Source organism: Spirosoma areae, from assembly GCF_054781775.1.
In genome coordinates this window covers 57,031-112,635 of record NZ_BAAGTT010000041.1, presented here as the reverse complement: position 1 = coordinate 112,635, position 55,605 = coordinate 57,031, and the positions used below count along the sequence as shown (strand labels likewise).

Annotated in this window: 42 protein-coding genes, 1 tRNA gene and 1 CRISPR repeat array (1 of these 44 only partly in view); of the genes, 19 read left to right on the top strand and 24 right to left on the bottom strand. The window is 49.3% G+C overall.

Features of this window, described 5'->3' with window-relative positions:
* Positions 1-93 precede the first annotated feature (93 nt).
* The 4 genes from ACYVI1_RS26095 (at position 94) to ACYVI1_RS26080 (ending at position 4,061) form a co-directional block, all read left to right on the top strand.
* Positions 94-1,176 (top strand): hypothetical protein, encoded by a 1,083-nt coding sequence (locus tag ACYVI1_RS26095; protein WP_460913935.1) that lies wholly within the window; start codon positions 94-96, stop codon positions 1,174-1,176.
* Positions 1,177-1,287: 111 nt separating this feature from the next.
* Positions 1,288-1,539, top strand: coding sequence for a helix-turn-helix domain-containing protein (locus tag ACYVI1_RS26090; protein ID WP_460913934.1), 252 nt, complete (start codon positions 1,288-1,290; stop codon positions 1,537-1,539).
* A 145-nt stretch (positions 1,540-1,684) separates the two neighbouring features.
* A complete protein-coding gene (locus ACYVI1_RS26085; protein WP_460913933.1) occupies positions 1,685-3,112 on the top strand; it encodes a hypothetical protein in 1,428 nt (475 codons plus the stop codon).
* Between the two features lie 607 nt (positions 3,113-3,719).
* Positions 3,720-4,061, top strand: a complete 342-nt coding sequence (locus ACYVI1_RS26080) for a hypothetical protein (protein ID WP_460913932.1) — start codon at positions 3,720-3,722, stop codon at positions 4,059-4,061.
* Positions 4,062-4,164: 103 nt separating this feature from the next.
* Positions 4,165-9,410: direct repeats of the CRISPR family, unit length 37 nt; unit sequence GTCTTAATCCTTATTCTGCTGGAAGTGAGACTGTTGG.
* Between the two features lie 107 nt (positions 9,411-9,517).
* Here the strand turns inward: ACYVI1_RS26080 and ACYVI1_RS26075 are convergent.
* The 6 genes from ACYVI1_RS26075 to ACYVI1_RS26050 all read right to left on the bottom strand — a co-directional run bounded on the left by ACYVI1_RS26075 (position 9,518) and on the right by ACYVI1_RS26050 (position 15,197).
* Positions 9,518-11,029 (bottom strand): DUF7017 domain-containing protein, encoded by a 1,512-nt coding sequence (locus ACYVI1_RS26075; protein ID WP_460913930.1) that lies wholly within the window; start codon positions 11,027-11,029, stop codon positions 9,518-9,520.
* Positions 11,030-11,049: 20 nt separating this feature from the next.
* Entirely contained in the window at positions 11,050-11,523 is a 474-nt protein-coding gene (cas2, locus tag ACYVI1_RS26070; protein WP_460913927.1) for a CRISPR-associated endonuclease Cas2, read from the bottom strand.
* Positions 11,524-11,585: 62 nt separating this feature from the next.
* On the bottom strand, positions 11,586-12,629 hold the full coding sequence (locus ACYVI1_RS26065) for a CRISPR-associated primase-polymerase type B (protein ID WP_460913926.1): 1,044 nt from the start codon (positions 12,627-12,629) through the stop codon (positions 11,586-11,588).
* Between the two features lie 77 nt (positions 12,630-12,706).
* Entirely contained in the window at positions 12,707-13,705 is a 999-nt protein-coding gene (cas1, locus tag ACYVI1_RS26060) for a CRISPR-associated endonuclease Cas1 (RefSeq protein ID WP_460913924.1), read from the bottom strand.
* A gap of 27 nt (positions 13,706-13,732) precedes the next feature.
* On the bottom strand, positions 13,733-14,374 hold the full coding sequence (locus ACYVI1_RS26055) for an alpha-ketoglutarate-dependent dioxygenase AlkB family protein (RefSeq protein ID WP_460913923.1): 642 nt from the start codon (positions 14,372-14,374) through the stop codon (positions 13,733-13,735).
* Positions 14,375-14,387: 13 nt separating this feature from the next.
* Complete coding sequence (locus ACYVI1_RS26050; RefSeq protein WP_460913922.1) at positions 14,388-15,197, bottom strand: hypothetical protein; 810 nt, start codon at positions 15,195-15,197, stop codon at positions 14,388-14,390.
* A 157-nt stretch (positions 15,198-15,354) separates the two neighbouring features.
* Between ACYVI1_RS26050 and ACYVI1_RS26045 the strand changes: the two genes are divergently transcribed.
* Positions 15,355-16,329 (top strand): helix-turn-helix transcriptional regulator, encoded by a 975-nt coding sequence (locus ACYVI1_RS26045; protein WP_460913921.1) that lies wholly within the window; start codon positions 15,355-15,357, stop codon positions 16,327-16,329.
* Positions 16,330-16,429: 100 nt separating this feature from the next.
* Here ACYVI1_RS26045 and ACYVI1_RS26040 read toward each other — a convergent pair whose 3' ends face one another.
* The 17 genes from ACYVI1_RS26040 to ACYVI1_RS25960 all read right to left on the bottom strand — a co-directional run bounded on the left by ACYVI1_RS26040 (position 16,430) and on the right by ACYVI1_RS25960 (position 38,109).
* Complete coding sequence (locus tag ACYVI1_RS26040; protein WP_460913919.1) at positions 16,430-17,911, bottom strand: hypothetical protein; 1,482 nt, start codon at positions 17,909-17,911, stop codon at positions 16,430-16,432.
* A 106-nt stretch (positions 17,912-18,017) separates the two neighbouring features.
* Positions 18,018-19,637, bottom strand: coding sequence for a type III-A CRISPR-associated RAMP protein Csm5 (gene csm5, locus ACYVI1_RS26035; RefSeq protein WP_460913917.1), 1,620 nt, complete (start codon positions 19,635-19,637; stop codon positions 18,018-18,020).
* Positions 19,634-20,677 carry a type III-A CRISPR-associated RAMP protein Csm4 gene (gene csm4 / locus ACYVI1_RS26030; RefSeq protein ID WP_460913916.1) on the bottom strand — a complete coding sequence of 348 codons (1,044 nt, stop codon included), beginning with the start codon at positions 20,675-20,677 and terminating at the stop codon, positions 19,634-19,636. Before csm4 ends, csm5 begins: the two co-directional genes overlap by 4 nt.
* 3 nt (positions 20,678-20,680) lie before the next feature.
* Positions 20,681-21,394, bottom strand: a complete 714-nt coding sequence (gene csm3 / locus ACYVI1_RS26025; protein ID WP_460913915.1) for a type III-A CRISPR-associated RAMP protein Csm3 — start codon at positions 21,392-21,394, stop codon at positions 20,681-20,683.
* Positions 21,395-21,415: 21 nt separating this feature from the next.
* On the bottom strand, positions 21,416-21,823 hold the full coding sequence (csm2, locus tag ACYVI1_RS26020; RefSeq protein ID WP_460913914.1) for a type III-A CRISPR-associated protein Csm2: 408 nt from the start codon (positions 21,821-21,823) through the stop codon (positions 21,416-21,418).
* A 2-nt stretch (positions 21,824-21,825) separates the two neighbouring features.
* Positions 21,826-24,300: a type III-A CRISPR-associated protein Cas10/Csm1 gene (gene cas10, locus ACYVI1_RS26015; RefSeq protein WP_460913912.1), complete on the bottom strand. Its 2,475-nt coding sequence runs from the start codon at positions 24,298-24,300 to the stop codon at positions 21,826-21,828.
* Positions 24,287-25,018, bottom strand: coding sequence for a CRISPR-associated endonuclease Cas6 (locus tag ACYVI1_RS26010; protein ID WP_460913910.1), 732 nt, complete (start codon positions 25,016-25,018; stop codon positions 24,287-24,289). Before ACYVI1_RS26010 ends, cas10 begins: the two co-directional genes overlap by 14 nt.
* Positions 25,019-25,083: 65 nt before the next feature.
* Complete coding sequence (locus tag ACYVI1_RS26005; protein WP_460913908.1) at positions 25,084-28,494, bottom strand: DEAD/DEAH box helicase family protein; 3,411 nt, start codon at positions 28,492-28,494, stop codon at positions 25,084-25,086.
* 44 nt (positions 28,495-28,538) lie between these two features.
* Positions 28,539-29,717: a restriction endonuclease subunit S gene (locus ACYVI1_RS26000; RefSeq protein WP_460913907.1), complete on the bottom strand. Its 1,179-nt coding sequence runs from the start codon at positions 29,715-29,717 to the stop codon at positions 28,539-28,541.
* A gap of 17 nt (positions 29,718-29,734) precedes the next feature.
* Entirely contained in the window at positions 29,735-31,243 is a 1,509-nt protein-coding gene (locus ACYVI1_RS25995) for an RNA-binding domain-containing protein (protein WP_460913905.1), read from the bottom strand.
* Positions 31,244-31,278: 35 nt separating this feature from the next.
* Positions 31,279-32,838, bottom strand: a complete 1,560-nt coding sequence (locus ACYVI1_RS25990) for a type I restriction-modification system subunit M (protein ID WP_460913903.1) — start codon at positions 32,836-32,838, stop codon at positions 31,279-31,281.
* 298 nt (positions 32,839-33,136) lie between these two features.
* Positions 33,137-34,384 (bottom strand): DUF2130 domain-containing protein, encoded by a 1,248-nt coding sequence (locus ACYVI1_RS25985; protein ID WP_460913901.1) that lies wholly within the window; start codon positions 34,382-34,384, stop codon positions 33,137-33,139.
* A 355-nt stretch (positions 34,385-34,739) separates the two neighbouring features.
* A complete protein-coding gene (locus ACYVI1_RS25980) occupies positions 34,740-35,417 on the bottom strand; it encodes a hypothetical protein (protein WP_460913899.1) in 678 nt (225 codons plus the stop codon).
* A 206-nt stretch (positions 35,418-35,623) separates the two neighbouring features.
* A tRNA-Asn gene (locus ACYVI1_RS25975) sits at positions 35,624-35,697 on the bottom strand.
* Between the two features lie 112 nt (positions 35,698-35,809).
* The gene (locus tag ACYVI1_RS25970) at positions 35,810-36,112 is read right to left on the bottom strand and encodes a hypothetical protein (protein ID WP_460913898.1); all 303 of its coding nucleotides are present in this window, start codon (positions 36,110-36,112) and stop codon (positions 35,810-35,812) included.
* 123 nt (positions 36,113-36,235) lie between these two features.
* Positions 36,236-36,865: a 16S rRNA (guanine(527)-N(7))-methyltransferase RsmG gene (gene rsmG, locus ACYVI1_RS25965; protein WP_460913897.1), complete on the bottom strand. Its 630-nt coding sequence runs from the start codon at positions 36,863-36,865 to the stop codon at positions 36,236-36,238.
* 80 nt (positions 36,866-36,945) lie between these two features.
* A complete protein-coding gene (locus ACYVI1_RS25960; RefSeq protein WP_460913895.1) occupies positions 36,946-38,109 on the bottom strand; it encodes a glycosyltransferase in 1,164 nt (387 codons plus the stop codon).
* A gap of 198 nt (positions 38,110-38,307) precedes the next feature.
* Here ACYVI1_RS25960 and tgt point away from each other — a divergent pair, with 198 nt between their 5' ends.
* The 13 genes from tgt to ACYVI1_RS25895 all read left to right on the top strand — a co-directional run bounded on the left by tgt (position 38,308) and on the right by ACYVI1_RS25895 (position 54,765).
* Complete coding sequence (gene tgt / locus ACYVI1_RS25955) at positions 38,308-39,438, top strand: tRNA guanosine(34) transglycosylase Tgt (RefSeq protein WP_460913894.1); 1,131 nt, start codon at positions 38,308-38,310, stop codon at positions 39,436-39,438.
* A 106-nt stretch (positions 39,439-39,544) separates the two neighbouring features.
* Positions 39,545-40,639, top strand: coding sequence for a Wzz/FepE/Etk N-terminal domain-containing protein (locus ACYVI1_RS25950; protein ID WP_460913893.1), 1,095 nt, complete (start codon positions 39,545-39,547; stop codon positions 40,637-40,639).
* A 73-nt stretch (positions 40,640-40,712) separates the two neighbouring features.
* Positions 40,713-42,005 (top strand): nucleotide sugar dehydrogenase, encoded by a 1,293-nt coding sequence (locus ACYVI1_RS25945; protein ID WP_460913892.1) that lies wholly within the window; start codon positions 40,713-40,715, stop codon positions 42,003-42,005.
* Positions 42,006-42,101: 96 nt separating this feature from the next.
* On the top strand, positions 42,102-43,433 hold the full coding sequence (locus ACYVI1_RS25940) for a hypothetical protein (RefSeq protein ID WP_460913891.1): 1,332 nt from the start codon (positions 42,102-42,104) through the stop codon (positions 43,431-43,433).
* The gene (locus tag ACYVI1_RS25935; protein WP_460913890.1) at positions 43,430-44,461 is read left to right on the top strand and encodes a glycosyltransferase family 4 protein; all 1,032 of its coding nucleotides are present in this window, start codon (positions 43,430-43,432) and stop codon (positions 44,459-44,461) included. Before ACYVI1_RS25940 ends, ACYVI1_RS25935 begins: the two co-directional genes overlap by 4 nt.
* The gene (locus ACYVI1_RS25930) at positions 44,458-45,606 is read left to right on the top strand and encodes a glycosyltransferase (protein ID WP_460913889.1); all 1,149 of its coding nucleotides are present in this window, start codon (positions 44,458-44,460) and stop codon (positions 45,604-45,606) included. The genes ACYVI1_RS25935 and ACYVI1_RS25930 overlap by 4 nt, the downstream gene beginning before the upstream one ends.
* 25 nt (positions 45,607-45,631) lie before the next feature.
* Complete coding sequence (locus ACYVI1_RS25925) at positions 45,632-46,807, top strand: Gfo/Idh/MocA family protein (RefSeq protein WP_460913888.1); 1,176 nt, start codon at positions 45,632-45,634, stop codon at positions 46,805-46,807.
* Positions 46,804-47,895 (top strand): non-hydrolyzing UDP-N-acetylglucosamine 2-epimerase, encoded by a 1,092-nt coding sequence (wecB, locus tag ACYVI1_RS25920; RefSeq protein ID WP_460913886.1) that lies wholly within the window; start codon positions 46,804-46,806, stop codon positions 47,893-47,895. Before ACYVI1_RS25925 ends, wecB begins: the two co-directional genes overlap by 4 nt.
* Positions 47,892-50,063 carry a bi-domain-containing oxidoreductase gene (locus ACYVI1_RS25915; protein WP_460913884.1) on the top strand — a complete coding sequence of 724 codons (2,172 nt, stop codon included), beginning with the start codon at positions 47,892-47,894 and terminating at the stop codon, positions 50,061-50,063. The genes wecB and ACYVI1_RS25915 overlap by 4 nt, the downstream gene beginning before the upstream one ends.
* Positions 50,060-51,664, top strand: a complete 1,605-nt coding sequence (locus ACYVI1_RS25910; RefSeq protein ID WP_460913883.1) for a heparinase II/III domain-containing protein — start codon at positions 50,060-50,062, stop codon at positions 51,662-51,664. The genes ACYVI1_RS25915 and ACYVI1_RS25910 overlap by 4 nt, the downstream gene beginning before the upstream one ends.
* On the top strand, positions 51,661-52,854 hold the full coding sequence (locus ACYVI1_RS25905) for a glycosyltransferase family 4 protein (protein WP_460913881.1): 1,194 nt from the start codon (positions 51,661-51,663) through the stop codon (positions 52,852-52,854). The genes ACYVI1_RS25910 and ACYVI1_RS25905 overlap by 4 nt, the downstream gene beginning before the upstream one ends.
* 22 nt (positions 52,855-52,876) lie before the next feature.
* The gene (locus tag ACYVI1_RS25900; RefSeq protein ID WP_460913880.1) at positions 52,877-53,791 is read left to right on the top strand and encodes an NAD-dependent epimerase/dehydratase family protein; all 915 of its coding nucleotides are present in this window, start codon (positions 52,877-52,879) and stop codon (positions 53,789-53,791) included.
* Positions 53,788-54,765 carry an MraY family glycosyltransferase gene (locus tag ACYVI1_RS25895; protein ID WP_460913879.1) on the top strand — a complete coding sequence of 326 codons (978 nt, stop codon included), beginning with the start codon at positions 53,788-53,790 and terminating at the stop codon, positions 54,763-54,765. Before ACYVI1_RS25900 ends, ACYVI1_RS25895 begins: the two co-directional genes overlap by 4 nt.
* A gap of 35 nt (positions 54,766-54,800) precedes the next feature.
* Here ACYVI1_RS25895 and ACYVI1_RS25890 read toward each other — a convergent pair whose 3' ends face one another.
* On the bottom strand, positions 54,801-55,286 hold the full coding sequence (locus ACYVI1_RS25890; RefSeq protein ID WP_460913877.1) for a thioredoxin family protein: 486 nt from the start codon (positions 55,284-55,286) through the stop codon (positions 54,801-54,803).
* 188 nt (positions 55,287-55,474) lie between these two features.
* On the opposite strand from ACYVI1_RS25890, the gene yihA reads away from it, so the two are divergent.
* A protein-coding gene (gene yihA, locus ACYVI1_RS25885; protein ID WP_460913876.1) for a ribosome biogenesis GTP-binding protein YihA/YsxC crosses the window boundary here: on the top strand, positions 55,475-55,605 show its 5' portion. 472 nt of this gene lie beyond the right edge of the window; only the first 131 of its 603 coding nucleotides appear in the window; its start codon is at positions 55,475-55,477; the stop codon falls past the right edge of the window.

The following is a 55,605-nucleotide window of genomic DNA, read 5'->3' as shown; positions in this document are numbered from 1 at the left end:
TGAATAACTTGCCATTGGGAGTCGGTCAGATCAGTAGGATACATTGGTGGTTCTTTGTTCCTACAAACTTACCGGCTCCTTATTTTTATCAAAATGCTATTTTTAGACAGTCTCTTAGACGAGATAGAAATTCGTTATGACTATATCAGTGGCTGCTTGGGGTCTGGTTTGATTTGGTTTTATACGAAAGTTTGCCATTCTCTACCAAGCCAAATAGTTGAACGAATCAAACAACAACCTATAGTTATTCCTGAACAGGCAAATATTAACTGGCAGGAGTTATTATATCGTTTTTTGTACCAACAGGACGGCCTACGTGAGTTAAATCAGAGATTTATCCCCGAATACTCAATAGAAAATGCCTTGGCTATTGAGTTTTACAACGTAGCGCGTCTGTGTGCCTTGGCTGGAAAAGGATTCGATCAGCAAATTCTGGATGATGGTCTTGGGCGTCTATCTGAACGGCTGGGATTTTACACCAAAGTTCTTTTTGAACAGTATTGGGTGGGATTCGATAAGCCACCATATCAAGGTAAAATCTTTAGACTTAGAGAAATAAGTGCTTCTTACCGATTTATACTTCACCAGGTTCAACTCACCGGGTTTCCTTCAACAACACCTGATACTTATAGGAAACTACTCACAGAAGAAGACTTCTCTACTTTCCTGGCTAGATTTCTCAAATCTTATGAATTAAAAGAACAACATTTGGTGGCTCGTCTTGAAAGGGAAAATTTTGATAGACAGCAGGAAGATATTCAATCTGCATTATCTAAACCATTGTTATTAGAAGCAGAAAGGTCGGCTATAGGCCTGCCATCTTCCCCTAAATTGACCATTTTGTCAGAAAAACGAGATGGTATCTTTCTGGCTCTTAAATGGTATATAGTTAGCGGAGCGGGCGCTCTTGAACAACTACTGGCTTCGCAGGTTGCTGACAGTCCAGTAATAATTGAAGGTCGTCCAGCCAATGCATTGGTCTACATTTTTCGGCAAGCCTTTGACGCAGGCTATATTATTAATCACAAGAGTGAGATAGCACGGTGGTTAGTACATTGGTTCCAGATACAGACTAAAGAAGGTCAAGAAAAATTGGATTATAATACTGTTTATGCAGCTATATGTAAGCGTAGTAACATACCTACTAAAACATCACGAATACCTTATGCTCCATAAAAAAACTATTACTCATCTCATTACTTAGGTATTGAGATGAGTAATTTTCTGTTAGCTGTTTTGCATCGGCTATACTAACAGCCGGGCGCAATGACAGTCAATTTTCAACAAATGCAGGACGACGTAAACACAATCAAAGAAGTGGTGTTTACTCTTAGGGAGCAAATCAATCAGGCTCCGTTTCAGGCAGCCGACGACAAACCCATGTCGTTGGGTGAAGCCGCCGAATTCCTCGACATCGCCGAGCAGACAATCTACCAAAATATAAAGAAAGTACCCCATCGGAAACGATTCGGTCGGTTATACTTCTTTAAAACGGAGTTACTGACGTACCTCGACGGCAAGGAGGTGAACCGTGACTAATAACGTAAGCTACACTTTCAACAGGCTGTTGCCCTGGGTGATACAAAGAGTCGACTATCTCGCGGGTCGGTTTATAACGGGAAGTATGTGGACTGATTGGTTCGTAGTGCTTGCTTCAGTATGGCCGAATTAATAAACCCGAGCTATGCCAATCTGCAATACTACGCTCGAATATCGGGGCGATCTGGCTGAACGGTTACTTCGTAGCCGCTTGCTTCAATTTGATGAGGTTCGAGAACAAGGAAGTGCCAGTATCAAACGCTACTACACAACTCTAAAGTTTCGGAACTTTGCCTTCGTCGTATATCCACACACGGGTAAGGTAATTTTAAAAGGCTCTTGGGCTAAATTTCACAATAACGGTCAGCACAATTACACGCGCTATACAACGGCTGATCTACTGGTTGATATTTCAATCTTATCTGACCTATTCGGGTACGATTTCTCTGGGGGTTTAATCCATGGCGTCGAAGCGGGCGTTAACTTAGACCTTTCGGCGCTGCCACAGCCCTACTTCTCACCAGATTATCTAATTCCCTTGATTATTTGCTATCAGGGACGTAAGCCTTTTTTACCCATGAAATCTATTCGGGGGGTAGGGCAGGGAGTAGAGTGCGCTATGAGCAACTACCGCATAAAAGTTTACGACAAAGGCATGCAATACCACCTGCCTGGCTCGCTCCTTCGGCTGGAATACGATTGCAATATGATAAAGGAATTGCAGCCAATGGGTATTCGGGTGTTGAGCGATCTTACTCACTCACATAAAATGAATCTATTGGGGCAGAAGATTCTAGGGTTATTAGCAGATATGGTCATTGTAGAGCCAGTAGTGACTGCTACATTGTCAACAGCAGAACGCAAACTCTATGAGAAGGCAGAACGGCCGATTTTTTGGCGGGAGTTGAGTCGTCGGAATCGGAACTATTATTTAAGTTGCTTCCGTGTGTTGATGCAAACGTATAGTCTATATCGGTTGCACAAAAGTCTTTGCGAACAGGCCCGATATGAGTGGGATACACTGACCAAAAATTGTAACGTTTTTGCCGGTGTGCATCCTATTAACCAAGCAGATTATGAAACAGAAAATTGTAACATTTTCTTGCCTGTTAATTATAGAAAACGTTACAATAATTTTGATAAAATTGAAGTCCCTGACTTTACCGGCTCACTTTTTGATATTAATGCAATTAATGTCGTACAGTTCCTACCTTCGTCGGATGAGGAACGTCGCTGTGAGGTAACAAGAATGCCGTTGCATAAAGACCAGCCCAGGAGTAGTAAGGTTGTTGGTATTACGACCCTAAAAAATAACCCTGACCTGGTAGAGCAATTCCGCCAACGCTACGGACGAAAGAAATGTAAACGTGCTTACTACTCCGAAGAGTATCGTTTGGCACATGGTCCGCGTAACGAAAAAAGTAATGGCCCTAATAACCTTCGTCGCCGGGTTAATAAGGCAATACAGAATACACCTTTATTTCCAGCTAAAGACGTTATTCGACTCACCGCCGACCAGCAGGCTACGTTGACTTATTTTGCGGGAACACCTTATGAAGTCAAGCTAAGTTGATAGCAAAAAAATAAATTGCTACTGTAGGTATTGTATATCGTCGTTGTAATCTGCCATCTGTCCACTTTCGGCTGACGATATACAAATTAGACTATGTTTCCCCTTTTGAATATTATAGTGAGCAAGTTCAACATGTTGCCTAAATATTTGTCCAGTGTTTTGTTGCAAGTCCAACTTAATTAAAGAATTCTTTTTGGGCTGAATTTTTTTACAAGCCGGGGGATGTGTAAAAAATGGACTAGTACCGGGGGAGATTGAACCGGTAGTGCCCCACATCGCTCGCGTTGCTGTTATTTCTACAGGTGTCATAAGAGCTACTGGCAAACTCAACAGGTTTATTGATAACATTAAAATATGTGCATATTATTTTTATATATTTATAAAAATAATAATATAGTGCGACATAGCAGTACCAGAAAAGAGTCTGGAAGGCCTGAAAACTTTATGGTATTAGCCCCAAACCTCAAACTCTCGCTCAACAAGTAAAGATAAGTCGATAACATAATAGCTTGTGAACTGAAAATGAGGCTATTAGTAAAAATACTATTGCTCCAGTAGTAGGCAATACTCCAAATAAGTAGTACCACCAATGTTCATTAAACACAAAATGGCAGCAAACGTCCTACATAACCATAACCGAAACCCGTACTATGCTTCCAAGGAGAAGCAACACTTGGTCCTTTTCTCGGCTAAAGATTACCATGTAAATCAATTGGTTGTCCTTAGTCCAATTTCACTGCGGGTTCTGTTGCTCTTGGCCAGCAAACTGACTGCCGAGGGCTATGCCACCGCTACGTTAGATGAGTTAGCGCGGTTAATACAGACTCCTCGTAGTTATGTCAACAAGGGCATTCTGGAACTGGCCAGACATAATCTGATTAAGAAAAAGAAACGAAGCGAGTACTGGATACGCCCTGACATTTTCCGGCCTGCTCAGATCGAAGTATAAATCAAATCGCTGAAGCTATCAAGGATTTCAGACAGCACCTTACTATCTTGTTAAGGTAGGGGCGTGTTTTAACTTAAAAAAATTAATCGGAGAGTTAACCAAAGTCTTAATCCTTATTCTACTGGAAGTGAGACTACTGGTTCATAAACTACGGCGTCGCTGCCGGAAAAGAGGTTTGGATGTCTTAATCCTTATTCTGCTGGAAGTATAACTACTGCACCAACCTCGACCACACGCAATGCCCGAAAGCCGCGCCTTGTCTTAATCCTTATTCTGCTGGAAGTGAGACTGTTGGACTAAAGAGTAAAAGCCTTACTGATGATTCGTAAACGATGTCTTAATCCTTATTCTGCTGGAAGTGAGACTGTTGGACAATATCTCTGGAAGACTGGCTCAAACTGAAAGAGTCTTAATCCTTATTCTGCTGGAAGTGAGACTGTTGGAACAGTTACGACTATGGAAACTCCTAAAAATCCCGGAGTCTTAATCCTTATTCTGCTGGAAGTGAGACTGTTGGAGTTCAACTGAAAAGTGTAACACAAGTTAAAAGTAATGTCTTAATCCTTATTCTGCTGGAAGTGAGACTGTTGGCTGTGGTTTAACCATAATCCTTAGCCAAATAAGGTCTTAATCCTTATTCTGCTGGAAGTGAGACTGTTGGCTAACAGTTAAAGCAATGGCAACTGTAAATGGAGTGTCTTAATCCTTATTCTGCTGGAAGTGAGACTGTTGGACTTCTATAAGCATATTGGTTGCTCTATTCCTACCTAGTCTTAATCCTTATTCTGCTGGAAGTGAGACTGTTGGGTATCACTATAAACTTATAAAGTTATGCCACGTAATGTCTTAATCCTTATTCTGCTGGAAGTGAGACTGTTGGCCCTCCTCCAATCCCTTGCCACCATCGCCTTGTGCGGGTCTTAATCCTTATTCTGCTGGAAGTGAGACTGTTGGGGGAGCTGGGCATCGACGCACCGTTTCTGGACGTGAGTGTCTTAATCCTTATTCTGCTGGAAGTGAGACTGTTGGGAGTACACAAAAAACCCCCAAGGGTACTGGCTTGTAAAGGTCTTAATCCTTATTCTGCTGGAAGTGAGACTGTTGGCTGTCCCTGTTTCCAGTGTCTCACCTTCAAACCCCGACGGCGTCTTAATCCTTATTCTGCTGGAAGTGAGACTGTTGGATCTTACTGAATTAGTTTTTGGTATGTTTGGTTTCTTGTCTTAATCCTTATTCTGCTGGAAGTGAGACTGTTGGTAGACATCCAGTTACTCATTGTACCAAGAGTAGGAGAGTCTTAATCCTTATTCTGCTGGAAGTGAGACTGTTGGCTCAACAAGTTGATTTACCAGCTTTTACATACTGGTGTCTTAATCCTTATTCTGCTGGAAGTGAGACTGTTGGTACTTTCAAATAGATGTTATCGAACTTCTTAACAAAGGTCTTAATCCTTATTCTGCTGGAAGTGAGACTGTTGGCCTGCCTCAAAGCCGGATTCACATCTGTCCAGTAGCTGTCTTAATCCTTATTCTGCTGGAAGTGAGACTGTTGGATGGTTATGGTTTCACGTTTGAGGGGGAATATTTAACGTGGTCTTAATCCTTATTCTGCTGGAAGTGAGACTGTTGGACCGTCACACAAGCGTATCAATCAGAACCAGTAACAAAGTCTTAATCCTTATTCTGCTGGAAGTGAGACTGTTGGCCGATGAAGGCTTACTGCTGGTCAACCTACGGTCAGGTCTTAATCCTTATTCTGCTGGAAGTGAGACTGTTGGATTGTTGAAAAACCCGAAGAACCTGTTACAACAAGTCTTAATCCTTATTCTGCTGGAAGTGAGACTGTTGGTTTTCTCTGTGTATGTGATACATCGGGTTCAATGGCTGTCTTAATCCTTATTCTGCTGGAAGTGAGACTGTTGGCAAAGAACTGAAAGTATTATATAGTGATAATACTTGTCTTAATCCTTATTCTGCTGGAAGTGAGACTGTTGGAATCAATCAACGCTGTATTGAGGCTGCTTACTTCGCGTCTTAATCCTTATTCTGCTGGAAGTGAGACTGTTGGTGGTGGCTATGAGAACCTACTTCAACACCAACGGCCAGAGTCTTAATCCTTATTCTGCTGGAAGTGAGACTGTTGGACAGGAGGTAGCGGCTTTTCAGACAAGTCAGTGTGGTCTTAATCCTTATTCTGCTGGAAGTGAGACTGTTGGGGCGATAAAGGAACTGAACGATGGCATCGAAGCCTAGTCTTAATCCTTATTCTGCTGGAAGTGAGACTGTTGGTTGGTTTACAGAACCCCATCGGGAGCCTACGAGGTCTTAATCCTTATTCTGCTGGAAGTGAGACTGTTGGAACGAAAGGGGCTGTGGCACAGGGAGATACCATTGAGGGTCTTAATCCTTATTCTGCTGGAAGTGAGACTGTTGGTTACAGCTATGTATCAACATGGTAATGTAATTGTCTTTGTCTTAATCCTTATTCTGCTGGAAGTGAGACTGTTGGGTCGATGCTGATGTCGAAGCTACGAACCCAGGGCCAGTCTTAATCCTTATTCTGCTGGAAGTGAGACTGTTGGGGATAATAAATCTCCTCTTATTACGAGTGGGATTCGTCTTAATCCTTATTCTGCTGGAAGTGAGACTGTTGGGCCTTTGTATCAGTAATGGTACATCGTAGTTATACTCGTGTCTTAATCCTTATTCTGTTGGAAGTGAGACTGTTGGGTATGCGTCTGATTAATGATTATAATAGTGTTCAAGAGTCTTAATCCTTATTCTGCTGGAAGTGAGACTGTTGGCCCTCGAAGAAGGGCGCAAAGCCTACCGCCAAATCCGTCTTAATCCTTATTCTGCTGGAAGTGAGACTGTTGGATTCTTTCGTGCGTAACTGTTCACTGTGATACTGTCGGTCTTAATCCTTATTCTGCTGGAAGTGAGACTGTTGGTTGATTCAGGACTGATGAAACATCTTGGTGTAGTGGTCTTAATCCTTATTCTGCTGGAAGTGAGACTGTTGGTGCTATAACTGAACGCAATCAAAATGTTGTGTATGTCTTAATCCTTATTCTGCTGGAAGTGAGACTGTTGGTCCTAAACTTGTTCACTGATATGAAAATCAAACAAGTCTTAATCCTTATTCTGCTGGAAGTGAGACTGTTGGTCACTGTGATACTGTCTGCTAATCAGATACTTCATGGGTCTTAATCCTTATTCTGCTGGAAGTGAGACTGTTGGCCACCCAAACGCCCCGCCTGCCCTTCTTTTCCATGTCTTAATCCTTATTCTGCTGGAAGTGAGACTGTTGGAAAAGCAGGACTTGACACCTGCGGCTATTGGGGCAAGTCTTAATCCTTATTCTGCTGGAAGTGAGACTGTTGGATATTAAGGGAATGACAGACGAACAAAAAGCCCGATTGTCTTAATCCTTATTCTGCTGGAAGTGAGACTGTTGGCACAATTAATTGTGAATCAATAAGATGATTACAATGTCTTAATCCTTATTCTGCTGGAAGTGAGACTGTTGGTATTTATATTTTATAAAGATAGTACTGAAATACCGTCTTAATCCTTATTCTGCTGGAAGTGAGACTGTTGGCTTAGGTGAATTGGTAGTACGGGGGCGAATGTGCGGGGTCTTAATCCTTATTCTGCTGGAAGTGAGACTGTTGGTATCTCCTTCGCTCTTCAAAGCACAAGGTCTTACAGTCTTAATCCTTATTCTGCTGGAAGTGAGACTGTTGGGAAGCCCCTCCACGACCAACCGCGCCGGGGGGCGTACGTCTTAATCCTTATTCTGCTGGAAGTGAGACTGTTGGTATACTCATAGTGGTATGTGGTAAACTAATAAAGTCTTAATCCTTATTCTGCTGGAAGTGAGACTGTTGGGCTGCACTTGAGCAGTTTGAGACCGAATCTGGACGTCTTAATCCTTATTCTGCTGGAAGTGAGACTGTTGGAAGGACGACGCTAAACGTAATAGTCATGAGAGGAGGTCTTAATCCTTATTCTGCTGGAAGTGAGACTGTTGGCCGAGACGATGGCTATGCTGTACAGGCTTGATTACAATTAGTCTTAATCCTTATTCTGCTGGAAGTGAGACTGTTGGCTTAATACGGAAACTAACATCGGAATAAAGACCAATATGTCTTAATCCTTATTCTGCTGGAAGTGAGACTGTTGGCCTGCAAGCTAAGGCTGGGGAGGCGCTGTATGCCATTGTCTTAATCCTTATTCTGCTGGAAGTGAGACTGTTGGACCTCGTTCCTGTTTACAAAGGGAAAAGTCTCAAAAATGTCTTAATCCTTATTCTGCTGGAAGTGAGACTGTTGGAAGGTTTCTTTGACCAGTTTGTAGTTGTATATGCTAGTCTTAATCCTTATTCTGCTGGAAGTGAGACTGTTGGCAGGCAACGGACTACGCTGCGATAGAAGGGCTGCAGTCTTAATCCTTATTCTGCTGGAAGTGAGACTGTTGGCCATCGTGGATGACGCCCGACAGGGAGCCAAACTCGGTCTTAATCCTTATTCTGCTGGAAGTGAGACTGTTGGTACAAACATGAATGCAGAACAAGTTATCGAACAGCGTCTTAATCCTTATTCTGCTGGAAGTGAGACTGTTGGACCGTTCACTTTTACATTGCGTTGACCAAATGAGTCTTAATCCTTATTCTGCTGGAAGTGAGACTGTTGGAAACAAACAACAACCAATCAAAATTTTATCACTAGTCTTAATCCTTATTCTGCTGGAAGTGAGACTGTTGGGATTTCAGCTCTTCTGATACGGTTGTGGATGAGCCTAGTCTTAATCCTTATTCTGCTGGAAGTGAGACTGTTGGGGTTCAATCAGAAGAGTGAGCAGTGGTTCACCTTCAGTCTTAATCCTTATTCTGCTGGAAGTGAGACTGTTGGAATTCCGTAACGGATGTAAGCAAGCGCTTGGTTAAGTCTTAATCCTTATTCTGCTGGAAGTGAGACTGTTGGAATATCCTTAACGATGCACAAGCGCAGGATTGGCAGTCTAGTCTTAATCCTTATTCTGCTGGAAGTGAGACTGTTGGAGGCTATGTTTGATTATCGTGGAAAATGTGTAAGTGTCTTAATCCTTATTCTGCTGGAAGTGAGACTGTTGGTACCCGAAAGGGAGTTAACCGCCTCGAGTTGGTTGTCTTAATCCTTATTCTGCTGGAAGTGAGACTGTTGGTTCGGGTCAATGATTGTGAGGGTATCTCTCAGCTTGTCTTAATCCTTATTCTGCTGGAAGTGAGACTGTTGGTGCGTTGTCTCGCGCCAACAAACTGTTAGCAATCATGTCTTAATCCTTATTCTGCTGGAAGTGAGACTGTTGGACCGGAAGTGGTTACATGGTTGATAATCAGAAGACAAAGAACATGTTTGTTTGAAAAGTACAGCCAGACCATTGAAATTTTATAGCAAAAAGGAACACCACTACAGTTCAGACTGACAAGTTTACCGATTCTTTCTGTATTCGGAAAGCGCGCCAGCCGCTTTTTTGCTTTACAGCGTCCCAGGAAGCGATGGCCTCCACAGTTACCAGGGCATCAGTTAGCCTAACCGATGCCATGAGCAGATCAGCCGGTACGTATATATCCCCCACAAAACCAAACCGCTTGCCATCCACTACCCGTAATGGGCCCGACAGCGTTCGGGTTTGTAGGTGAGTAGGGAGCGCATCGGTAGCGTTGGCCGTCTGTACCCGCAATTGCATACGGCCATTCTTTTCCTGTAGCGTGTAGCGCAGTGCCAGTCGATCCCCTACACATGGCTGAAGCTTATATTTATTCGCTGGAAAACTGCCGGAAGTCCGTTCGTCGATGGACACGTTTACGTAGTGCCCCGTTGCATCGACGCCGGTAACTAAGGCAACCGTTTCGGGAGAGTCGGCCCAAAGAAGGCGTTCAGCCAGGGGCAATAGCCCCCTATACCACCCCCCTAACGAGACGATTTCGGCCTGCGTATAACGGCTATCGTTCAGCCATTGCTGTACCTGCGTCGGCAAGGGCCATTGATTGACCTGCCGGGTTTGCACTAACCGATCAATTTCGGCACGGGCATCGGCCCAGCGATTTTTCAAAATGAGCCAGGCGGCCATACGCTGCCGCACGTTCACCAAAAACGCTTCGGGCGTTCCCAGCGTAAGCGCGCGGGCGTAGCAAGCAGGCACCTCTTCGGGCGAAACCAGTTCGGCCAGCAGGCTCCACACCCAGAAATCATTAGTTTTCATCCGGGCAAAAGGCAAAAACACAGCCATTGCTTCCGTGGGCCTGTCGAGCCGGATGAGCAGCCGGGCCTGGTAATACGGCAGAAAGTCCCAGTCAGGATGTTGGGCAGCAAGCGATGCCAGCCGGTCAATCCAGGGTGCGGCCAGTTCGTCGGGCAGCAGCACTCCCTGCAGGAGTTGCTTAGCCACTGCCTGCACCAACCCTTCCACCAGCGGCCTCGCTGTTTTACCGTCGCCATAGGTTTCGGGCTGCTCGTCCTCCGGCCGGAAACCACCCTCCCAGCCGTACTGATCGAAAAGGCCCAGCCAGTCGAGTCCGGTAGCGGTATGGCGCAGCAGGGCTTTCCACCAAACCGACCGGAGTAACCCCGGCTCAGCCGGTACAAATGGTCTTGCCCGCCGAAGCACGTCGGAGAGTGGCCCCAGCGAGAGCGTTTCGGGTTTATGGCGCAGCAAAAACCGACACACGCTCCAGCCTACCGACTCGCGCCAGCGTGCGTCCTCAACCATCGGAAAATCGGCAATCAGCGCCATACCGCGCAGCATCCGGGTGGTATCGGTGCTGCCCGATGCTTCTTTGAGCAGATCGGCATACACCCAGCCCAGCGCCCGGATCGTCTGCGAATTGGCCGGATCGGCTTCATAGCGGCTGCGTGCCTGCTGGTAGGCAATACGAAGGTCAGAACCCGAACGGGTCGACGGTGCCGGTGTGTTAATGAAGGTCATGGTGATGGGGAGAAAAAAGATTAAACAAATACGGTATGTTTTGGCGCGCTGATCTGCTGGAGTTCAAACGACTGCCCAATGCACTGCAAGCTGTTGAGCATGTCTTCGCCAACAGGCAGCAGCATAATACTATCCTGATTTTCGTACAGTTGCTGAATCTGCCGGAGCAGGTCGGTCAGCCGGGCGTGGCGTTTTCGGTGAATACGCGCAAAAAACACCGATTTCTGGACCCGGATACAGCCTTCTTTTTCGAGAAGCCGCGCCACCAGCCGACGAATTTTGTCATTCTCGATGTCATAGCAGATAAAGCAGTACATATCTTCAGGTCTTTTTAGGGGTTGTTGCTGTAACCAGCCTAACCAGTCTGCCAAATGGGTGGGCAACGTCTGCCCATTGGCCAGTTGCCCATCGGTCAATGCGGGTAATCCGGCGCTGGCCCAGCGTTCATTCCGCGTGAGCAGGGGGAGTGTAGGCTGTCGTTTTCGGCGGGGCATAGGGTGATGAGTGACTGATAGAATTAATGAATGAGTGAATAGCTGCCTATCCTATTCATTTACTAATTCTCACAAAGGGCAATGGGTACGTTTTGCGTTACTGGCTCCGGGAAAAGCAGCCGGAAAAGTTCGCCATAAAGTAGGTTGGCCAGGGCGGGGTCGGTGCCGGTTTTGGGCGAGCGCACCACCGAAAAGCCCTTCCTGCCATGCCACACATTGACTTCCGCCCGCCGAAATCCCTGCTTCACGGCCACCTTCAGTCCGTAGTTCAGCGGGGTCATTTCGGTCAGTTCCCAGCTAAACTGGGCACAAACAGCCCGCACCGCCGGTTCGATGGCCCAAAGTTCGTCGGGAACAAACGTCTGTTTCTCCCGCCGGCTGGGTGTGTTTGGGTTAATGGCCCGCAGCACATCGCGGTAGGCGACCTCATTGATGGGACGCTCAACGGCGGGTTTACGCGCCGAAACGACCCCATCGGCATCCGGCTCATCGTCAAACAGCCCTTCACCCAACGGAGCCTGGTCAGGCAACCACAGCCGCCAGTCAACGGGCATCGCATCGGGATTGTGGTAAGCCGTAGGGTCGTGCGCCAGAAAACAGGCCCGCGTTGCGTCGGATGTACGCAGGTCGACGCTTTTTACAAAGCCGTGCCTCAGGCCAAAATCACCCGCAAACTGGCGGTAAGCCGCTGAAAACGTTTTAGCATCGGTGCAGGCATCGAGCAACCGAAAAAACAGTTTCAACCCCTCCCCCGATGGCGATACAAATGCCAGCGCCACCGACAAATCGGCCCGAATAGCGTCAGGAACCTGTCCCTCCAGCCCGGTGCAATGATCAAGATCGAGCACAAAATACGTAGCCTCGTCAAGCCCATCCATCCGCCGAATGCCATTCGCAAAAACACTCCCCACCACGTAGGGCAGGCTGGTTTTGGCTGTTTTATAGGCATTCTGGTCAAATTGAGCCAGCTTTCGCAGCCGCTCCGTCTGGTGTTGCAGGGCCGCATCGGCGCGTACCCATGTAGCCACCTCCGCCAGCGAAATCGCCCGCAGCGTGTCGGTCGCACTCGTAATCTGTTGCCCCGAAGAAAGCAGTGGTGTTGTCATGGCTGTACGGGATTAGTGGTAAATGAGAATACAAATGAATAGATTCTTACTGCGATGGAATTGCCGTTTAGTGTACATCATTTAGCGATTACCAGCTTTTTCAGCGTACTGGCCAACTGCTGGGCTTCCAGCACGATATGCTGTCCCCGCGAGCGCGACAAGCCTGATACGCCAATTGCCACCACTTCGGCTAAGTAGTCGTTCATCGACTGAATCAGTACCCGTTTGCCCGCCGTATTCAGGTAAAACATTTCATTCTCACGGTCGAAAAATTCATCGAATACAATTTCCTGCACCAGCAGATGGCACACCACATAGTCGGCCCAGGCCCGAAATGGCTCAATAAAGTCGTAGGTCAGCACCGGGCGATTGTATTCATCACGGTGCATGACGCCCACAAACGGATCGACCCCTGCATTAATCAGCGCCGATTCGCACTGGCCGTAGAGCATACCGTAAGCATAGTTGAGCAGGCAGTTAAATACATCAGTGGCTCCGCGCCCACTGCGCCGGGCAAAGCGGTAAGCCTCTGGCAGAAAGGCGTTTAGTTGGGCGAAATAGACCCGCCCTGCGCTGCCTTCCAGTCCCCGAAACGTAGCTAAACACTCGCTGAGGTCGTTCATCGGCGTATCGCGCAGTTTTTGTGTATAACGACGAATGGTGTGCAGACTTTGCTCCTGGTCGGGCTGATGGCTCTGCCCGGTTAAGGCACTCAGCAGGTCGATAACCGTAGCCTGATTAGCCAGCTTACGGAGGAGCAATCCGCGAACCCATTCGGCCCCGGCCGGGCTTTGCGAAAACGCAAGCTGGTGTTTCCGAATGGTAGCGATGGAGCCAAATCGGTTGCTCCAGACCCTTCCCGTTGGAAACCCCCGCCGATCCACAAACAGAATATCGGTATTCTGCTCAATGGCCATCATGACAACGTCGTGGCTCAGGCGCGTGGCAGCGTGCAGCACAATACTGCTAACCTCATGAACGGGCATAAAAAATTCGCGCTCACGGCTCCGTACCCGATACCGCCCTCCCGATACCGATAGGCTGCTGCCACGTTGGTTAAGAACAAGTTGCGTCAAAGTGTGGATACGAGTTAAGGGATTAGTCTACTTCATTAGTCTAAAGGTCAGGTTAAGCCGCTCCCCGATTTTAGCGGCCGTTTTCGGTACCTGGTGTTGCCAGAAGTGTTGCGTACTGCCCTGCATCAGCAAAAAAGTACCGTGGCCCAACTCGACCTCGTGTTTTATGGCGTGGTCGTCTTTTCGGCGCAATTGAAACCGGCGCGTGGCGCCAAAGTTGACCGAACCGATCACAGGGTTTCGGCCAAGCTCCTTTTCGTCGTCGGCATGCCAGCCTACGTAATCCTGCCCGTGACGATAGCGGTTAAGTAATACACTCGAAAACCGCGCGCCCGATGTTGCTTCAATGCGGGCTTTGATGGCCAGCAGGTCGTCCGTCCAGGGGCGCGCTTGTAGGGTAATACCCGAGTAGGTATACGGTTTGTCTGTATCGCCATACCAGGCCGATAGTCGGGGCAAAGGCACCTGTTTGCCATACAGCCGGATTTCGTCCTGCTTCCACAGGATTGTATCTAATAGTGCTGCAAACAGCCGGTCAGCTTCCGTTGAGCTGAAAAACGCCGGATAATACATCAGTTCCGCGTCGGGTAGCTGAATAATCGGCTTGGTTTCCGGCACCGGAGTAGATTGGGCCGGACTACCGAAGAGGTCAAGTTGGTTGGTCGTCATAGGTGTAAATTGATTAAAGTTGAACAGTAAACAGGCATTCTGTACGCTTAATGGAATAGGGTAAATAAGCCTTTTTATAAATCCCGAACACACTTCCCGTAAAACCGTCAGTGCGATCGGATAACGTTCTGGCCTTAACAAACTGGTCTCGGAACTCCCGTAACCGTTTGTTGCGAAACTCAGCAATAGCCGGACTAACGCACACAAACAGATTCAGCCCCTTTTGAGTGGTCTTGATCGTATGGGCAATGGCTGTATAATCCACTTCGGTCATATCAAGCAAATTCGAGAACAGGTGAATTTTAACCTGAGCCGGATCGGTTTGCACCAGTTTTCCCGGCAATGCATCGGCTCTGTGCAGTAACGTCCTTATGGTCGCCCCGTTGGCAGGCAGTACCCGCAGGTGATCATCAGCCCGGCTGAGAGCCAACGCTGACGGTTCGATCAGGGTGAACCGGCTAACAATAAGACCCGGCAACTGATGCCGTGCATAGTCGAGTAATACGCCACTGGCCAGACCCTGTCCACAACCCCAGTCAATGACCTCCGCCCGACCAACGGGAAAAGCACTCAGGCTGGATAGTTTTCCAAATGCACTGTTGAGTTTAATCTGGTGCATGTTGCCATAGGCGGCTAAGTAAGCACTGGCTTGTTCAGCAGTTTGGATAATGGCCGTGCCACTGTTGAGTGCCTGGAAATCAGCCACGTTTCCGGTCGCCTGATAACAAGTGACGTGATAGCGAAGGATCGCATCGAACGAAGGAGTGGCACCAAGGCTACGTTGAAGCTGGGCGTAATAAGAAGCGGAATAGGTCGTCGTCATAATCTGGAGGAGTTTGGGTATGAATAGGAGCCAACCTGATTAGGTGAGTGACTATCCTTACATTGATGCTACAAAAATCCTCCTCTCCACTGCATTCTATGTGCAGTATAATTGACTAATTTTAGATTTTTCAACAGAAACAGACTCCTCTGCACAGATGCCGAAAAACAAAAATTTTATGGGCCGGATCATGGCTATTCACGAGAAGCTAAGTAGTGGTTTTCACTATAGTCTCGATGAACTACTAACCGCCTGCGAACTGGCTACCGGAAAACGACCGTCCGAAAAAACCATCTACAACGATTTGCGGGAATTAAAAGACGTCTATGGTGCGCCTATTCCCGACCGAGATCGGTCTGGGAAACCGTATTACTACACTACGTCTTTCTCACTCTATGGAGTACTTAACCCGACAGACGCTGCCCTCAGTAATGAAGCGGTAGCGTTACTACGCCAAATGAATACGTTACCGCAATTTGCGGGACTGGAGGATGTAATGCTGCGGTTTGAGCAACAGGCAGGAGTTATTGGTAAGCCACGCGAAAGCGTCGTACAGTTTGAGCAAAATAAGCAGTACACAGGCCTCAACTGGCAACCAGACTTATATAAAGCCATTCAGGACGACCATCCGTTGCTGATTCATTACGCAGAATTTGGCGAATCGCCGATTACTTATCAGATGAGTCCGTACCTACTCAAAGAATTTAATAATCGCTGGTATGTGTATGGCTGGCTAGTTGAGCATAACCGGATTCGCAACCTGGCCCTCGACCGAATCGTCCATATCCGTATACTAACCGACCTGCACCGTCGCCCCGACGCCACCGATTGGGAGGAGTATTTAGGCGATATTGTTGGTGTTACGCGCTTTGCTGATCTACCCATCGAAACCTGGATGCTCCGCGTATGGATAAAACGGGCCTTATACGTCGAAACCAAGCCCATTCATCCCTCGCAAACGATCATCCACCGCACCGCCGACTACATTGATTTTCAATACGAACTCATCTGGAACAACGAATTAGACGCCAAGATTCTGGAACTCGGCCCCGACGCCGAATTGCTGTCCCCACCTGAACACCGGAGCCGACTGGCTGGATTAGTGCAGAGGATGGCCGGTCGGTATGTGTAGAGACGCAATACCTTGCGTCTCATAATGCGTCAGCTCTAATGCGTCAACAGTAGCGTGGTAATAAAACCATTCGGTTCAGGAGACGTAAGGTATTACGTGTCTACAATAGGGATTTGATCTCGTCGCGGATGGTGTCGTAGATGCCAAAACCGGATATATCGAAGATGAGATCTAGATCATTTTGAAGCAATTGCAGCGAATAGTCCTCACCCAATTTCTGATTGATTTCATTAAGCGATGTACCACCTAAGCGGTGAGCGACTTCATTTCTCAGTTTAACTAATAATTCGAGTTTCGGTATTAACCGTTGATAAGTTGGTAACTCAGATTGCTCTTCTAGGATGACCTCAGTTATTGTCTGATAGGCCCAACGACTAGGGTTATTTAGTTTGACTCCTTTTTGAGTCATATAGGGCACAAATCTACTGTCAACACTATTAAGCTTGTCCACCCAAGGCTGATTAACGGCAGTATTGCCATACGCTCCATCAAAGTATCCCCCCGTCCGACCTACACGTTCCTCAGTTTTTATTCTGAACAAGTTTTCGTTTAAGGTGTATAATTTATGTAGGGTTTCTAAGTAGCTATGTTGATGAATACTAATTTTAACGGATAGGTACAGGTCCTCTAATTTATTCTGGTCGGTATTGATTAAAGCATTCAGGTTTGGCCAAAACCGCTCTATTCTCTCATCTTTTAATAGAACGTCGATATTTGTTTTAACTTGATTATGCTGCATACTTAACCGACGTGTCGCGTATTGAGCTAAATGGCAAACCGTCTTGTCGCCGTACAGCGATTTGTCGATGTACGAAAAGTCATAATCAGCCAAATGTTTTCTAATTTTTTGTTGATTCAGCACATTGACAAATCGGCGCGGGAAGTCAAGTTCCTGAATAGCGTGTCCCTCTGCATTCTGTAGATAAATTACCCGTCCTTCAAATGTCTCAATCAGCCGCAAGGTCAAAGCCTGATTTATCTGATCAATCCCACCCTGTGGGAACAAATAGACTCTTGCAACCTCATCATTAGAAATCAGATCGTCCTTAATTCGTCGGAACTCATCGTACTGCACAGCCATATCTGCCACTGACTCGAAGCGGCCAAATTTATCAATTTCAGTTGTGGTAAAGTACTCATCTTCCCGGATCAGTTTTTCAGCTATTTCTGCAAAGAAAACAGTGTCATTATTGATGTAAGAGCGTTTCTTTACTCGCCCCTCCTCAAAGGCCTGTTCCTGATCGGTATAAACAAGCATAATGATATCAATTTGCGTAGTATTGCTTTTTAGATATTGTAAGACTGGATAAATCAGTGGAAAATCGAGAACAGGTCTGAAGAATAGCCAATTATCATCACCTATAGTTCGTCCATCAGTTCGTGGGCTAATTGTATAAAAATCAGGGAAATCATCGGAACTTCGAGCCGACACACGAAGGTCGGGGCGACCAACGGGTTGTACGTAAGTGTAAGGAGTATCCTTTCGTATTTCCGTAATAATCTCAAACCCGTTGGGCTCCAATCGCGATTTTACCAACTGAATTTCGCGGGTGCCCAGCGTTATAACTAAGTAGTTTTTCATTTCTCTTTCTCAATAGAATTCATTCATACTCATTCCCGCTCACTAATACTTACTATCGGGTGCCGTACCCAATAGTCTGATGTAATTTTCTTACAAGTCAGAGTTTTCAGAGTTTGGCTTTGAATCCAACGGCCATAATTTTGCCTTTCCCAGAAACGTCCCTGATTTCGACAGAGAGAAAATCGCCAACAGAGAGTCCATTGTAAACCAAAAATAGGCGTTCTGTTTCCTGCCCGGTTACGTATAGTTTCAGCGTCGCTTTTGCCCCGCTCACTGCTACTACTTCAGCGTTAACAGGAATCCCTTTTTTGGGCTTCCCATCAAATAGGCTTCTTTTCTCGTGGTCTTTTTTAACCCGTTCTTCTTCCTGCCGTTTGGCTTCCTGTTCAGCAGCTATTCGTGCGTTTCCGGCATCAATAATGCGTTGAGATTCTGCTTCGAGCCGTTCGGCATCCCGCCGTTTGGCTTCCTCCACGCGCATAGTCTCTGCTTTACGTTCCTGTTCGGCGGCACGGTCGGTGGCTTGGGCCTGCCAGTCTGTCCATTCGGATTCAGAGAAAAGAGTCAGCTTCAGAAAGCCCAGCGGCACACCACCCAGGGCCATTTTGCGTGATTTAGGTAACTCAAACGAATTATAACGCGTATTCCGGCGAACACCCTCGCCTAAGTCAGCCATCTCCTGCGGATAATTAATACCCGGCACATTGCGCCACTGCTCCTCAGCCCACCCGCCAGTCATGTTCAGATAGCCAGTGCCAAATCCAACCCGAATTACACACTGATTAGCTTTTAATCCAGTCATCATGCCTTTTAGCGAATCAAGATACTTGTTTGCTCCAGCGGGTAGATGCTGTGATTGGTAGCGATCAAGTTCGTTCTGAATGAGCCGCTTAGTATTGACGTTAATATCGGCCAGTAGACTAACCCACTCCATCCGGTCGCGGTGGGGGATTTTGTCCGCAATTTCGCGATACCGAGTTTCGTTGAGCCGAGCTTTCAACTCCGCCGGAATCTGCACCCGGCAAATCGTTTCGGCCCCGGCTGGAATACACTCGATGAACTGCTTTACCGAGTCCTTCATCTCTAAATTACTATTACCCAACTCGTTCAGTGTTTCGGACAATAGGCAAACTGTCTGCTCAAAGTGGATATCTCCGATGCGTAGCAAACGGAATACGTCATGGTTAGGGTCTGGACCGGTGTACTTTTTTTCCAAGGATCCACCTTTGTATTTTACTTTTCGTATGGTATGACCTGTTCTGAAATCCTGGCGATCTTCAACCTGTTTAAACGCACGAATGTCGCGGGCAGCCGTCGGATTTAGCCGAATGAGCGCGTTAAGCACTGCCGTTCGGATGGCTCCTTTTAGTGATGAGCCGGGTAATATTGGCTGTCCGTTGCCCGAAAATAGCTGTTCCCGAATGGTCTGATTGCCACCCGGTGATGATTTGCCGACTACCGACAATACCCGCCGACTGGTGTCCACTGGCTTTACACCCGGTTTTCGAGTTTCCAGATACTCCAGTAATTCAGTACCCTTCCCAATGATGTCAACCCATCTCTCAAGGTTTGCTTCGCCAATGATTTCCAGAATTTTACGCTCGTCTACAACGGCTACGGTCCGTTCATTCTGGAAGTAGAGGTATTCCGTATTTCCCTGTAGCATCCGCCCTGAACCGACATGCAGGGGTGTCAGGGTTTCGACCAGTACGTGTTGCGTGTTCATTCGTCAGCAGAGAAGAGAGTAATAGGAATCGTGAAGGCCAGCCCATCGCGCCAGACATTTTGGGTCACTTCGGGTGCATCAGGTTTCAGATCAGCAATTTTGCCGATTATTGCGCTGCCGGGCCGGTGCAGAAATAGTGAACCTTCAGTAAACATATAAATCGACTTTTTACGGTAGGTCAAATGCTCAGGCCGGTCGGGACTGGCAATGTAGCCGCCCCGTTTAACTAATCCGTAGGCACCTCCGCCCAGAAAATCAGTATTCAGTTCCGTTTGCTCCGGGCACCAGAGAGACAGTAGTAACTGATGCGTGGGTTGATCTGGCATACGAAGCGTTAGACTGGCCTCACTCACCTCAAACTGACCATTGCCAACACTTCGGTCGGTGCCAACGCCGTTATCTCCCAGACACTTCAGAGCAGCCAGCATATCGGTGTAGGCCGTGTTATCGTTCTCATTATCCTCGAAGGCAAACCACAATCCGGCGGTTTGGTTGAAATACAGGCGATCTACGTAATAAGGCAGCGGATCGTCTTCGTAATTAGCCGGAATGGTCACCCGCTGCTGTACGTCCGTAGCAAATACGGGCGCTTCGCCTAATATGCGAACGTCGGCGTGATCGCTCACAAACCGGCCGTCGGTGGTGAAGTCATCCCTCCGAAGTTTCCGTTTCCTGTCGGTAATGAGGTCTTCAAAATATGACTGCCCCAGAAAAGCCAACTTCTTATGCTTTTTGGCCTGACGTTCTTCGGCGATTTCAGTATCCAGAAACGGCTGAATGCGGGCCTGCGGTTTGGGGAAAAACAGTTCGTTGCCCACGAATGGGAACGCCGACGATATACGAAATCGCCTGAAAAAAGCATCGGTGTCGCCCACAATATCGGCTCCCAGTACCTGCCTGGCACAAACGTACAGGGCAGATTTGAGCGTATCGGCGTGTAAAACTTCCTCGCTTTCACTATAGTCGTCGGTTTTCCCTTTTGACAAGTGCAGGGGCGACCGAAAGTGCAGTTTCAGCACTTTATAGGTGCGTTCGGCCATCGGTCAGCGCAGGTCTTGAGGTACTTTAGCTTCATCAAGGGACAACTTATTTTCGTCGCCCTTGCCCTGATAAAACTCGCTGGTGCGCTCCGTTACGGATTGAATCCTGATTTTCACCTGCCCATTGCCCCGCGAACCGGAGCCACCGAGGTAATCGTCCTGAAGGAGTTGAAGGGCTTTGTAGGTTAATGACCGTAGTTCATCTTTAAACTTATCGTCATCAAACACGTTAACAACGATGTTCAAGCCAAACCGCGCACCGGCTGGCACCCGCTCAAAAGTGCGGGGCATAGCCGCCGAGGTAATCCGGTCAATGACGACTTCGGTTTTAGCTTCGGTAAACGGTAATTCTGTTCCTTTGAGGTCGTCGGGGTTTAGTAGAAAACCATCCCGGCAAATAATCCGCGACGGTCGCTGGCGGTCATCACCCCGCGCTGATCCGAAAAGAACAGTAGTCTGATGGTCGGGGTTATCACCGGGGCCGTTTTCAACTTTGCCCATTTTCTTATTACCAATGTACCCAAAGGATACCTCCAGCAGTGAACGCATCTTGCCTTTAACCGAACTGCCCGGTACATAGGGTTGCCGCGTAACGGGGTTACGGATCACCATTTTATCTGGTCCTCCAATACCCATTGATGTGTTAGAGCCGCCAATCATCAGGCCAGTGAGTGCTTCAATTTCGCCTTTGATGAGAATCTTTTTAGTTAGTTTCATATATTCAGAAAAAAGGTTTGGTTAATCGCGACCACCGGCCGCTTTATGGTAAGCAAGAATCGCTTCGATGAAATCGCAGAAATTTTCAAACCGCTCATCATCATTTGGAGTACGGGCTTTAACCGCTTCATGTGCAAGTTTCATAACCCGCTCAAAATCAGCAGCCCCTGTTGCCTGTCGGTCTTTGTCCTGTGCTCGTCTGGCAGCGTAAGCCATTTTAGGCTTCAACAACAGAAAGTCAGTACGCCCGTTCGCGAATCCACTCATCTGAATGCGCTTTATTTCGCCGAATACATTGCGGATTTGAGACGTAGTAAATTTGTTGCGTTCCAGATGAGAACCGAAACCTTCAGCAAATCGGATACAATCATCTGTGATGCCGGATTCTATCCAGCTTTTTGAAAATTCTACCTGGTTGTAAGCGGGCATAGTTATTTCTCGGTTTGTGTGTCTTCACTTCTCATTTCCAATTCTGCCCAGCGGGCGGCTACGTTCAAGAGGTCCAAAAATTTGTATATTGATCCTGTTAACGGTTGGCCCTTGTACGAGTTGTTGGTAAATAAATCAGTTTTTAACTGATCAAAAAATGCCTGCGCTTCTTTTGATTTTGCTCGTTCTCTGGCCCGGCCCAGATCATAGGCCGACATCCATCGCCAACTTGGGTTTTGCTTATTTTTGGTTTGCTCCTGCTGCATAGTATGGAGCGTACTGATTTTAGAAATCAGCGATTTTGGAATGTTTTTCTCGCCACCGATATGTCGCTTCAGGTCATTCTTTAATTCAGTAACGATCTGCCATTCTGAAAGCCCGCCATTAAATTGCCATTTCACACCCCAACCCAGCGGAGTCCCAAACAAACAAAGTGAACTTTTCTCCGCTATTATTTTACCCGCCTGATTTTTAAGGTCGTGGTTTTTGGCCCGCTTTTCTTCATCGGCCGATTGGTCGGCGGCTTTGGCAATCGGGAATTTGGGCGGTACTACCGCTACCCCGCCCGAAATGCCGAGACTATCACTCCCGCAAGTCCAGGCGGCAAAATCGGTTTGTATTTGTTGGGCAAACCGGAGTATTACGTCCCATTTTCCTACAATAAACAGGTCATCACCACCGGCGTAGAGAATAAAAGTGTACTTCCTGAAGTCGGAATCGTTCTCACGAATTTTGTTGAGATAGCCTTTGAAAAAGTAGTCAAGTGACCGGCTCAGGGTGCTATATCGGGAGAAGGTTCGCTTGCTGGTCGAAAAGCCATTTTTGAAGAGGAAGCCCAGATTATCGACATCCATCCGCAGAATACCAAGCCGTTTAAAATTCAGGCTGTCTGGACCGGTGAGTTCCTCAAAATATTTGGGTTCGCCTGCTTCGTCGCGAGGAATGGAGTTGCCGCCGTAAAACGTAAAGCCGTACCTCTGGTTTGAACCCGGTAGTTGAAAGTCCGACGATTGTGTATCATTTACACGTTGAATCAGTACATTATCAATATCTTCTTTGAGCAGACTACTGAATTTTTCAGTTTGGCCTTCACCAACAAAGTAATAATACTGACCCAAACCAAGCGGGTTAAAATGGCGGTCTATCTTTTCGCCAAACAACTCCTCTTTTTCCCAGCCAGCAATCAGTTTATTCGATTTAACAATGTATTGCAGACTTTGGCGTAATGTACGCCCCAACCGTATCTGCTCAAACGTTGGCTTCCGAACCCGTTGATTGTATTCTTCCTGATTATCGGCTGGCCCAATAGGGTAGTCTTCTTCCTGTTTACCGGTCGTTGGGTCGCGCCGAAACTCCTCATTTGTAATAGCATCGCGGCTCCCCCGGCTTTCACCACCTATCTCGCTCGGCTCGAAAAAATAAGTGTAATCAGTAGTTGCCAGCGTCTGCGCGAATCGACGTTTTTTCTGAGCAGCTAATTTCTCGGTCAAGCTTCCCCATACTTTACCAATGGTGTTGTTTCTATCTGTGCCAAACACCTGATGTTGACCGACCGGCTGGCTGTCTATAGCGAGATAGAGTTTAACGCCCTGTTCTTCGCGCAGTTTAGCCGCAATCTCCTGTTGTAAGATGGGTAATGTCTGGCGGGTAAATTTTGTATTCGGCGCCAGCAGGTAAAAACCTCCGCCTGAACTGTACACGATGTTGGCCCGGCGCAGGTTCAGCCCTTCCAGCAGATGTTCCACAATGCTGTCTACCACCAGTTGCAGGTAGAACGAACGTCCTTTCAGGTTTTTGGCCGCGCTACGACCGATAATGTCATAGATAAATGCCTGAATGCCTGATAAATCGCCACCAATCAATAGCAGAAGCTCCTCATCATTTTCGATAGCAATTCGCTCTAACTTACTACTTTCTTTAAGGTAATCGTATAGACACAAGGCTATGGCCGCTGTACTTTTTAGATGATCGTAAAGTGAAACGTCAGGCAGATGTTGAATACGACTGGGGATGGTTACCGCATTTTTTTCGAGACAATACAGCCAGGAATCGGCCAGCAGGGCAGTTGGTAAGCCTGAAATGATTTTAAGTTCATTGCCTAATACCCGCCAAAGTGTATCTCCTTCACTCGGGTCGGTCTGAGCAGGGATTTGCTCAGGGAAGAACGTTTTGTCCAGCACGACCGGACCCATTCGGAAATAGTATGGCTTAGATGGTAACAGGCTTGCGTGCAGGTTAGGGAAAACGCTTTCCAGTCTATTACCATTTTTTTGTCCGGCCAACTCCGACGTATTCGGCGCACCAGCGGCATAATCTGTTGCTAATTTAAGTAACGGATTCAGCCAATCAGTAGCACCAACGCCAATCAATTCACGAATCGATGTAATCAATTGGGGAGCATTTTCTAAATTCTGTACCCGCTCATCTTGCAGCAGCCCTGCCAGATACACCAGTTCTCTTGTTTCAGTATTCGTCATCGGGGGGTGTGGTTGGTTGTCTGTCCTGTTTTTGATCCTGTCTTTTTTCGCTTCGTACCTGCGTCACTACGCCGAACCCGGTGCTCACGCCCTTGCCTAAACCCATGTAATCGGGCATGAACACGTTGGTGTCAAATTCCACATCGAAGGTGGCCATGCGCTGTTCTTTGAATGTCAACCAGCGCACCGGCGACACCTCCCGGATGTTTACCCGAACGGTTTTGTCGATGAACCACTCTAAGCCTTTCGCCATCGACAGGATATTGCCCGTCAGGGTGCGCTCCAGCAGTTCGGTGCGTTCAATCAAGCCGGTGGCTGCTTCGTAACGGGCGTAGTTATCCTGGTTCAGGGCGATCCAATCGCGAATCCGAAACCGAAAGGTGTGCTCCCAGGCCTGCAGGTTGTACTGGTTCAGGCGCAGGTCTTTCACCTGCAGGGTTACGGGGCGGTCGCCGATGTGAATGTCCCAGGAGCGATTCTCGAAAAAATGGTGAATGTCATCAACCCCTTCGTCTACGCACACAATGGCCGGATTACGACCAATCCGCTTGTACTGAATGACGGGATACCGGTAATTAAAGCCTGCATCGCCGAGGTGGTTGTGAAAACGGATGTGCTCACGCCCTGCTTTTTCAATAACAGCCGAGCGAAAGGCGGGAATTTCATACGACTTGATTTCCGCATCAAAGCGAATAGTGAGGTAGCGGATTCGTTTCAAGGTGTGTTTAGGGAGTTAGGAATAAAGTATCAAGTAAGTAAACTTTTCGGTAAATCCATAAAATACTAAGCAGATGCACGGGCGTTACCGTTGACACCGTCAATGATCTGAAACAACTGCGCTAGTTTGCCGCTGAACAAATTGGCTACGCCTGAACTGTCAAAATCAGTGAAGGGTTGCTGATAGAGTACTTTCTTCTCCACGACGCCATTTTCTACCAAGTAGCCAATCAGCATTTTGACAAATTCGATTTGGGTCGTCGACAGTTGGTTGGTGCTGATAAACGACGAAAAAGCGGCATTGGCAGCAACTATATCCAGGCCAACAATCTGACGGACAAACTCACCCAGGGGTTTATCGCCGATAGCCTCCACAAACTGATCGGCTGATTCGATGCTTGCTTTTTCGAATAGCATCCGTTCCAGTTCGTCCAGTTCGTGTTCGGTGATGGGTTGGTTGATGCGTAATTTGCGAATGGTCAGGTGATCGCTGTTCTGGCGAATGATTTGCTCCATCCGGTCCCGGTAAGCCGCACTACTAGCATAGCCCACTATGCGTTCGTGAACGGTCTCCTCGCCGATAAATTCGTCGGTAAAGTCAGTGTACATGACCGGGCGAATTTCTTTGTCTATGTAACGGACTAAGCCGCGCATGGCCAGTCGGATGGGCTCCAGTGCTGGAATGCTTATCGACTTCCAATAGTCGATGCTGGCTACGTTGTTAATCAGTGGCATTTGATTCGCTACCTGAAAAATACTGCCTTTCTTCTGCAACCCCCGCCCAATCTGCCGCACTTTATCCACCAGGTTAGCTACCCGCTCGGTTGTGCCGCTTACCCGATTTAATTGGGTTTGCAAGAGCAGCAGATCAAACCGGCGAGCCGTTTCATCCGAGCGCTCATCGGTAATGAGCGGGGCAAGGTACTTTTCCAGTTCAGCGACATCGGCCTGGTCGGGCGTGATTCCCGCCAGTACTCGCCAGCGTCCCTCATCTTTGAATTTTATAACCCGTTCCCACTGTCTGCGGACCAAAAAGCTATCTTCGTCGAGCGATTGCACCTGACTGTGCAGTGTTTGAAACAGCATAGTTTTTAGCTCCTGCGTTGCGGCTTCGGATGGGTCGGTGGCTGTATCAGTAGGGAGCGCCAAAGCAAGCCGGAGACGGGTAATAAAGATTTGCTCGCTCAGGCTGGGTGGAATCGGGCTGCTTACCTCGTTGAGTTGCTGAGCAAAAAACTCGAAATTGCCGCAATAATCGAAGATGTTGAAATACTGTTTGTCCAGACCGGGGCCGAACAAATCGGGGCGGAGCCGGGTGCCGCGTCCAATCATTTGCCAGAATTTGGCTTTGGATAACACGCGTTTAAAAAACACCAGATTCACTACGTCGGGAATGTCGATGCCCGTATCGAGCATATCAACCGATACGGCAATCTGGAAGTCATTCTTTCTGGCATCTGTGAACTCGCTAATGACCCGTTCGGCTTCGTTACCCAGTGAATAGTCGATTAACTGGCAGAAGTGCCCTTTATAGGCGGGAAACAAGGCACCAAACCGTTCCACAATGAACTGAGCGTGGCCATGGTTCTTGGCAAAAACAATGGACTTGCCAAGTCGGTCACCCCCTTCGATTTTCAGCCCATTAGTCATCAGATGTACCAGGACTTTATCTACCGTATCGCGGTTGAATAGCCAGGTATTTAGTTCGTCGGCCTCGAAACCCTCGGGAACATTACCGTCCTCGTCGCTAAAGGTTTCTTCGTACTGCTCTTTTTCGGCATCGGTCAGTTCATCGTAATGAATGCCCTGTTGCATGAACTTAAGCGGCACCGATACGCCCCGGTAGGGTACTAAGTATTTGTCATCGACAGCTTTGCTTAGGGAATAATCATATGTTGGCTGATCGTTGGGCAGGTCAAAAAAGCGGAATGTATCCCGGTCGGTTTCATCTTTCGGCGTGGCCGTCAGGCCAACCAGTAAGGCGTCGAAATAATCGAAAATAGCCCCGTACTTTTTATAAATACTTCGGTGGGCTTCGTCAATGATAATCAGATCGAAATACCCGATGCCGAACGTTCGGCTGGCTCCCTGCCATTCGCTGTCAATTCGATTCAGGATGGTCTGGTAGGTTGAAAACACTATTCGGGCAGCGGGCGAGAAGTCCTCTTTCAGCAGATTTACGCCGGTGCAGTCGGGCAGGTAGCTGCCAAAGTTATCGCAGGCTTGCTTGACGAGGGTGCGCCGGTCGGCCAGGAACAGGACCCGCCGAACCCCGCCCGCCCGCATCAGCACATCGACCAGCGCGGCCGCCGTTCGGGTTTTGCCGCTACCGGTGGCCATTACCAACAGGGATTTACGAAATCCTTCGCCAATGTGTTCGCCAACGGCCGCAATAGCCTGCTTTTGATAATAACGATCAGCTATATACGTATTGATTTTTTGACTGCTTACCGCCTGCTGTTTGGTACGACGGGCAACGAGTAGTGTCATCTCCGACGCTTTATGAAAGCCCTGCACCTCACGGGGGCCATAACGCTGATCGTCCCAGAAGCCGGTTCTGAATCCGTTCGTATAGTAGATAAGTGGTCGGCGACCGTAGCGCTGTTCAAGGGCGTCGGCGTAACGAACAGCCTGCTGTTGACCCTTATCCCAATCGGCAGTGGCGCGTTTGGCTTCAACCACTGCCAGCGGTAAGCCATCGTCTCCCCACAAAATGTAGTCCGCTACGTTGCCAGAGCTAATTACCTCCTCGATAGATGCGTTTTCACCGGGTTCGCGTTTGCCAGGTTTGGCGGCAATGATCCAACCCGCTTCCCGTAACAGTTTGTCGATGAACAACCGCCGGGTTTCGGCTTCGGTAAAAGCGCCGGTGTAGGTTAGTAGGGCCGTGGTGTTCTGATTGAACTGGGCTTTTAAACGGGCTATTTCGTCTTCCTGAGCCTTTAGCCGCTCGGCGTGAATATCGGTCAGCAGGGTTTGCCCGGCCAGTTTGGCTTCCAGTTCGGCTCGTTCATCGGCGGTTTGGTAGGTGGTTTTGGTCGTGAGCAGATTTTCGTCGAATGGCCGAATGGCAATCCCTGTTCCGAAATAGGTTTTTACTGCCAGGGCACAAATACCGTAGAGGGCTTTCAGGGCTACCAACGCTTCGTCGGTGGTTACTTTGGCATCGCTGGCGTGAATGGCTTTGTTGCCGTAGTCTTTCAGCAGAAAAAGCTGATCTTTCAGAACCGGCGACAATAGCCGTTTGAATTCCCAGTTGCCAATCAGTTTGGCCAGCGTCCGCTCTTTGGAATCGGTGGGGAAGGTGGGTGTCAGGCGCGGGTCGTTGGTGTACATGTACATCACCAACTCCTCAAGACCTTTCCGGCAGAGGGCGGCCCCGATAACGGGCTTCACCAGCGCAAACTGCTCCGCCGACTGAGCCGTTTCACCAATTTCAGGAAGGGTTTCGGTTAAAAAAGAAAAGTTTGAGGTCATGATGGTGTAGGTTAAAGAGGTAATAAGGTGGTCATGGGGTTACGTTACCCGAAACTTTCCTGCAACAACCGCCCGAATAAGCCCTCGCTGGCAGCCATCTGCTGACGAACCACCGCCTTCTGGCGCTCAATCTGCTCGATGACGCTGGCAAAATGGGTTTGGAGGGGAAGGGGTGGAACGAAAACCTCAACCAACTTAAGTTTGGTCACATTAATACCTGCCATAATTGCTCCATTACTGATTAGGCTGATTTGATGTTCTACATGCGAACTATGTTTAAGTTGATAGTTAATGAAAAGCGAATTTACTTTTGAGGTATCAAGCCTGATCCTTAGCAAATCAGAGTGCATTATTCCTTCCATAAATCCTTCAGGATAAAGTGCACAGTTTCCCACAGTTCCCTTACGAGTCATGACTAGATCACCAGGAACCAAATTGTAAGTACGGAGTTCGTGAGCTTTAGCTGTTGTCAAAAACTCATGCGTTGGCAGAAGAAAACTTTTGTTAACCTGTTTTATTCCCCATAATGGCACGCCTTCCTTTTGGAAGCTAGTTGCATGCAATTGGGTGCCGAAAGGGCCGCATTTAAGGCCTTCCTTATAGACACTTACTAATTCTAAAGGCAGTTGTTTATAACTTTGACCATCGCCAAACAAATCCAGAAATACGCTTTGGGCGAGTTTATCGTAGTGGGCCAGGAGTTGACGGTCTTTCTGGAGCAGGGCGTCGGCGTGGTCCAGCAGGGCCGCAATCCGGCTTTGTTCGGGGAGGGGCGGCAGGGGGATTTCAATATTAGCTATGTCTTTTGGGTATAGATGAATTCCCTTTACCAATTCTTTTAATTGCCCTCTACCATTAGGAGACTGTAAATAATAATGAATCAATTCAGGGACGACTTTATTATTTCCACGTATTACAGTCCATTCTCCAGTAGCAATAGCACCTACTACAGAATCCTCTGCAAAATATATTTTTGATCCTACGTGAGTGCTGCTATGAGCCGCATTCAATATTAAAATGTCTTTGGCATGAATTGCTTTAGCACCATATTTCTTTAAAAAAGTTTGGTCTATGAAGCTTTCGTAATGATTTTTAAATCTGCGATTCTCATCAACATCTTTGATTTTTAGAACAGGATGTCCACTAGTTCTTTGTTCTCCTTGTGCAGGTGTTTTGCCATTAAAAACAGAAGAGATCTCGCCGAGGGTAACGGTTTTAGTCATGGTCTTTGTAGGTTGAGTTAGTTCGTTTCAGATTGTTGAAAAAGTTGCCGACCTTTTTCGGTTAGTACGTACTGGCCGGTTTTGTCAGATCCCTGGAAGACAATCAGATTCGCGTCTCGGAGCAGTTTAAGATCACGTTTAATTGTTTTTTCACTGACATTTAATCGCTCAGACCAATGAAAAGCCCGAAATATTTCGCCAGCCACAACGTCTTGTAAGATCTGTCGGAGCCGTTGCTGGACAGATTCCATTACAGGGACATTTACAGGGACATTTACAGGGACATTTAGAGTGAAATCGGGAGTTTGTTTTCTTGTTTTATTCGTTGAGTCCGGGAAAATCAGGGGTAATAGCAGATAAGGAACAGGAACCATTGTCCGAAAAATATCGCCCTCAATAAACTCCGCTGCGCGTTGGGCGTAGGGTTGGACGTAGCGCGTTACATTCCGAACGCCCGACCCTAAGCGGTCCATTAGCCCAATTTCGCGGAAGAAATTGGCGATGTTCGGGTTCTTCGGATAGGGGGTAAAATTATTCGGGTCAATTGGCCCGCTGTGATACGTCCGGTTGGCATTTTCGAGCACCACTTCCGCTGGCTCAATGACCAATCGGGCTACATGGGCGCTGCTATATTCACGGTGTACGAGCAGGTTCACAATCACTTCCCTGAAAATCTTATCGCGCAGGCTAACGCGTTGCGTACCATCCAGATAAAATGGGTCGGGCAGGTGTTTGGCCACAAAACTCATTAGTCGGTCGTAGGCATCGAGCAGGTTGCAGGCCATCCAGTCGCGGTCGTCGTAGCGGTCGGTATCAACCCGGCGCAGCAGTGCGTCGATGTCGTAGTGAGGCAGCACATTCCGAATTGTTTCATCCTTCCCAAAAATAAGAGCCGTAGCCATCGTGTAGCCTTGCTGACCGGTTTGCATATCGCGTCGCCACAAACCGGCACTCTGCAAAAGCTGTTCATCCGTTAGTGTTAACCACGGGTGGCGTGATTCCCGCAGCGATACAATCCGGCGCACCCTCGTAAAGAGATCGGCCCGTAGGTCGGCCATCTCCATGTAAGGGAAAACGAGGTTCTCCGTGTAATGACTGCTTTTACGCTGGTAAAGTACTTGCAAAGCGGCCTGATCGGTTACCCGGAAATCCCCATCTCCACTCCGGTCATATACCGTTTTCGCCACCGTATGCACCTGCGAACTCTGGGGTATATCGACGCGAATCAGGGTTTTGCCTTCGTACTCGACCAATTCAGGGAAAAGCCGGTGAATGGGTTGCAGGCTGTTCGGGTTATTGGCTACGGCAACCAGATCAGCACAGAGTTGCCGGGCGTTCGCTATGTCTAATCCCTCGGCCGTGCCATTATCGGCTACGCCAAGTAACAGTGTTCCGCCTTCTCGATTAAGAAACGCACCAATGGTTTCGATAGCATTCCCTGGCAGACCACGGGCCGCGCTTTTATACTCAACGCGAATGCCTTCGCCTGCCCGTAGTAAATCAGCAAGGGTGTGTTTAAAACTCATCGGTACGCTATACCAATTGATGGTTGTCAGGCTTATTATGAAAGAGACGGTTCGGCTAAAAGCATCGCTTCCAGTTCAGTCAGCAAGATCTGCCGTTCCGCATCGAGTCCTTTAATCTGGCCGATGATCAGTTCAGGCGTATCATATTCCTTCTGCTCATACACCACTTCCTTGTAGCGGTTAATGCTCAAATCGTAGGCATTGGCCCGAATATCGTCTACGGGTACCAGAAAACTCTGGTCAGTACGTTTGCGATTTGTCTCGCCCTCCAGATTTCGCCAACGACTCACGATGTCGGGAATATCGGTTGTATGAATGGGCGACGTACTATGTTGCTCAATCAGCAGTTCCAGATCGGCAAACCGCTCGAAACCAGGGCCGGTAGGCGTGCGCTTATCGTCGAGGCTGTAGCCATCGGCCCGCATGTCGTAAAACCAAACGGAATCCGTTCCACCCGAACCTGTTTTGGTAAACACCAGTACGGCCGTGCTCACCCCGGCATAGGGTTTGAACACCCCACTGGGCATCGAGATCACGGCCTGCAAGCGGTGTTTCTCAACCAGTTCGCGCCGGAGTTGCTGGTGGGCTTTGCTACTTCCGAACAAGACGCCATCGGGCACGATCACAGCCGCTCGGCCACCCGTCCGCAGTCCGCGCAGAATAAGCGCCAGAAACAGCAGTTCGGTTTTTTTGGTCGCTACCGTTCGGATAAGATCGGGCATCACATGATCGGTATCCAATGAACCTTTAAAGGGCGGATTGGCCAGCACCATAGTGGCTTCGTCCTCAAAGTCAGCATTGTTTCGGCTGAGGGCATCCACATCGGCCAGCCGGTCGGGTTCGATGCCATGCAGCAGCAGGTTCATCGCTCCGATACGGATCATGGTCGGGTCGAACTCCATACCCATCAGCAGCCGACGGCGGTAATGCTCCTGCGCGGCTGGTTTGAATAGAGCCTGCCGGTGGTGTTCCGCTACATATTCCCCAACGGCCACCAGAAACCCTGCCGAACCAGCGGAAGGATCACACACAATATCCTCTGTGCCAGGAGCCAGCATGGCCACCATCATTTTGATGATGTGCCGGGGTGTACGAAACTGCCCGTTCTGGCCCGCCGTAGCAATTTTCGATAGCAGATACTCATACACATCGCCTTTGGTGTCACGGTCGCGCATCTGCACGTTATCGAGCAGGCTAACCACCTGATCGAGCAGCCGGGGCGTGGGAATCATAAACGTAGCCCCTTTCATGTAGCGCCCAAATGCCGACCGTGCCCCGGAGCTATCGACGCCCAGCCCCCGGATGAAGTCAAATACGCCATCGGGCCTGGTAAAGAGCCGGAAGCGTGTTTCGGGATCGGCATCTTTGAGGTGGCTCCAGCGCAATTCGTACTGGTCGGGCTGGTAAATGGGATCTTCAATGGGTTCCTGCAACTGGTTGGCCTGCTGTTCTTTCGCAGTCTGAAGTTCGTCGAGCCGACGGATAAACAGCAGGTACGTAATTTGTTCGATAACCGTCAGCGGGTTCGACAGACCACCCGTCCAGAAGGCATTCCAGACTTTATCAATGTTGGAGCGTAATTCGCCAGTGAGCATAGTAAATGGAAAATATAAGTTGTCAAAAATACAGTTTTGGGTGAATTTAACTCGTTACCGGAGCAAGTTCTTCCACTTCACGACCTAGAAAATAATCTTCGACGAACTGCCTTCGCTGAGCGTCAGATACATCCGCGTAGCTTAGTGAACACAGAAGTAGATCAAGGGTAAATAGTTGTCAAAAATACCAATGTAGAATAAGTTGTTGGTTGCCAGTTAATAAGGCAAGGATTGGAAAGGTGAGCGGGTTGACAAAACATTTTTGATTTATGGAGTCTTGTCGGCTGAGTTAGTTATTCTAATCCAGCACGACAGCTTCATTATCAGAAGCGAATTCCAGTTCGGGTAGCGACAGGCATACGCCTTCGGCAATGCCGCCAATGGCTCCGACCATACAGGTTGTGCTGTCGATGACCGCTTCGATTTGTTTTTCGCGTCGGCTCCAGATCAACTTCATCGCTCGTTTCTCCTGATCCAGTCCTGCCTGAAGCATCTGAAATGCACGCACAATGGATCGAACACATTGCTGGAACTCGTTACCGGTCAGGTAGTCGTAAAGTCGCTGAACTTTGTCGCCCTTGTTTTCAGAGACAGTCTGTACTTCCGACACTTTTAGGACGCCCACCCGCAGCACCGTGGCCAGTGCCCGGACTTCCGCGAAGGTGCACACCCAAACGCCGTCAATCTGATCAAAGTGAGGCATATCGGCGGGCATCGCTTCGGTGACCAAGACAGCGATATCGCCATTATGTCGTTGCTGATCGGCTTTTAGCTTGTCAATCCAGTTACCGCCAAAGGCTTTTGTGCGTTTACTTTCATAAATAATCCGTCCGCACAACCGACCAAATTCATTTCGGACATCCTGAATAAGGTCTGCCCCATTGATACCTTTGGCTACGTCTGTAATCTGATCAAACGGAAATGTATCAACCAAAAGCTTTTCCAGGGCTACTTCCTGCACCTCGCCCTGCGCCTGCTGCGAGCCCTGCTTGATCTTACGTTCCATCGCGTGGAGCTGGTCGGTCAGTGACCGAATCAACCCCTGCTGCTCTTCCTCTTTGAGATGGTTTTCATCACGAGCTTTTTGGATGGCCTTAGCTTCTATTTCAGAACGCTCTGCTCGTAACCGTTTTTCCACTTCGAGCTGCAATGACGCCTGTTTCTCTTCCAACTCACGCTGTTGACGTAACAGGTTGAGTTCCTGCTGCTGAAGCGACTTTACAGCTTCGGATTTGTCACGTAATTCAGCTTGTAAAGTTTGTACCGTTGTTTCCTGCTCAGCCCTCGCTTTTCGGATGGCGTCGGCCTGTAACGTTTTGAGTTGTGCCGCTACAGCCTGGGCAATTGCTGTCTGTTGTTCTTTTTCTTTAGCTTGGATAGCTAGTTTTTGCTGACGAAGCTCTTCTTGCTGACGTATAATATCGGCCTTCTGATTGGCGTAGTGACTATTATATTTTTTGGCAAGCTGATGTTCAACCTGATGTACAAACGAGGTTTCAAGGTCAATTGGTTGTTGGCAATGTGGGCAAGAAAAAGTGTGGTTCATGAAGGTGGTAGCAGTTTGAGAGTGAATGATGGATTACTATTATCTTGACACTTGTAAAAAATATCCAATGAATTGAGTGGTCTCTTTGAAATGACTTTACAAAACAATTAGACCTCACTGCAATAGATTTGCAGTGAGGTCTAATTGTTTTCATTTATAATATCAACTACTTATTTAAATGTCATCAGTTACAGTGTTAATAACTTTTATCAGGTACTTGGAAAGTGCGAGCACGGCTGCTATCGTTGATAAATATGTTTAAAAATGGATATGCATCGTTGTAGAGTACCGTAAATGGTTGTATCTGTAAAGGAGACGAAATCATGACTGCATGAGTAGCTTCTATTCGATAAGGTCAAAAATCTTCGTCTATTGTAAAAATATAAGTTGGTTTAGTTTCGGGTTGAAGCTCATGCCGGGTATAGGTGTCCCAAATGTCATATTGTTCAGGAAAATAAGTGTCAATCCAACCCATGCCTCCTGTTAAACGCATGTCGGACTGTTTGCCCTGGGTATCTTTCCAGTGATGCTTGCGGGACGCAATCGTTTTATAGACGAGGCTATGAGGGGTCCATTTCTTTAATGTTCTTATATCTCCTTTTCCACGGTACCGGTCAACTGTAATCTTATATCCATCGAGTAATAAAAAGTTATGGTAATGACGTGGTTGAGCCGTTAGCCAGGTTTTCTTCATCATCCGATTTCCGGGATTAGCTTTCGGTTTGCTTATAAAGTTTGAGGGAATTTTGAATGGCCTTTTACCAAGCGGGTAAATAAGCACCGGATTAAAATAATAGCATTTCCTAAATGTTCGGCCACTGGGAAGTTGACAGAACTGTGTACGGGCATCAGAAAACTGGCCGCGTTTAGGACGAGTTGAGTAAATTAAACGGACATGGCCTCCGCCAGTGACCAATAACGCCCGGTTTCCAGCATAATCATGTACAACTTGTAAGCGTAGATGAGCAATCTTTAAATTGGTATAATGTTTCCGTTCGGCAATTAGGCGAGTGAGGATAGTAGCGTGGTACATAGCAGTGCTGTTTATAAGTCTAACCTACGCACCAGAACCCGCATGAGCAAACCGATAAACAGACCGTAAAGTAAATATCCCCAAAAAGTAAATTGGGATGCCTGTAACAGGCTGAAATAGCGAATGTTGAAATATGTGGTGTCCCTTGTGGTACCCCTAAACGAAATCAGCCACTCAACATTACTGCTAAGTGGCTGATTTTCAGGCTCCCGAAGCTGGGCTCGAACCAGCGACCCTCTGATTAACAGTCAGATGCTCTAACCGACTGAGCTATTCGGGAGTGTGTCGATTAATCGTGGGGCAAAAGTAACTGCTTTTAGCCCACGACGCAAGCCATACCGCTAAAAAATTTGGGTAAATCAGCCAATCCGGTGGCAGTCAGCCTTGAAATCTCATCGGAGTGGGTCAGGCCGGTGGTCGGGTACGTTTTGCAGAATCAGCTCTTTAATGCGCCGGGCGTCGCCTTTTGAAAAGTTTCGGATTACAATTTCAGGCCGCGCACGCGGAATAACGTGAATGTTGGCAAAGAACAGGCCGTTGTCAATTTCAACCCCGGAGATATCGGAGTAGAACACGAAATTATCGGTGCCGCCAATTAACTTGCGGGCACTGAAGGTAACCCCTTTATCACCAAACTCAACCACGTCGGGATTGATGGGGTCTTTGAAGCTGCTGCTGCGAAATTTTTCTGTCATGATGTCTGAACCGCTCCGGCGGCCCGGCAGGATTTTGGTGATTTTCCTGGCTGACGCTAAGTTTATAATTCCGCTTCGTTGAAAGCAAAATCACCGTTCGTCAGGAAAATCACAAAAAACCGGTTATTTTTTAGGGATGTAAATTACTTTCTTCGTTTCAAAAAAAGGCTCCTCGAAATAGTCAGAGAGGTTATAAATCCGGTAACGGTCAGGTACTTCGGCCAGTTCTTCGGTTAAGTCTCCCCCTTTCAGGTACAAAACACCATTGGGACGGTCGTTGTTGCCGGACTTGTGAATTTTGTAGCGCATCCAGCCCAGAAACGGCTTCAGGCGCGTGACGGCCCGGCTCACCACAAAATCATAGGTCGTATCCAACTGCTCAACGCGGGCTTGCTCAGCTTTTACATTGGTGAGACCCAGCGCGTCGGACACTTCCTGCACCACCTTTATTTTTTTACCGATGCTGTCGACCAAATGAAAATCAACCATCGGGAACAGAATGGCCAGTGGAATACCCGGAAAGCCGCCCCCCGTGCCTACATCTAAGATTTCGGTGCCGGGTTTGAAGTTAACAATTTTGGCAATGCCGAGCGAGTGCAGAATGTGTTTTTCATAGAGCGCGTCGATGTCCTGTCGCGAAATCACGTTTATTTTGGCATTCCAGTCACGATATAGCCCATCCAGAGCCGCAAAGCGTTCTTTCTGCTCAGTAGTCAGGTTGGGAAAGTATTTTAGGATAAGGTCGAGGTTCATTAACAAAATGAATACTGTAACATGAGTAATGAGTGCAAATCAGAAGCCGTCTGTTAAATTATACATTATTCATTAAAAACTTACCGCCAGTAGATTCGTTTTTTGGGCCGGGTAAAGAGCGTTTGAAGGCCCGCCAGACCGTAGTAAATAGCCAGTATTAAATCCATAAATGGCATACTAACCCAATGAACCGTATGCGCCAGCCGGTAACTGATGCGCCCCACAATACCCCAGAACGACAGGAGACGAAGGGCAAACGCTCCGGTTCCAGCCAGCAAAAGTAACCATTCCTTGTTGGTAAATGAATGCTGCCGGAGTTCATACACCAGCACAACTAATCCAACGGCAACCGCCAGGAGCCACGTCAGCACGTGCGAGCCGGTGAGCAGGCCAAGCCGAATCTTGTTGCCCGGTTTGTAGTAGTTTCCCACGTTCAGGTGCCGCTGTTTCTGAAGTCGCCACTCGACCCAGGTTTCTTTGGGTTTCGACCACATAAATGCGTCGGGGTTGAGGCAAATAGCCGTGTTTTGACCAGTGGCTACTTCATTGATAAATAAATCGTCGTCGCCACCCACCACGTTTTTGTGCGTATAAAACCCTTTATTGGCAAAAAACAGGCTGGTGCGATAAGCCAGATTACGCCCGACACCCATGTAGGGCCGACCAGCTAAGCCCAGCGAAAAATACTGTACGGCCGTAAACAACGTTTCTGACCGAATCAACAAATTCAGGAAACCCGGTTTAGGTTCGTAGGGCGAAAATCCGAGCACAACCTCGCGACGGCTGTCAGTGAATGGGGCAGCCATAGAGGCCAGCCAATGGGTTGACGTGGGGCGGCAGTCGGCATCGGTCAGCAATACGACGGGGTAAGCGGCTTTCTTGAGGGCGATGGTCAGGGCATATTTTTTAGGCGTTACGTGTTCATGCTCCTTCTCAATCCGAATGAACCGGACCCGATGAAGATGAGGGGTCTCCGTTTCTAAAAGCGCATCCGTGCCGTCGGTGGAGCGGTCGTCCATCACCAGAACCTCGAAGTCAGGGTATTGCTGGTCATTGAGTAGGGGCAGTAACTCAGCCAGGTTTTCCCGTTCGTTGCGGGCGCAGACAACAATGGTTACACCTGCCGGAGTGGTGGCGGGTGGTTCGGGCGGACGATAAAAGGCCGTTCGGGAAAAAACAAACAAAATGTAAATAAGCTGAATACCGACCACAAGCAGCCAGGTTATCAGTAATGCCGTAATCACAGAGAAGGAAACGTTTACGCGCTAATGCGTTGATTTTTAACGAAAGAGCAAAGATACGAGGGTGAGGGCAAGGAGCAAGGGGCGGGGAGAAAGTCAGAGAGCAGTGAAGTGCTTTTACTCCCTGCTCCTTGCCCCCTGCTCCCCGCCCCTTGCCCCCTGCTCCTTGCCCCCTGCTCCCTGCTCTCGTATCTTTGCCAAATGACATTTTCGATTCATGCCCACGACCCGCAGTCGAAAGCCCGAACGGGTACGCTGACGACCGATCACGGGCTTATTCAAACGCCCATTTTCATGCCTGTCGGCACGGCTGGAACCGTAAAAGCCGTTCACCAGCGCGAACTCGAAACCGACATCAATGCCGAAATTATTCTGGGCAACACCTATCATCTTTACCTGCGGCCTGGTCTCGACGTGTTGCAGCAAGCGGGTGGCTTACATGCCTTTAACGGCTGGAAACGGCCCATTCTGACCGATTCGGGCGGTTATCAGGTATACTCACTATCCAATACGCGCAAGATTAAGGAAGAAGGCGTAACGTTTAAGTCGCACATCGACGGCTCGAAACATACCTTCAGTCCCGAAGGTGTGATGGATATTCAGCGGACTATCGGGGCCGACATCATCATGGCGTTCGATGAGTGTACGCCCTACCCCTGCGAGTACGAGTACGCCCGGAAGTCGATGGCCATGACGCACCGATGGCTCGACCGTTGCATTGCTCGTTTTGACGCAACCGAAAGCCAGTATGGCCATCGACAAACGCTGTTTCCGATTGTGCAGGGCAGCACCTATGCCGACCTGCGCCGTCAGTCGGCGGAGGAGATTGCCAGCAAAGAGCGCGAAGGCAATGCCATTGGTGGCCTGGCCGTTGGCGAACCCGCCGAAGAAATGTATGCCACCATTGAGTTGGTAAACGAAATTCTGCCTGCCGATAAGCCACGCTATTTGATGGGTGTCGGAACGCCCGCTAACATTCTGGAAGCCATTGCGCTGGGTGTAGACATGTTCGACTGTGTGATGCCTACCCGCAACGCCCGACACGGACTTCTGTTTACGACCGGGGGAATTATTAACATTAAAAATGAGAAGTGGAACCGCGATTTTAGCCCCATCGACGCGGGGCTTGGCGGCTATGCCAGCACGTTTTATTCCAAAGCCTATTTGCGCCATTTAATTAAGTCTGACGAACTATTAGGCGGTCAGATTGCCAGTTTACATAATTTGACGTTCTACTTATGGCTGGTCCGGCAGGCACGGGCACATATTGAAGCCGGTGATTTCGTTGGCTGGAAAAACGAAATGGTAAGCCGGCTGATGCAGCGATTATAACTAATTTTAGTTTTAAAAGTCTCCTAAGAAGAATGTTAGGAGACTTTTCGCCTGCTTTGTCGTCTTATAACCATTTCCCGTTTATTTCCTGTCGAAGTTGCGTTAAATGGTACTACCACCGGAAACTCGCCCCCCTTTTCCTGCAACTCACTGGCTGGGTTTGCCAACCGGCGCTGCGCTGCGGGCATTATGGCAGTCCAGGCTTAACCTGTTAATAATTACGTTTGTATTTGCCGCGATAGGTGTACTTGCTGGCTTCTTACTGCCAACCGAATTTAAGTCTGAAGCCCGAATAATGCCTGAAATGAACACGGGTTCGGGTGAAATGCTCAAGCGACTGGCATCGGTGGCGGGGTTTGCCGGTATGGATTTCGGTGGCACCGACGAGATTGATGCGGTGCGTCCGGATTTGTATCCCAATGTGTTACAAAGTACGCCGTTTGTTCTGTATCTGATCAATCAGCTTGTTACTACGTCCGATGGGCAGCAGACAACCATTGGGCAGTTTCTGTTGCCTGTGCGTATAAGCTGGTTATCAGCACGCTGGCTGGCACTATTCAGGAAAGATACCGGTCAGCGCTTCGCACCGAACAAACTGACCGGCACGGTACAACTGTCGTTGTGGCAGCAGGACCTGGCCGAAGAAATCGAGGATCGGGTAAGCGCCAAATTAGATACCCGTTCAGGAATTATCACCATTGCGGCCAAAATGCCCGATGCGAATGTATCGGCAGCCGTTGCCCAGATAGCCATGAATTACCTGACGCACTATGTAACGGATTACCGAACCGGGAAAGCCCGTCAGGATTTGTGGTTCTATCGCCAGCGGCTGACCGAAGCAGACCAACGCTACCAGAAAGCACAATTGGCGCTGTTTCAGTATAACGATAGTCATCAGCATCTTGCCAGGCAGGTGGCCACGCTTGATCGGGAGCGAATGGAAGCCGAACTAACCATTGCCCAAACGGTTTATACCGAACTGCTGCGTCAGTTTGAGCAGGCTAAACTGAAAGTCCAGAGCCGAACACCCGTTTTTAAGGTGCTCGAACCACCCAAAATACCACTCCGCCGGGTATCGCCAAAACGAACAGTTCTGATGCTGTTTTTTGCCCTGGCAGGCTTAGGGTCAGGCGCTCTGTTCATACTGATTCGGCGGGCTGATTTGTTTGGACAGGTTCGGGCTATGCTGATAGATGAGTAGGTTGGTTGTGTTCACTCACCTGAAAAACTGCTTCCAGGCTATACCCGTTAACTAATTTAACCCAATAACCACTGTGCTCACTGCGCTCCGACAGAAAGAAAAGACGATTGCCGTTGTTGGTCTGGGCTACGTTGGCCTGCCGCTGGCCCTCGAATTTGCCCGGCAGTTTCGCGTGCTGGGCTACGATACCAATGCGGAGCGGGTGGTTAGGCTGCAACGACAGGAAGATCCATCGCGGCAATTGGTTGCCGACGATTTTGCCGGAGTCGACATCACCTTTTCGGCCAATGCCGACGACCTGCGACAGGCTCATTTTTTTGTGGTTGCCGTGCCAACACCGGTCGATGAGTACAAAGTGCCGGACCTCACTCTATTGCAGCAGGCGTCGGAGGCCATTGGTCGTGCGTTGAAACCCGGCGATTGTGTGGTTTATGAATCGACAGTGTATCCGGGTTGTACGGAAGAAGATTGCCTGCCCCTGCTGGAGCGTTATTCGGGCCTGACAGTCGCTCAGGATTTTATACTTGGCTACTCCCCCGAACGAATTAACCCCGGCGATAAAGTCCGGACGTTGCCCGATATCCTTAAGGTTGTTTCGGGAAACGATGCACAGGCTGCCCAAACGATTGCCGATGTATATGGCTGCATCATTCGGGCGGGCATCTACGTTGCGCCGAGTATTAAAGTGGCTGAAGCCGCCAAAGTGATCGAAAACGTTCAGCGTGATTTGAATATCTCCCTAATGAATGAACTGGCCATTATTTTCGACAAAATGGGTATCGACACGCAGGAGGTTCTTAACGCGGCTGCCACGAAGTGGAATTTCCTGCCCTTCACACCCGGCTTAGTGGGGGGACACTGCATTGGCATCGACCCGTATTATTTGCTCTACAAATCCCGGCAGGTTGGCTACGAGCCACAGGTAATTAACTCGGGTCGGCGGATAAACGACAGTATGCCCGCTTTCGTCGCCACAAAGCTGGTGCAGATGCTGCTGCAACGCGATAAAAATCCGGCACAGACTAAAGTGCTCGTGATGGGCCTCACATTCAAGGAAAACATCGCCGACATCCGCAACTCAAAAGTAGCCGACCTGGTACGCGAATTAATGAAATACGCCATCCACGTACACCTTGTTGACCCGAAGGCATCGGCCAGCGAGGTAGCGCTGGAATATAAATTGACCCTGCTGGATAAACCGGCTGATCACTACGATGCAGTAATTGTGGCGGTAGGTCACCACGAATACCGGGAACTGCCCCCTGCTTATTTCAAGGCATTGATGAATGAGGTCCCAATTCTGCTGGATTTAAAAGGGTTATACAGGGTGGACGCTGCCGATGGAATCGCCTATTGGCGACTTTAACGACTAACCAGCGTAGTTGTATAGACTACGTTTTATCCCCTTTATCAGCCCGCCATTTACGTCGTGGGTAGGCTGAATACGTTCAAAATTATTACCATGATACGAGGCTTGATAAGTTTTCTGGTCGGTTTGCTGGTTTACCAGGGGATAGGCACCCCGATCAGCGAAGCATTGGCCGTCACCTTATTTGCCTACGCGGCCCTAACCTTCATGCACCGCATCGGCGAACGAATTGCCCTGCTGGAATGCATCAGTTGCATTGCTTCATTGGAGATCTTACTGGTCCCGGCCATCACCTATTGGGTATTTCCGGCGTCCATGCCGATTGCGTCAGCCACGTATTTCAGTTACGCATTGCCCGCATTCATTGCGTTTTATATTGGTATAAACAACTTTTCCAGCCGCCAGCCTGAACGACCGCACCGGTGGCGTTTTCAGGATGTGCAGGTGTATCTTCAGGCTAAACAGTCGGCCAGTATTGTCTTACTACTCATAGGCTTAGCTGGATTCTGGGTGAAAACTGTTGTGCCGGCAGCGCCCGCTTTTTTAAGTGTGCTGCCCTCCTATTGTCTGTTCATCAGCGCCTTGTATGCCCACTTTTCCAGAAGTAAGTACAGACTCCTGATTGGTGGCACAGTACTGGTCGTTCTGTTGGCTTACACCGCTCGTGTGGGCATGTTTGGCGACCTGTTTTTCTGGCTTATGCTCATGGGTTTATTTGGAGCGGCCAGCCTGGAACGGCCACCGTCAATGCGGCTGAAAATAGGCATGGCAGGGTCTGCGTTTGGGTTGCTGTTGCTTATTCAGTCCATTAAAGGTGAGTACCGCTATAATACCTGGGGCTACCACCGCCACGAACGCAGGGGTGACGTACCGCTCATGGCTGACCTGCTGACCGACCGGCTCATGAATCCCGATAAACTACTGACCACCGACCAACTTTTTCTGTCGACTGTGCGCTTCAATCAGGGCATCATGATTGGGAGTGCAATGGCCAAAGTACCTGCACACGAAGCCTTCGCCAACGGTGAGGTGTTGCTTTCATTGGTGTATCCGTTGATTCCCCGGCTTATCTGGCCGAATAAACCGCAAACAGGTGGCTACGAAAACATCCGGCGGTTTACTACGCTGCCGCAGTCCGAAAATACCAGTATTAACTTATCACCATTGGGCGAGGGGTACGTAAATTTTGGGTATGGAGGCATTGTGTTTGCCCTGCTGTATGGGACGTTGCTGCGTCATGTTTTTCAGTATGTTTTTTCGATCGCCGACCGTATTCCTTCCCTTATCCTCTGGTTACCCATGCTTTACGTAGGTTGCCTGACAATGGAAACGGATCTGCTGTCGACCTGGGGCAGCCTGTTGAACAGTGCTATTTTTATGTATTTACTGTTTGGGGCGCTCAAACAAATCGGTATTCAGTTATGAGTTGCCTGGCAATCACCTATGTGTTCCGCAGCCCCGGCACGGGTCACAGTATCGACGAACTATTCGGCAGTATCGAGCATGAAATGAGGCAAAAATCGGGCATGTCTACCCGGATTGTCCGGTTGCCACACATCAGCCGTGGCGTGCGGTCTCTCTGGCAAAATCTACAAGTTGTGCGGAAACTCAGGGCCGATGTTTTTCACGTCACGGGCGATGTGCATTATGCGGCACTCGCCTTGCCTGCTTCGCACACAGTGCTGACCATTCATGATTGTTTTCTGCTTCAGAAAAACCGCCGGAACCCCCTTCGATACGCCCTGTTTTGGTTAGTCTGGTATTACCTGCCAATTCGGCGGGCAGCCCTGGTGACGGCGGTTTCCGAGAAAACACGGCTTGAGTTAATTCGGTATTTGGGCCGGACAGCCCATAAAGTACAAGTTGTTCCCAATGGCTATGCTCCGTGTTTTACTCATCAGCCCCGTGCTGTTTGTACCACTCCTCCAAGTCTGTTGCAAATAGGCACAGCCCCGCATAAGAACCTGTTCAGACTGATGGCCGCCATTGACGGCATCCCCTGCACACTCGTTATCGTTGGCACACTCACGGAAACGATTCGTCGCGACCTGCATCTGCGAAAAATTGCGTATCGGCACTACGTCAACATCAGCCGGGCAGACATGGTAACTCGTTATGGCGAGGCCGACATTGTCACGTTCGTTTCCACATACGAAGGTTTCGGAATGCCTATTCCCGAAGCCAATGCTACGGGCCGGGCTGTTCTGACGTCCAACCAGTCGCCCATGCGCGAGGTGGCGGGTGAAGCCGCCTGCTTTGTCGACCCGAACGATGTGACCTCGATTCGAAACGGCATCCTCCGGCTCATTCAGGATGATACCTACCGACAAAAATTGATTGACGCCGGACTCAACAATGCCCGGCAATACACCGTTGCCCGAACAGCCGCCCTGTATGCAAATCTTTACCAACAACTTGCCCCATCGTACCCACTAATGCAGCCTGTTTTATGAAGATACTTATGTCCGCCGACTGGTTTTACCCAGCGCAAATGGGCGGCCCCAGCAACACGATTTATTGGCAGGCCACCGCCCTGGCACAAGCCGGGCATGAGGTGACCGTCGTTGCTACATCGCGTGATTTGCCGCCGGCAATACCCACTGATTGCTGGCAAACGCTCGACTGCGGGCGGGTCATCTATACGCAAAATCCTCACTTCTATCTGCCCATTAAACACATCTGGTATGGCTGGCAGGCCATCCGTAAGGCCGATGTTATCCATGTGCATAGCCTGTTCTATCCGGCGTCTATCATTTGGGTACTACTCTGCCGATTAGCAGGTAAGCCAGTCGTATGGTCGCCACAGGGCGAACTAAGTGCGGTTGCTCTTCGCATCCGCCCCCGGTTGAAGCGATTGTTAATCAGGGCATTTCAGTTAAGTACGCCGACAGTTTGGTTTCATTCAACCTGCCCGGCTGAAACGAATCAAATTCGTCAGCATTTTGGCGCCGATGCTCAGGTTTGTACCATTCCGACGATGATGGTATTACCGATACGCGCTGAGCAAATAGTGGCTCCGCCTTATTTATTGTTCGTGGGTCGTCTGCACCCCATCAAAGCCATCGACAACCTGCTGATTGCCCTTGCCGCTTCGTCGGTATTTCGGGAAAGCAGGTATTCATTGCTTATTGCCGGGCCTGAGATGGACAAAACGTATAAACAAACGCTGGATAAACTTACCCAGGCACTCGACATTGACCATAAAGTATCCTTTTTTGGAAACGTGCAGGGTAACCGGAAACAGCGGCTTTATGCCAACGCTACGCTGACGATTCTGCCGTCGCATTCCGAAAGCTTTGGCAACATTGTTATTGAATCGCTCGCGCAGGGAACGCCGGTCGTAGCGTCAACCAATACGCCCTGGCAAGTGCTGGAAACCGAGCGGGCGGGTAGCTGGGTAAGCAATGACCCCGACTCGCTCCGGCAGGCCATAGACCTGTTTTTAACCATGTTACCATCTGCGTATATGGGTTACCGAACGCGGGCGCTGCGCCTGGCCCAAACCAACTACGATATTTTTAAACATACTGATCGGTGGGAGGGCTTCTACGAACGAGTTAGCTGTAAGGAAGAAGTGTCTCAATTGGTTGTCAGTTGATTATGGTTTACTCTGCCTGAGTCTTATGGATTATACGCGGCAAGACCTGACGTTCAACATCAAAAAAGTGATTCGTTATGGGCAATGTTACGGCCCCCGGCGGACGCTGATGAAGGTGCGGGCGCATTACCACATGAGGAAGGTATTTCCGGGTTATACGCCGATGCCCGTGCCACTGGAATCAACAGGAAAACACGTTGGCTTGCTCGGCTGCGGGAAATTTGCCTATGCAAATGTCGCGTATTACATCCGGAAAAATTTCGGGCGGGTCATTCGGGGCGTGATGGATACCGATGTAAATAAAGCCATTTCGCTGGGGCAACACTACCGGGCCGATTACTACACAACGAATGCGGCTGAACTTATCAGCGACCCGCACATCGACCTCATTTACATTGCCTCGAACCATGCCTCACACGCCGACTACGCCATTGCGGCCTTGAAACAGGGCAAAGCTGTTCATATTGAAAAGCCCCATGCGGTCGATGAAAATCAGCTCAGACGGCTTTGCAGGGCACTAATTGAGTACAAGGGCCGTGTCAGGCTGGGGTTTAACCGGCCCGAAAGTACGCTGGGCTTGTTCCTGAAACAGCAGTTGGCCAATCAATCTGGCCCGGCCATGCTGAACTGGTTTGTGGCCGGTCATGCCATCGAAGCCGACCACTGGTATTTTGCGGAGGCCGAAGGCGGCCGAATTCTGGGCAATCTGTGTCATTGGATTGACTTTTCGCTGCGGCTGATTCCGGCGCCAAATCGCTTCCCAATCCAGATAATTCCGATCCGCTCCACGAAGTCTGATTGTGACATCAGTGTAGCGTATGTATTTGCCGATGGGTCTATTGCCACCATTACCTTTTCGGCCAAAGGGCATACGTTCGAGGGTGTTCGTGAAACGATGAATCTACACAAAGCCAACTTGCTGGCCACCCTGACCGACTTTAGTAAACTTAGGCTGGATGTTCACGATAAAGTGATTCATAAGCGCCTGTGGTTCAGAGATCATGGCCACGAACGGTCCATTGTCAGTAGTTATCAGCTATTAACCAATTCGGCCAGGCAAGAGCCTGTTGAACTGGTTTGGGAGTCGGGGTATCTGACCCTGAAAACAAAAGAAGCACTGGAAACCGGCACGACTATACGTGTGATGGGCTTTCAGCATTCGTTTTTTCATCCATCTGGTTCATCCGCTGTTTTGCCATGAAAATTCTGAGCATTGTGGGAGCCCGGCCTAATTTTATGAAAATTGCTCCCCTGCATCGGGCCTTCCTGATGCAGCCAGCCATCGAATCGAAAATACTGCATACCGGTCAACACTATGATGTACGCCTGAGTGCTATTTTTTTCGACCAGCTAAACCTGCCTCACCCGGACTATTACCTCGGCATTGGCCCCGGAACACCAACCGAACAGACCGCCGAAATCATGCTTAAAGTTGAGTCGGTGCTGAGGGTCGAACAACCTGACTGGGTGCTGGTCGTGGGTGATGTGACCAGCACAATGGCCTGTGCGCTGGCAGCGGCCCAGGCAGGTGTGAACGTAGCTCATGTCGAAGCAGGTCTGCGCTCCGGCGACCGCCACATGCCTGAAGAACGCAACCGTATCCTGACCGACGCACTCGCCGACCTACTGTTTGTGACCGAGCAGACAGGCGTCGATAATCTTCGTCGCGAAGGTGTTGCCGACGGGAAAATCAAGTTTGTGGGTAATGTGCTCATCGACTCATTAGTACAGAACCGTCAGAAAGCCAGTGCGTTAGATACGGTTACGGCCTTGGGCCTTCGCCGTCAAAACTATATACTCCTAACCATGCACCGCCCGGTCAATGTCGATTCGGAAGTGGGATTAAAGCTGATTCTACAGCTTGTTCGCGAGGTAGCCCAATGCAAAACCGTGCTGTTTCCAATTCATCCACGAACCCATGTTAATTTGGTTCGTCATAACTTAATGAACTCGTTAGCCGCCATGCCAAACGTTCGGCTGCTGGAACCACAGGGCTATCTGGAGTTTTTGAATTTGCTGGAACACGCGGCCGTCGTCATTACCGATTCGGGGGGCGTTCAGGAGGAAACGACCTATTTGCAGGTTCCCTGCCTGACGTTCCGCAACTCGACCGAGCGACCCGCAACGGTTGACCTCGGTACCAATCAACTCCTGACTGACCTGAACCCCGAAACCGTGCGGCAAAAAGTAACCGAAATTTTGGCAGGACAGGCAAAAGCCGGGCAGGTACCGCCCCTGTGGGATGGACAGGCGGCTGAACGAATTGTCGAAACTTTTCTAACCCTATGAAACAACTTATCCAGCACCTTAGAACGGGCGACGCGCTACTTGAGGATGTTCCAGTGCCACGAGTACGGCCGGGGCAGGTTCTGATTCAAACCAGGCGCTCGTTGGTGTCGCTTGGTACGGAGCGGATGCTGGTTGAGTTTGGACGCGCTGACCTGCTGTCAAAAGCGCGTCAGCAACCCGAACGCCTAAAGCAGGTACTGGATAAAATTCTGTCGGATGGGTTGATGCCCACAGTAGAGGCCGTATTGCGGAAACTCGACCAGCCCCTGCCACTTGGTTACTGCAACGTTGGCCTGGTGTTGGCCGTAGGAGAGGAGGTGACTGACCTGCGAGTCGGCGACCGCGTGGCCTCAAATGGGCCTCATGCCGAGGTCGTCTGTGTGCCGCGTAAGTTGGTGGCTCCGGTTCCCGACGCCGTCAGCGACGACGAAGCGGCTTTTACCGTCGTTGGGGCGATTGGTTTGCAGGGTATCCGGCTGCTGAAACCAACGCTCGGCGAAACCGTTGTCGTGATTGGATTAGGGTTGATTGGTCTGCTGACCGCCCAGCTACTTCGGGTAAATGGGTGCCGGGTCATTGGTGTCGATATAGATGCGTCTAAATGCCTGCTGGCCGAAAAACAGGGCATTACAGCCCTTAATCCGGCTTCGGGTGCTGATGTTGTCAAAGCGGTTCTATCACTCACCCATCAGATTGGGGCTGACGGGATACTCATTACGGCGTCGGCGAAAACGGATGATATTATGAGTCAGGCTGCCCGAATGAGTCGTCAGCGCGGCCGAATCGTCCTGATTGGTGATGTTGGATTGACCCTGAAGCGGGCAGAGTTTTATCAAAAAGAATTGACGGTTCAGGTGTCGTGTGCCTATGGCCCCGGTCGCTACGACGAGACATACGAGCAACATGGGCACGATTACCCGCTCCCCTTTGTGCGCTGGACCGAAAACCGCAATTTCCAGACCATTCTACAGTTGCTGGCAAGTGGTCAGTTAGCCGTAAGGCCGTTGATTACCGACCGCGTTCCATTTACGGACTATGCCAAACTATATAGCACTCTGAACGCACCGGGCCGGGTTGCCTCGTTGCTGTATTATCCTGAATGCATTGACCTGAATCCGACAATTCAACTGCGCGGATTTCGGTCTGACCCAGGGGCTGACACGGTCGGTATTATCGGGGCGGGTAACTTTACCGGCGCTGTTTTATTGCCTGCGCTGAAAGAGGCTGGAGCCAGCATTAAAACCATTGCCAGTGCGGGCGGTCCCAGTGCTACACTATTGGCTAAAAAATATGGCATCGCGCGCAGCACCAGCGATTATCGGTCTGTTCTGACCGACCCCGATATTGCTATATGTGTTATCGCAACCCGGCACGATAGCCACGCCAAACTGACCATTGAGGCTCTGGAAGCAGGCAAGCATGTTTTCGTTGAAAAACCACTGGCTATTTACGACCACGAACTGCTCCCGATCATCAACGCGCAGCAGGTATCCGGCCGGATGGTGCTGGTTGGCTTCAACCGACGGTTTTCGCCGTTTGCCCGCAAAATGAAGGCGTTGCTGGGAAACAATACCGGGGAGATAGCCATGAACATTGTGGCAACCCTAAATGCAGGGGTCGTTCCGGCGAATTCGTGGGTACACGACCGGACCATTGGGGGTGGGCGAATCCTGGGCGAAGCGTGTCATTTTGTGGACCTGATTACGTTCCTGACCGGGAGCCGGGTTGCCAGCGTGTGCATGAACGCGATGGGCCATCAACCTACTGAAACAAGCGATTCGGCAACATTGCTGCTGCGGTACGCGAACGGGTCGACCGGGGTCATTAATTATTTCAGCAATGGCAACAAAGCCTACCCCAAGGAGCGGGTTGAAGTGCATTGGCAGGAGCGGACATTGGTGCTGGATAATTTTCGCAAACTAACCGGCTACGGTTTTCGGGGTTTTTCGAGCCTGTCGGGTAAACAGAATAAAGGGCATAATGACCAGGTAAAGCGGTTTTTGGGGCAGATTCGGACGGGCACCGAACCACTGATTTCGTTTGCCGATATCATCAATACGACCCAGACCACACTGGCGGCTCTGCACAGTTTACGCGAAAACCGATGGGTCGATGTGGCGGGTATCGGAATGGCCGGCAGACAAGTATCTCTGGCCGAAAGCGCATGAAAATAATTGGCTTATACTGGCGCACGGTTCGGCATTTGACCCTTCGGCAAGTGGTTTATCAACTCGTCTATCGGCTTCGTGGTCGAGCCAGACTGCTGGTGCTAAAAAAGATACCAGTAGCTTATTTTCTGACTGGGACAAAGGCTGATAAGTCCGCGTCGTGGCAAAATGGGACGTTCACGTTGTTGAATCAGTTGGTTAGTTTTCCTTCCGAAATTGATTGGAATTACTCCGCCAATGGAAAACTCTGGACGTATAATCTTAACTATTTTGATTGTCTGAATCAGCCAGATATGCCGGTGGCTACGGGCTTATCGCTCATGCAAAATTTTATAACGCAAACCGATTCGTTACGTTTAGGGCTGGAACCCTACCCAACCTCGTTGCGGATTGTCAATTGGGTGCATTTTCTGAGCCGCCATCGCATTAAACACGAGGCCATTAACGGCCATTTATTTGCCCAAACGGACCTACTAAGCCAACGTTTGGAGTATCATCTGGCGGGTAATCATCTGCTCGAAAATGGCTTTTCTTTACTGACAGGGGCCTTGTATTTCCGAAACTTCCACTGGTTTCGCAAAGCGACCCGGCTTGTTCGGCGGGAATTAACAAAGCAGATTCTGACCGATGGCGGGCATGATGAACGAAGCCCGATGTACCACCAATTACTCCTCCACCGGCTGCTCAATCTGCTCCTGGCCTTACGGCATGACGCCTGGCAGTCGGACCCTGATTTCGTGGCTTTTCTACAAGACAAAGCCACTCGAATGCTCAACTGGCTCCTCGCCATCACGTTTCGCAATGGCGATGTACCGATGGCGAATGATGCAGCCGTTGGCATGTCGCCAACAACCCGCCAATTGCAGGGCAAAGCGCGGCAGGTACTGCCGGAAGAGTTATTGGCCAGCGCACAACCGGGCAAACAGGCACTTTGGGCCAGTGGCTACCGGTTCTTTCGGCAGGCGCGCTACGAACTCGTTGCCGACGTAGGTCCGGTAGGGCCGGATTGCCAGCCGGGTCATGCTCACGCAGATACGTTTTCGTTTGTTCTGTATGTGGATAACTGCCCAATCATTGTGGATAGTGGAACCTCAACGTATGCTATTGGGGAACGGCGGGCATGGGAGCGGAGCACTGCGGCTCATAATACGGTCGAATACGCAGGAACTAATTCATCAGAAGTATGGGCAGGTTTTCGGGTTGGCCGCCGGGCACAGACCACCCTACTCGTCGATACTGAAACAACACTGACTGCTCAACACGACGGCTACAGGCACCTGGGTATCCTTCATGAACGGAACTGGACCCTCGAACCTACGCAACTTCGTATTACTGACCGGCTGCTGAATAGCCGCACTAAGGCAACTTTTGGCCTGTCTGGTGTGGCCCGGTTCTACTTTCATCCAACTATTCAGGTACAGTTAATAAACCAGATTGTGCTGGCCGGGCCAGTACAACTTGCGTTTACTTCGGTAGCCAATCTTGATATACACGTCACAGGATGCGCTGTTGCCGGAGGGTTCAATAAGCTTTGCCCGGCGTCCTGTGTAGAAATTACCTTTATAAATAGCCTGGAAAGCACGCTGACCCTCGCCCAATGAGAATCCTTTACCTGACTTTTTATTTCGAGCCAGACATTGGTCCCGGTTCGTTTCGGAATACAGCGTTGGTGAATGAACTGGCCCGCCAACTCGGTTCAGGCAGCGAGATTCACGTTATCTCGACGCAACCCAATCGGTATGACTCATTCAGGCCAGCGGCAGACACTCGCGAAGAGCGAAGAAACGGTGATTGTCGGGTGCTGGTTGAGCGCGTGACTGTGCCAGCTCATGCCAGTGATCAATTTGGTCAGATTCGCTCGTTTTGGGTGTATTATTGGGCGGCTCACCGGCTTACGAGAAAGAAGGAATATGATTTAGTGGTGGCCTCCTCGTCGCGGTTGTTTACGGCGTTTCTGGGTGCCCGACTGGCCCGGCAGAAAAGAATATCATTGTTCCTGGACATCCGGGATCTGTTCCGGGAAGCGATTCTGGATGTGCTCAAATCACCACTGATTCGCCTGATTTTGACCGCTCTATTGTGGGCCGTTGAACGCTATACATTTGGGTATGCCCGTCATATAAATCTGGTTTCAGACGGATTTCGGTCCTATTTCGACTCGTTTCCACAGGCGACTTACAGCTATTTTACAAACGGGATTGATGACGAGTTTTTGCGTATTCCGGCCACACCTGCGGGTGTGCATTCATCGCTTAAAGTCATTCTTTACGCGGGTAATATCGGCGAAGGGCAAGGATTGCACTTTCTTATTCCGCAAGCCGCCCGGCTGTTGGGTCACCAGTACCGCTTCGTCATTATTGGCGATGGGAGCGCTAAGAAAAAGCTTGCCGATGCCCTGCATACACAGGGAGTTACGAATGTCGACTTGAGGAATTCCGGCCCTCGGACTACCTTACTGGATGCGTATCAAAACGCGGATTATTTATTTCTTCACCTCAACGACCTGGATGCCTGTAAGCGGGTGCTCCCGTCCAAACTGTTTGAATATGCAGCAACCGATAAACCGATTATTGCCGGAGTCGCCGGTTACGCGGCTCGTTTCGTGCGGGAATATGTGCCAAATTCTATTCTTTTCGACCCCGGTGACGTGGCTGGGTTAATGACACAGTTGAGCCAAATGCCTTATCAAACACAAGTCAGAACGGCCTTTCGGGCGCAGTTTCAACGTAAAACGATTTGTCGGGCAATGGTACAGCAAATTTTAGTAATAGGAGAAAGTAGCGCCACATAGAAAACGACAAACGCACGACACTATGAATGTTCTGCTAACGGGAGCGTCGGGATTTGTGGGTAGCCGAATTTATCAGGAATTGATTCCGCAACACACCATTACGACGTTGGGCCGAACACCCGTCGGTTCCCGCTACATCGGCTGCGATTTGTCCTGGCAGGAGCCGGTCATATCCCATGAATCGTTTGAACTTGTCATCAACGCAGCCGGGAAGGCCCATTCCAGGCCACGCAATTCCTTAGAAAAATTTGAGTACGAGCAAGTTAACGTTCAGGGTGTTACCCGTCTTCTGATGGCGCTGGAACGATTACCGGTGTTGCCAAAAAGTTTTGTACACATCAGTACCATCCTGGTTTATGGCTGCTCAACAGGGCAATTACTCGCTGAGGCCACGCCCCTCAATGCCATGGATAGCTACGGACGTAGCAAAATCAGGGCTGAAGCCGTTGTGCATGACTGGGCTGCCCGAACGGGCGTCCGGGTGGCAATCCTGCGCTTACCGGTGGTTGTAGCCGAGCCGTTGAAAGGCAACCTCGGCGCTATGCAAACAGCAATCCAACAGGGCTATTACCTGCAAATCGGTCAGGGAAATGCCCGCCGAAGCATGGTCCGTGCCGACGATGTGGCGGCTGTCATTACCCGTGCGGCTGCCATTGGCGGCACCTTTCACCTCACTGATGGCTACCACCCAACGGTGCGCGAACTCGAAGAGGCTTTGGCGCGTCAGGCTGGCCGCACCCGACTCCCGGTCATTCCCTTGCCATTAGCCAAACTTGCAGCCCATATTGGCGATGGCTTCCAGGCAGTTGTCGGTCGCCGGTTTCCGCTCAATTCAGTAGTGCTTCAGAAGTTAACCCAGCCGCTGACCTTCTCCGACGAACTGGCCCGGCAACAGCTACAGTGGACTCCCCGCTCTGTGCTTGATTTATTCCCATGAGCCTGATAGCCTACTGTTTTCTTACGGTCGCCTTAGTCAGCGCAGAAGTGCTGTTTCTGCGGATGGCCCGTTATTTCGCCTGGTTCGATAAACCCAATGAGCGGAGTTTACATACAAATTCGACCACCATTCGGGGTGGGGGCATTGTGTTCTATTTGGCTGCTCTCGGCGCGTTTGTATTTACCCGGTTTAATCAGCCCTTGTTTTTTATCGGCCTCACGCTCATCGCCCTGGTTAGTTTCTGGGACGACCTCTATTCAGTCCCCAAACGCTACCGGCTGAGCATCCAGAGCATAGCCGTTAGCTTAGTAGTGAGTCAAATGGAGGGGTTTTCTGGCCAGGGGTGGTTATTTATTGGCGTACTGATTATGGGCGTTGGCCTGCTGAACGCCTATAATTTTATGGATGGCATCAACGGAATAACCGCCTTTTACAGCCTTGTCACCATCGGAACAATCGGGTACTGGCAAGTGCGGGTTTTACGGATCGAACCTGACCCGTTGCTTATCGTTACGATACTTGCCCTGCTGATTTTCAGCTATTTTAACGCCCGCCAGCAAGCCATTTGCTTTGCCGGTGATGTCGGCAGTGTCTCCATTGGCTTTATAGTGCTTTACGAAGTGTGGGGCGTTGTTGAACGGGCGCATACCTACTTACCCCTACTTTTTGTTGCTGTGTACGGCGTCGATACGGCGCTGACGATTGGACAACGTCTGTATCATCGACAAGCTATTTTTCAGGCGCACCGGCTGCATTTATTTCAGGTGCTTGTGGCTGAACGCCACTGGCCGCATCTGCGCGTGTCAGCAACCTATGCCCTGGTGCAGGCAGGAATCAATGGATTAATACTGAACGCAATGCAACAGCCACCAATGACTCAATGGACTGTAGCCGGCATGGTGTTATCTGGCCTGGTAACCGTGTATGTTGCGCTGAAAACGGGCATTTATAACAAAAAAGGGTCGGTTTTTTAAAACCGACCCTATATGGTCAATGACTAACTATCTGTTTAGATACCGGTGGGTTTCACGCTCCTGCCGATAGCAATGAGGTCTTCCGGCGAATGGTAGCCCAACACTTTCTTCAGCACTTTACCATTACCGTCGATGTACAACAGCGTTGGATAGGCTTCGAGCGGATACACCTGCGCCAGAGCCGGGCCTTCGCCCTTTTCCATATCCATTTTCACGTTAATAAATTTGCTGTTGTAGAATTCGCCAACGGCTTTTTTCGTGAAAACATTCTTCTGAAGCAGTTTACATGGGCCGCACCAACTGGCATACGCATCTAAGAAAATCACCTTTTTTTCAGCTTTTGCCTTTTTCAAAATGTCTCTCCAGGAAGCTTCCGTAAACTGAATGCCTTCGCCGTCATCGTTCCGAATGCGATTTTCAGTAGTGGAATGATTGGGTTTTGTGGGGCGAAGGGTGGCCTGAGTTGGTACAGCATGCATACCTGCGAGCAGCATTACCAGAAGCCAAGCTGTTTTTTTCATAGTCGAACCGGTGTTCCGGCAGTCATGATGGTTTTTCGGGATGATAACGAACAAAGCGGTCGTTTTCGTTTCCAACAGATAGTTGTTTTGCTGAACAAACGTCACCGATCGTCAGGCAAATTACAAATGGCGTGCCATTCTCCGTAATCTTTCCGAACTTTGCAGCCATTTTTACACCCATCAACACCATGCCCGTTAAACAAGCCGAATTTCTTGTCAGCAACTCTGACCCGGCCCAATGCCCCAAACCCGACCGGCCCGAATACGCCTTTATCGGTCGCTCGAACGTGGGGAAATCGTCGCTCATCAACATGCTGAC

Coding starts and splice junctions, on each gene's coding strand:
- ACYVI1_RS26095 (WP_460913935.1), top strand. CDS start 94: ATGCTATTTTTAGACAGTCTCTTAGACGAGATAGAAATTCGTTATGAC.
- ACYVI1_RS26090 (WP_460913934.1), top strand. CDS start 1,288: ATGCAGGACGACGTAAACACAATCAAAGAAGTGGTGTTTACTCTTAGG.
- ACYVI1_RS26085 (WP_460913933.1), top strand. CDS start 1,685: ATGCCAATCTGCAATACTACGCTCGAATATCGGGGCGATCTGGCTGAA.
- ACYVI1_RS26080 (WP_460913932.1), top strand. CDS start 3,720: ATGGCAGCAAACGTCCTACATAACCATAACCGAAACCCGTACTATGCT.
- ACYVI1_RS26075 (WP_460913930.1), bottom strand. CDS start 11,029: ATGACCTTCATTAACACACCGGCACCGTCGACCCGTTCGGGTTCTGAC.
- cas2 (WP_460913927.1), bottom strand. CDS start 11,523: ATGCCCCGCCGAAAACGACAGCCTACACTCCCCCTGCTCACGCGGAAT.
- ACYVI1_RS26065 (WP_460913926.1), bottom strand. CDS start 12,629: ATGACAACACCACTGCTTTCTTCGGGGCAACAGATTACGAGTGCGACC.
- ACYVI1_RS26055 (WP_460913923.1), bottom strand. CDS start 14,374: ATGACGACCAACCAACTTGACCTCTTCGGTAGTCCGGCCCAATCTACT.
- ACYVI1_RS26050 (WP_460913922.1), bottom strand. CDS start 15,197: ATGACGACGACCTATTCCGCTTCTTATTACGCCCAGCTTCAACGTAGC.
- ACYVI1_RS26045 (WP_460913921.1), top strand. CDS start 15,355: ATGCCGAAAAACAAAAATTTTATGGGCCGGATCATGGCTATTCACGAG.
- ACYVI1_RS26040 (WP_460913919.1), bottom strand. CDS start 17,911: ATGAAAAACTACTTAGTTATAACGCTGGGCACCCGCGAAATTCAGTTG.
- csm5 (WP_460913917.1), bottom strand. CDS start 19,637: ATGAACACGCAACACGTACTGGTCGAAACCCTGACACCCCTGCATGTC.
- csm4 (WP_460913916.1), bottom strand. CDS start 20,677: ATGGCCGAACGCACCTATAAAGTGCTGAAACTGCACTTTCGGTCGCCC.
- csm3 (WP_460913915.1), bottom strand. CDS start 21,394: ATGAAACTAACTAAAAAGATTCTCATCAAAGGCGAAATTGAAGCACTC.
- csm2 (WP_460913914.1), bottom strand. CDS start 21,823: ATGCCCGCTTACAACCAGGTAGAATTTTCAAAAAGCTGGATAGAATCC.
- cas10 (WP_460913912.1), bottom strand. CDS start 24,300: ATGACGAATACTGAAACAAGAGAACTGGTGTATCTGGCAGGGCTGCTG.
- ACYVI1_RS26005 (WP_460913908.1), bottom strand. CDS start 28,494: ATGACCTCAAACTTTTCTTTTTTAACCGAAACCCTTCCTGAAATTGGT.
- ACYVI1_RS26000 (WP_460913907.1), bottom strand. CDS start 29,717: ATGACTAAAACCGTTACCCTCGGCGAGATCTCTTCTGTTTTTAATGGC.
- ACYVI1_RS25995 (WP_460913905.1), bottom strand. CDS start 31,243: ATGAGTTTTAAACACACCCTTGCTGATTTACTACGGGCAGGCGAAGGC.
- ACYVI1_RS25990 (WP_460913903.1), bottom strand. CDS start 32,838: ATGCTCACTGGCGAATTACGCTCCAACATTGATAAAGTCTGGAATGCC.
- ACYVI1_RS25985 (WP_460913901.1), bottom strand. CDS start 34,384: ATGAACCACACTTTTTCTTGCCCACATTGCCAACAACCAATTGACCTT.
- ACYVI1_RS25980 (WP_460913899.1), bottom strand. CDS start 35,417: ATGTACCACGCTACTATCCTCACTCGCCTAATTGCCGAACGGAAACAT.
- ACYVI1_RS25970 (WP_460913898.1), bottom strand. CDS start 36,112: ATGACAGAAAAATTTCGCAGCAGCAGCTTCAAAGACCCCATCAATCCC.
- rsmG (WP_460913897.1), bottom strand. CDS start 36,865: ATGAACCTCGACCTTATCCTAAAATACTTTCCCAACCTGACTACTGAG.
- tgt (WP_460913894.1), top strand. CDS start 38,308: ATGACATTTTCGATTCATGCCCACGACCCGCAGTCGAAAGCCCGAACG.
- ACYVI1_RS25950 (WP_460913893.1), top strand. CDS start 39,545: ATGGTACTACCACCGGAAACTCGCCCCCCTTTTCCTGCAACTCACTGG.
- ACYVI1_RS25940 (WP_460913891.1), top strand. CDS start 42,102: ATGATACGAGGCTTGATAAGTTTTCTGGTCGGTTTGCTGGTTTACCAG.
- ACYVI1_RS25935 (WP_460913890.1), top strand. CDS start 43,430: ATGAGTTGCCTGGCAATCACCTATGTGTTCCGCAGCCCCGGCACGGGT.
- ACYVI1_RS25930 (WP_460913889.1), top strand. CDS start 44,458: ATGAAGATACTTATGTCCGCCGACTGGTTTTACCCAGCGCAAATGGGC.
- ACYVI1_RS25925 (WP_460913888.1), top strand. CDS start 45,632: ATGGATTATACGCGGCAAGACCTGACGTTCAACATCAAAAAAGTGATT.
- wecB (WP_460913886.1), top strand. CDS start 46,804: ATGAAAATTCTGAGCATTGTGGGAGCCCGGCCTAATTTTATGAAAATT.
- ACYVI1_RS25915 (WP_460913884.1), top strand. CDS start 47,892: ATGAAACAACTTATCCAGCACCTTAGAACGGGCGACGCGCTACTTGAG.
- ACYVI1_RS25910 (WP_460913883.1), top strand. CDS start 50,060: ATGAAAATAATTGGCTTATACTGGCGCACGGTTCGGCATTTGACCCTT.
- ACYVI1_RS25905 (WP_460913881.1), top strand. CDS start 51,661: ATGAGAATCCTTTACCTGACTTTTTATTTCGAGCCAGACATTGGTCCC.
- ACYVI1_RS25900 (WP_460913880.1), top strand. CDS start 52,877: ATGAATGTTCTGCTAACGGGAGCGTCGGGATTTGTGGGTAGCCGAATT.
- ACYVI1_RS25895 (WP_460913879.1), top strand. CDS start 53,788: ATGAGCCTGATAGCCTACTGTTTTCTTACGGTCGCCTTAGTCAGCGCA.
- ACYVI1_RS25890 (WP_460913877.1), bottom strand. CDS start 55,286: ATGAAAAAAACAGCTTGGCTTCTGGTAATGCTGCTCGCAGGTATGCAT.